Origin of the sequence: Tenacibaculum soleae (assembly GCF_001693415.1) — a bacterium.
Lineage (GTDB): Bacteria > Bacteroidota > Bacteroidia > Flavobacteriales > Flavobacteriaceae > Polaribacter > Polaribacter soleae.
In genome coordinates, this window is sequence record NZ_MAKX01000001.1 from 692,057 (window position 1) to 749,486 (window position 57,430).

A 57,430-nucleotide genomic window follows, 5' to 3' on the forward strand; every position below is an offset into this window, starting at 1 on the left:
TTTTTAACCTCTTCAATTAAATTTACCAAAACTTCAGTATCAGTATCACTATTAAATACATAACCTCTTTCGGTTAATTCTTTTTTAATGGTAGCGTAATTTTCAATGATACCGTTATGAACAATAACTAAGTTACCTGATTGTGAAAAATGTGGATGTGAGTTCAAGTCATTAGGAATGCCATGAGTTGCCCATCTAGTATGACCGATACCTATAGTTCCTTTTTTTCTTTTTTCATCGTTGTCGATAATAGTTTCTAAATCAGAAACTTTCCCTTTTGTTTTTGATAAATGCGCTTTTTCCCCATCATAAATCATAATTCCTGCACTATCGTACCCTCTGTATTCTAAGCGCTTTAATCCGTTAATTACAACGGGATAGGCTTCTCTGTGCCCAATGTAACCAGTTATTCCACACATAATAAATGTTATTTTTCTTTAGAATATGATATTTTTAACACAGCTCTTTTTGAGCCATTGGCAGTTTCGTTCCCATTTAATAAAGTAACCCCTCTAGGGTTCCAGTTATAGGTGCTAACTGCGGTTGAATTTTGAGGTGTATCAGTAGGGTTATAAACTTTTAAAATTAAAGGCTCTATAGTAGTGTCAGCCTCATTTCTTAATAAGTTTGAAATATAGTTGCTAATTCTAAAGTTATATTTTTCAGGCTTTTCTTCATCTGTTAACTCTAAGTTACCTCCAAAAGCAGCTGGTTCAATATATGAATCAGAAATTTGAGTAGGAGATAAGTTTCCATTATTATTTTTATCTTGATAAATAAATAATTTTTGTGGAGTTATGTTTTTATCTGTATTAATTGTTTGGTTAATATAAAACGTTAATGAAGCATCATTGATTAACCAATTATTGTCTCTTAATTCTTGAAGTTTAGTATTGTCTAAAATTGTTACTTTAGCCATCGTTCCTGCTGTTCCTTGTATTGTAAAATTATTAGCAGGTGTTGGTGTAGTTTGCTGAGACATCTTGTAGGTACTGTTTCTTATGCCAGAAAAAGGAAAAGAGTATGTTTTTGGTAAGGTATCTTTTAAGGCTAAAACACTTTCTCCTTCTTTTTTAATAAAAGTCGTAATTGTATAATGAAAATCTAGACTGGCATTTGTTAAACTAAATGGAACCATTGCTCCATCTGCTCCTTCTGATTTAACAATAAGACCTTTAAAATGAGCGTTGAAAGCATCTAAACTTGAAAATTCACCATCTTCAAATTTATCCCAAAAAAGCCCCTCCATTTCTGTTTTGTTTAAAGGAATGGTTAAAAAGGGAACCTTATCTGCAAGTTTAATAGTATCTTGATAAGTGTTACCGTTACTGATGTTTCTTGTTAATACTAACATTGTATCTATAGGGCTAGGTATAAATGTAAACCCTGGGTCTTCATTTAATAAATCACCTTCAATATAATCATAATCAGATTGAAAGCTATTTGAATTTGCTGGGTTATTAGGATCCAGGTTATTTAAGTAAGTTCCATTTTTAAATACTTTAATGGGAGTTGCTATGGAAGTGTTTCCTAAAACTGAATCTAATCTAAATTTAGGTTTTCCATCACTTTCTTCTCCAATATTTGTAGCAGTATATGGTAATTTAAGAACTACTTTATCTAAAACAAAGATTGAGTCTATTTCGCCATCTTCTGTAGCTGGCTCTGCATCTTGTGTTTTTAAAGATAATGGTAACGATAATTGACTAACAAAAGAGGCTTCAATAGTTTTGTAATTATTACTTTTATAAACACCTAACCAATATTCACCTAAAGTACCTATACCTATGTTATCGGCTCTAACAGCCTTGTACAAAGGATTAGCGTTTGAATTAGAAATGTCAACTTGTTCAATTTCTACGTCTAATAAAATTTCTCCTGTTTCAAATTTTGTATTGTTAAGGATACTACCTCCTACGTCGTTAAAATCTTTTTCACATGATATGGTAGTTGCTAAACATAGCAAGCTAATACCTAAAACACCAATTTTTTTAATCATTTGTATTGTTATTCGCTTATTTCTAAAACTGTTTCTCTATAAAATTCTAAATAGGCTTCTGCTAAAACTTCTTCTGATTGAAATTCTAAAACTTTACCTCCTTTTTCATCAATAAAAGCATTAATCTCATCAGGTAAAACTTCACTACCTTTTACAATAGCATCCGAATTTTCGATGGCGCTTTTTAATATGTTTATTTGATTTGGTGTAGCAATAGTTGTTACTTTAGATTCATCAACTTTATCAAAACGAACTTTATTAGCTAACTCATTATTTAATTCACCATCAAAATTACTATTGTAAAGCGAAGTTACAATCTTACTCTCGGTAAACAACGGTTCTTCTTTATAAAATTCTCTTAAATATAAGGGAAGTAATGAAGCCATCCATCCATGAACATGAATAATATCAGGCGCCCAGTTTAATTTTTTTACAGTTTCTACTACTCCTTTTGCAAAGAAAATCATACGTTCGTCATTATCACTAAACATTTGGTCATCTTCGTCAGAATATACTGCTTTACGTTTAAAATATTCATCATTGTCAATGAAATACACTTGCATTCTTTCCTTCGGAATTGAAGCTACTTTGATAATCAAAGGCATGTCCATGTCGTTGATTATTAGATTCATACCAGATAAACGAATAACTTCATGTAATTGATGTCTTCGTTCGTTAATTACCCCAAAACGAGGCATAAAAATACGGGTTTGAACTCCTTTAGAATGTGCATTTTTAGCAACATTAAATGCAGTAGACGATAATTCTGTTTCTGGTAAATATGGTGTTACCTCCGATGAAACATATAATATTCTCTTATCCTTCATTAAATCTGTCTATTTTATTGAAGATGCAAAAATACGAAAATTTATGCTAAAATGGTGTTAAATTGCTAATTTTGCATGTATTTCAACTATAATAACATGAAAGTTTATAAAACGATATCAGAATTAAAAGATTTTTTATCTCAGCTAAAGATAGCAAAAAAATCAATAGGATTTGTGCCAACGATGGGAGCTTTACATCAAGGGCATTTATCATTGGTTAAAAAAGCTAAGAAAAAAAATGATATTACTGTAGTCAGTATTTTTGTAAACCCAACACAGTTTGATAATAAAGACGATTTAGAAAAATATCCTAAAACTTATGAAAATGATGTTGCCTTATTAGAATCTGTTGATTGTGATATATTGTTTTTTCCTGCTGTTGAAGAAATATATAGTAAAAAAATTGATGCAGAAAGTTTTAATTTTGATGGGTTGGAGCACCAGATGGAAGGAAAATTTAGAGATGGTCATTTTGATGGAGTAGGAACCATTGTAAAAAAATTATTTGAAATTGTAACTCCTGATAATGCTTATTTTGGAAAAAAAGATTTTCAACAATTACAAATCATAAAAAAAATGGTTGAAAAGCATCACATTCCAGTTAAAATTAAAGGTTGTGATATTTTTAGAGAAGCAGATGGGTTGGCAATGAGTTCTCGTAATACTCGTTTAACAAAAAAACACAGAGAGACGGCACCATTTATATATAAAACATTAAAAAAAGCTAAGAAAAAATTTGGCACAAAAAATGCCACTGAAGTTACTAAATGGGTACAAAAGAAGTTTGCAAAACACCCTTTATTAGAGTTAGAGTATTTTACCATTGCTAATGAAATAACTCTAGAAACTGTTAGTAAAAAAGAGAAAAATCAAAAATACAGAGCATTTATTGCTGTTTTTGCAGGCGATATTCGATTAATAGACAATATCAGCTTAAAATAAAATTGTTCAAACACAATACATTAATCATTAAAAAACTATTTTTGCAGTATGTTAGTTCAAGTAGTAAAATCTAAAATCCACCGCGTAAAAGTTACGGGTGCCGATTTAAATTATATAGGAAGCATTACCATTGATGAAGATTTAATGGATGCTGCAGGTATTATAGAAGGTGAGCGAGTTCAAATTGTAAACAACAATAATGGTGAACGTTTAGAAACCTATGCCATTCCAGGACCAAGAAAAAGTGGCGAAATTACATTAAACGGAGCCGCTGCCAGAAAAGTAGCAAAAGGCGATGTGTTAATATTAATTGTATACGCTTTTATGGAACTTGAAGAAGCTAAAAAGTTTAAACCATCGTTAGTTTTTCCTAACGAAACAGATAATACACTTACCTAATTTTGAATTTTAAAAAGATTTTAAAAATAATATTACCTCTCGTTTTGGGAGGTTTTTTAGTTTGGTACTCCTTATCAAAAGTATCAATAGTAACTTTGTTGGGTTATTTCAAAGAGGCAAACTACTGGTGGATAGCATTGGGATTGTTTTTTGGAATTTTAAGCCACCTTTCCAGAGCATACCGTTGGAAATTTTTGTTAGAACCAATGGGCTATAAACCAGATTTTGGTAACAGTACCATGGCAGTTTTAGTAGCTTATTTAGTAAATTATGCAGTACCAAGAGCCGGAGAAGTATCCCGCGCAGCGGTAATGACAAACTACGAAAACATTCCGTTCGAAAAAGGATTTGGAACCATAGTAGCCGAAAGAATTGCAGACCTAGTAATGATGCTAAGCATTATAGCAATTACACTATTTGTACAATTTGATTTTATTTATGAGTTACTAACCAAAAATTTTAACCCAATAAAAACAGCAACTATTTTAGTTGCTTTAATTGTAGGAGGATATTTGCTAACCCAATATGTTAAAAAAGCACAAGCAGGAATCGGATTAAAAATTAAAAACTTCGTTTCAGGTTTAATAGAAGGTGTAACAAGCATCTTAAAAATGAAAAACAAATGGGCATTTATTTTTCACACCGTATTTATTTGGGCAATGTATGTAGCCATGTTTTGGGCAACAATACCTGCAATTAATGGATTAAATGTTCCTTTTGGCGGTGTGTTAATTGGGTTTATCGCAGGTGGTTTTAGCATCGCAGCAACCAACGGCGGTATCGGTTTGTACCCCGTAGCCGTTGCAGGAGCCTTGGCATTATTCGGCATTAATGAAGAGCCAGCAACCGCTTTTGGTTGGATTATGTGGACAGCCCAAACCTTAATGATTATTATTTTCGGAGGCTTAGCATTCTTATTTTTACCCATTTATAATAAAAATAAAAAGTAATTGGGCGTTCCCTTTCAGGGCGCGCTTTCACTACTCGCTTTTTTGTTTTAAAAAGAAAACAAAAAGAGCTCAAACAAACCGTTCAATCGCTAACGCAGCCAAACTATAAACCTTGGGTAAAAGCAGTAACTATTGTGTTTCAATTTTTACAAAACTTAAAAAAATGAATATTACAATTAGAAAAGCTCAAATTGAAGATTTACCTGAGCTTCAAAAATTGTTTTCTGAAACTATTATAAAAACATGCCAAAATGAATATTCATTAAACCAAAGAAAGGTGTGGAGCAAGGCTGTTAAAAAAACAGAAAAATGGGAAAAATCTTTAAAAGAGGAATTTTTTATTGTTGCTGAAAGTGAAAAAATAATAGTAGGTTTTAGTTCGCTAAAAAATAAAAACCATTTGAATTTAATGTATATTCACAAAGACTATACAAGAAAAGGAATAGCTAGTTTATTATATGAGCATATTAAAGCTAAATCTATCGAGTATAAAGTTGAGAAATTAAACGCAAATGTGAGTAAAACAGCAAAACCTTTCTTTGAAAAATTAGGGTTTAAAACTGTAAAACAACACAAAAATATTATAGAAAACGAAATTGTAATTAATTACAAAATGACTGAATAAAAATAGTACAAAAACAATGTTTATTATAAATATAACCTACAAAATAGTACTAGATAAGGTTGATTTATTTTTAGAGCAACATATCGAATATTTAAATAATTAATATAAATTAAGAAACTTCTTTACTTCAGGTAAAAAAAACTAGAACCGGAGGAGTAATATTATCAAACGTTAAAGACCCTTTTAAAATTAAAGGTTTAGCTAATTATGATTTAATTGAATTTGTTCCGAGTAAAACTTGTCACAAATTAAAATTTCTAATTGAAGAATAAAACGAAAACATAAGCTAAACTTAATAAAGGTTTTATTTAAAGATAAAATAGTGTGTTTTTGTAATTATGAAAATCATATTACTGTCATGCTGAATTTATTTCAGCATCTCATAACCTTGGTAAATTAGACTGTAAAACTCGAATAAATTTAGATTGATATGTTCACTTTTTTTAAATAAAATTAAAGCAGACGTTAAAAAACAATCAATAGTATTAAAGATTACTTTGTAACTTTGGTGCTTTACTAATAGCACAATTAAACTTAAATGGCTAAAACCAAAACTACTTTTTTCTGTCAAAACTGTGGAGCACAACACGCACAATGGGTTGGACAATGTGGCTCATGTAAACAATGGAACACTATTGTTGAAGAAGTAATTCAAAAAGAAGAAAAAAGAAGTTGGAAAACACCTGAAAGTACTCAAAAAAGAGTTTCAAAGCCATTAAAAGTACAAGATATTCAGTTAAATGCTGAAGAACGAGTTGAAACAAAAAACAATGAATTAGATACCGTTTTAGGTGGCGGAATTGTAAAAGGAGCTGTTGTTTTATTAGGTGGTGAACCAGGAATTGGTAAATCAACTTTGTTACTACAAATAGCTTTAAAAATTCCACAAAAAGTATTGTATGTTTCGGGTGAAGAAAGCCAGTCGCAAATAAAAATGCGTGCCGAGCGTTTAGAGTCAACAAACTCTAATTGTTTAATATTAACAGAAACCAATACGCAACAGATTTTTAAAAATATAGAACAGGTTAAGCCAGATGTTTTGGTGATTGATTCTATTCAAACCTTACATACTAATTCTATTGAAGCTTCACCAGGAAGTATTTCTCAAATTCGTGAAACATCAGCAGAACTTATAAAATTCGCCAAAGAAACTTCTACTCCGGTATTATTAATTGGTCATATTAATAAAGAAGGACATATTGCTGGACCTAAAATTTTAGAACACATGGTAGATGTTGTTTTACAGTTTGAAGGCGACAGAAATCATACCTATAGAATATTACGTTCTCAGAAAAACCGATTTGGCTCTACTGCCGAACTCGGAATTTATGAAATGTTATCTAGCGGATTACGAGAGGTATCTAATCCGTCTGAAATATTAATATCAAAAAAAGATGCTGATTTAAGCGGAACCGCAATTGCATCAACTTTAGAAGGTATTCGACCTTTAATGATTGAAATTCAAGCCTTGGTTTCTACCGCAGTTTATGGTACACCACAACGCTCTACCACAGGTTATAATTTAAAAAGATTGCACATGATTTTAGCTGTTCTAGAAAAAAGAGCAGGTTTTAAATTAGGAGCAAAAGATGTGTTTTTAAATGTTACGGGCGGAATTCATGTAGATGATCCTGCGATAGATTTAGCGGTTGTTGCAGCAATTTTATCATCAAATCAAGATTTAGCGATTAACCCGAATGTTTGTTTTGCAGCCGAAGTTGGTTTGGCAGGAGAAATACGACCAGTTTCTAAAATTGATCAACGTATTATAGAAGCTGAAAAATTAGGATATAAAACTTTAGTAGCCTCGAGATACAATAAAATATCTTCTAAAAACCATGGTATAAAACTCGTTTTGGTTGGGAAAATAGAAGAGGCTTTTGCTACGTTGTTTGCTTAACTTTCACTAATATCTCAAAAAACGAAAAGGTGTTTAAATACATTTTATGCAAAGTTGTATGGAGTACTGATACCAATATAATTAACCTGTTAGTAAAATGAATTTAGTAAAAGTTACAAAAATGAACTTAAGTAAAAAAAAGAGATACTATCATAATTACTGATGCCTGTTTAGTTAATCATCTTGTCAAGGCACATGAAGTAAAAGTTAGTAGTGATGGAGCTGAAATTATTTTATAATAAAGGAAAAAACTTGTATATCAATTTATAAATGTACCTAAGTGGTAAATCATGGTGTAAAGAATTAGCAATACATAATTAAATTACAAATAAAATAAAACCCTTGAWWTCAAGGGTTTTAAATAATGTTAACCTTTTTGTTGGTAATGTGTTTGGGAAATAAAATATTAAGCTGTTACTTCATAGTCTACTCCACGAATCCACAACTGAAACCTATCCCATCGAGAACAATCTGATAAACTGTACATTGTACCTTTTGAATTTGTCCAACTACAAGTATTACCCCCATTAATTGATTTAAGTTCAGATTTATTTAAAACTGTACCAAATTTTGAAATTTTTTTTAACATAACAATAATTTTTAAGATTAATAAAATCAAATTTAAAATTTTTATATAAAAAAAACTAAAATCGTAATAAAATAAATACGATTTAAAATTTAAATTAAGGAGATAATTTAGAGACGTATTCTCATATCGAAGCTGAAAATCCAAAGTGTAAAGAGGAGTTAATTAAACGAACAAGTGACAGTTCTATCGAAAAGAAAAGGTTACAGTTCTGAAGAAGTTGTTTTTCTTGATGGTGTTATCGGGTGTTTTTAGCTTATTTTTTGAAGAAAATAGAATTCAGTCAACATTTTAAGAATATGGTTCCTTTTTAATAAATTAAATTCAGCGCTAGCTAAGTTACCAGAAAACAAGTTAAAGTAAAATTAAACATTTCAAAACTATAAAGACTAATCTTCCTTTTTTTTCTTCTTTCCAAAAAGTCTATTAAAAAAACCTTTAATTCCTTTTTGTCTGTAAGGAGGGCATTTTATTGATTCGTAAACATCATCTGGAATATTAAAATCGGTCAAGTATTTTTTACTTAGCTCGGCGTCTTTCTCTATTTCTTTAATAATATTGGCAATAATAGGTAGGGCCAATGACGAGCCAGAACCTTTTCCGCTTTTAAAATGTATGGTGTTTTTAGAGGTCCCGACCCAAGTACCAAAAACAATATTGGGCGTATAGGCAAGAAACCAAGCATCGGTATAATTTTGCGCGGTACCTGTTTTTGCAGCAAGCTGACTTTTAATTTTATAAGTGTTTCTAATCTTAGATCCCGTACCTTGGTCAACAGCTTTTTGTAAAATAGCTGTTAGTGTTTCAGTAGTTTCTTTTTTAAAGACATCTGCGGCTTTTTGCTCTTTACTTTCATAAATAATAGCACCTTCTTTATCGGTAATTTTAGTAATCATGTACAAGTCGTTCATTGCACCATTATTAGCAAAGCTACTGTAAGTTTTTACTATTTCAGACAATGATAAATCTAAGGTTCCTAAAGCAATAGACGGGGCATTATTGGTAATTTTAGGAAACTGTAGTTTTTCACAGTAATTGATTAATAATTCTCTTTCGAGTTTAAAATAAAGATCGATAGTTGGTAAATTCATAGAATGAATTAAGGCATTCCATAGCGCAACTTTACTCTTGGGTGTTGAGCTGTAATCGGCATTTTGAGGCTTCCAATTATTAAATTTGGGATATGTTTTTTCTTCGTTGTTAAAATAATCGCAAGGCGAAATACCATTTTCTAAAGCAGTGGCATATAAAATTGGTTTAAAGGCAGAAGCTATTTGACGATGCGATAAAACCATATCAAAAGGAAGCATTTTAAAATTATTTCCACCAACCCAACTGATCACTGCTCCGCTTTTAGGGTTTGTAACTAATACAGATGCATTAAGCATTTTTGCATAATGCCATAAACTATCAATTTTAGTACCTGTTATCGTTTTAGTACTATCCCAATCAAACAACTTAAAGGTTTTGTTTTGTTTGTCTTTTTCAGAAGAAAAACGATTTTTTTTTAACCAGCTGTTTTTTAAAATATTTGATCGTAATTCTTTATCTAACTCCTTTTGTTTAACTATAAGTTGTTCCTTAGCTGCTTTTTCGGCAATTTTTTGAATACTGTAATTTAACGTGGTATATATTTTTAAACCGTCGGCTTCTATATTGTGTTTTATATTTCTTGTTTCATTAATGCTATCTATTATTTTAACAGCTTTTTTCTTTACTTGATAAGAAAAATAACCCGCAGTTGTTTTTAAATCAAGGTTTTTATAACTTAGAGTAAGTGGTAATTTTTGTAAACTATCAGTAGTTTTGGTATTTAAATACTGTTCGTTTTTCATAAGTTGCAGGACAGTATTTCTTCTACTTAAAGAATTTTTAGGATGCAACCTTGGGTTGTAATAAGTGTTTGCTTTTAACATACCAACCAACACAGCAGATTCTTCGGCAGTTAACTCATTCGTGTTTTTATTAAAAAATCGATTAGCGGCAGATTCTATACCGAAGATATTTTCACCAAAAGGAACCGAATTAAAATACAATTGAAGTATCTCGTTTTTAGAATATAAGTTTTCCATTCTGCTAGCAATAATAAGTTCTTTAATCTTATTTATGGGCATGCTTAAAAATCCGTGATACTTTCGTCCATATAAGTTTTTAATTAATTGTTGTGTAATGGTACTTCCGCCACCACCAGAAGCATCTTGCATTAAAATACTTTTAAATAACACCCTTGCATAGCTCTGACCATCGTAACCATTATGAGTATAAAAACGTTTGTCTTCCGTAGCAATTAAAGCTTCTTTTAAATGATTTGGTATTTGTGATATGTTGATGTTGGTACGGTTTTCTGTAAAAATTTTACCGATAATTACATCATCCGAAGAATATATTAAAGAGGCTTCTTCATTTATTATTGATGATAGTTTTTCGTTGTTAGGTAAAGCGCCAAACACTTCAAAATATACCAAAGAGAAAAGTAGTAATATTGATAGAAATATTATACTAACCAAACCCGTTATATATTTTAATAAACGGATTAAAGTTTTCTTTTCAGTAAGTTTATGGTACATTTCTTTGAGTGTTTTCATTAAAGTGTAAAACGTAGTGTAAGGGATAAAATTGTAAGCAGTTTATACAGAGCAGTAGTACTAAATTTCAGGTAAAAAGAGTAGGTAAATCAGCTTTTAAAAAGTTAATTGTATATGTTTTTAAAGTAGCTAGTAATTCCGCTTAAAATACTTTGTATTGCATAAGAGGCTAATATTAGCCCCATAATTTTACTTAAAACGGTAATTCCGTAATTACCTATTCTTTTTTGTAAATGATTTGCAGTTAAAAGAATTAAACAAGTAATACCAATTACAAGCAGTACAATTATGGTTGTAATTGTTTGTTGTTGAATTGTATAAACATGGTTATTGGTCATTAAAACAACAGCCATAATTGCTCCAGGAGATGCTATAGAAGGAATTGCTATTGGAAATATAGTAACATGTTTATAATCAGTTATTCTGTTTTTTTCTTGTTCAGGTTTCCCGTCGCCAAATATCATTGTTAATGCAAATAAAAAAAGAATCACTCCTCCAGAAATTTGAAAAGCATCAAGAGATACTGACATGCTTTCTAAAATTAATTGCCCGATAACAATAAAAAACAGTAGTATTATAAAAGCAATTATTGATGCCCTAATAGCAATTTTCTTTTTATGAATCAAATCAAATTCTTTAGTTGCTTCTAAGTAAACGGGTATTGTACCTATAGGGTCAATTACTGCTAAAATGAAGAAAATAGTTGTTAAAATTTCGGCCATAATTACTTAATACGTTTAGCGCTTGTTGTGAAAGATAAACCTTGTTGCCCCATAGTTGATGTCATTACACCTTCAAATAAAGGTTCTGGACAATTTTGAGGTGTTTTCCATTCAAAAATAAAATTAGAACCAGTGCCTCCAGAAACATCAATTTCATCTATAATTATTTCTGTAGTTTCCATAGGTGCTAAAAAAATAGGATAATCAAAATATTTTCTAATTGTTTTACCATCAGTATCATAATACTGAGCTTTTAAAAGATAAATTGTATCTAAATCACTGGTGTTTCTCATACTTACCATTGAGGTTAAATTATGAGTTTTATGTTCTGTAAAGCTATAAATTTGGGAATAAATGGATAGATAAGATTTTCCGAATTTAAGTAATTTTTTGTTGTTTATATTGATGGCTCTTTTTGACCAGTTCTCAGAGTTTATAGAGCTAATTTTGTTTTTTTTACTACAGCCTAAAACTAATACTAGCAGTACTACGATAAAAGATATATATTTCATGTAAATAGGATGTTTTTTATGTAAAAACTAGTTTCAGCGAAGTTATTAGAAAATAAGTTTAGAATCAAGTAAAATATAATATGCTGAGAAATAACAAGCTGCTTTGAGTGGTTGTAATTAAAAATTAACTATCCATTTTTCCGAGTTTTTCGACTTTTTTTAAATACTTTTTCCTGAATTTTTCTTCAGACATTCTAATAGGACCAATCGTTGTTACTTTTACTTTTTTTACTCCTATAAAATGAAGCGTTAATTTTTTCATAGCATTAGTACTTGGTCTTTTATAATACCAACGATAATACCATGAAGGTTGATCTAAAGTACAAATTATTCGGGCAGTTTTATTTGTCAAGCATTTATCTGACCATAATGAGTTGGCTCTTTTTTTAAATGCAAAATCAGGTAACAAAACTCTATCTATAAAACCTTTCATTATTGCGGGTAATGAACCCCACCATACTGGATATATCCAAACCAAATGATCGGCCCATTTTAATTTATTTTGAGCTTCTAATAAATCGGGTTCTAGTTCGGTTCTTTTTCGGTAGCCAAACTCAAGGTTTGGATTAAAATTTAGTTCTCTAATATTAATTATTTTTACTTCAGTATTAGACTTTTCGACACCTAATTTATAAGATTTAGAAAGTGCGTAATTAAAACTTTCTTTATCTGGATGCCCATTTATGATTAATATTTTTTTCATTTTAGTTATAAGTATAAAATAGTGGGGGTTTTAGAGAAGTTTTTTAAGTTTTACTTCAAACTTAGTACCTGATAAATTATATACGGTAAAGAATTTATATAAAATAAAACTTGTCGGAACTGTTAAGAAAAAAGTACATACTAAAAAAGTAATACCACTACATGTAATATTTAAAAACGAGGCACCAATATCTCCAATATAGGGCGAAATATTTTCTTGTTGCTTGTTAAAATAATTATAAACGCCGTAAGTATAATCGTAAAAACGAATTAAAGTTTCATAAATAAGCCAAGTAGGGTAAAACCATTTTCTAATTGATAGCCACCAGTTGCCCCAAATTGATTTTAATTGTAAACTGTTTGTCTCCATTATGTTTGTTTTTTACAAAGGTCATACAAACAAAAGAGGTGTCATTTGATATTAATCAAGTTCGGTTTTTGGGGTTTCTAATTCTGCTTAAAGTTTCGAGTGTAATTCCTAAATAAGAAGCAATATGTGTTAAAGGAATTCTGTTTGTTATTGTTGGATGAATAGTTATTAAGTGATTATATCTTTCGTTGGCCTTATTAAATTGAATGGTGTATAAACGTTCACACAAACCTAACATAGTTTCGGTAACAACTTTACTAATAAAACGTTCAAAATCATGATGTTTTTTTGAAAGAAGCGTCATCGTGTTCTTTGAAAATTCAATAACCGTTGCATCTTCAATAAACTCAATATAATGCGGACTTGGATTATCGCTAAAAAGACTTACAATTGATGCCATAAATTGGTTTTCGAAAGCAAACCAATCAGAAATATCTTTTCCATCTTTTAAATAGTAGGCTCTGGCGCACCCTTCTATAATTAAATACGCTTTTTCAGCATATTGCCCTTCACGAACTATAATTTCACCTCTTTTAAACGTTTTAATTTTTGAATTATGGATAAAATCTTGTTTGCAGACTGCGGATAATGGAGCGTAAATTTTTTCAACTTCGTTTAAGATTTTTTCGCTATTCATTATTGTAAAGATTTAAGTTCCTAAAAATAACAATGAGCAAAGTTATTTGAAATGAAGTAAAAAGTCAAACAAAAACGATTTAATAAAAAACCCTTACAAAATGCAAGGGCTTATTTTTATTTTGAAAGCTACTTAACAACAGCCACCACCATCATAGTGAAAGGTAGATTCTGAGAAGAAAATATCATCTCTTCCTAAATCTTTTAAAGCTGCGGCTGTTTTATCGCATATTGCTAAAGGTTGATTTTTCAACAAGGTATGTCCTAATCCGTCATCAAAATAATCTTCGTCACCGTAGTAGATGGCTGCTTTTCCTGTAAAAACGCAAGGGCCATCAGCTGGCATTGGGTCTTTAATTGCGGCAACTTCAATAGATTCTATATAAATTAATTCATTTGTTGGGTAATTCTTCGGATCTAAAATTCGATAAGGTTTACGTGCTCTAATTTCAATGGTTCCAAAACCAGCATCGGTTAAGGCTTTTACATAATTAGCAATGGTTAAACTTCCACTTAAACACAAAGCTCGTAAACGTTCATCATTACGTAATTCTTCATTCATCTCTTGCTCGCAAGTAGGGTCGCTCATTACTAATTTACCGTGAGGTTTTAAAACGCGATACATTTCTGCGATGGCTTTTTGCAAATCATCTTCCTTAAAAATATTGAACAAACAATTTTGTGCAGCTACATCAATCGAATTATCTTCTACAGGTAAATTCATGGCATCACCTTTACGTAAATCAACAAAATTAGATTTAAACCAATCGTTTTGCTGTTCAGCTTCAATAAAGTTTTTGCGTGATGCTTCTAGCATTTCATCAACTACATCTAAACCAATTACGCCGCCTTTATTTCTATTAAAATAGGCAAATTGTAGTAATTCCATTCCGCCACCAACACCAACATATAACATTTTAGGGTTGTTGGTTAAATCGCGTGCATGCACAGTAGAGCCACATCCGTAGTTCATTTCTTGCATAATTTTAGGAATCTTTAATCCTGGTAATTCCCAAATAGGATTTGTAGTACAGCAAAGACCAACATCTGGTGTTAAGGCAGCTTCTTTATATACGTTTTTTGTGGTTTCTAAGTAACTCATATTCTTTATGATAAAAGAAACAAGAGCTAAGATTTTCTATGTAGTTGTCTTAGTTCTTGATTCTATAATTTAGTAATTAATTCTTTAAATAAGGTAATCATTTTTGGTTCTGCTTTACCAGCAACTTCAATAATTTCGGCAATATTAACGGGCTGTAAGTTTTTAGGATCACACTCATCAGTTAATACTGAAACTGCAGCACATGGTAAACCAATTTGTTTAGCAACAATAACTTCGGGTACGGTACTCATACCAACAGCATCTGCTTCTAAAATTTGTAACATTCTATATTCAGCTCTGGTTTCTAATTGCGGACCAACAACACTTGCATATATTCCCTCATGTAGTTGTATGTCGTTGGTTTTTGCAATTACTTTCAATAAGTTATTGATTTTTTTAGAATAAGGCTCTAACATATCAGCAAAAATATTTCCGAATTCATTAGCTCCTTTAAATGCTAATGGCGATCCACCTTGTAAATTAAGATGATCTTCTAATAGCATTAAGTCGCCTTTTTTGTAAGTAAGGTTAACGGCGCCAGCGGCATTAGATATTAATAAGGTAGTAATTCCTAAACCCTGCATGGTTCTAATTCCGTAAGTAACTTCCCAAAGATTATAGCCTTCATATAAATGAAAACGACCAGACATTACCACTACTTTTTTGCCTGCTAAATCACCATAAATTAATTTACCTGAATGAAACTCTACAGTTGCTTGTGGAAAATGCGGAATATCAGCATACGCAATTTCTTTTTCTATGGTTATTTCATCTACTAATTTTCCTAAACCAGTACCTAAAACAATACCTATTTGCGGATTTGTAATTCCGTTTGATTTTAAAAAATCTATCGTTTCTTGTAGTTCTTTTTTTCTCATTAGATATTTTCTTTAAACTTCACAGGTTTTAAAAACCGGTGAGGTCTTGTATTATAAAAATTGTTGAAATGCAGGATGATTTTCAATGTCTTCAAAAACATCTACATCATTAAGCGTTGTTAACAAATGTACTTTTTTATCTTTTAAATTGGCCAATGTTTCTTTTCTAACCGATGAGGTTCCCCAATCTTTATTTTGAAAAATATGGGGTTGTAAAAGATTCATGCCAAGTAAGTAATATCCGCCATCTTCGGCAGGGCCAATTACCACGTCGTTTGAGTTTAGTTTTAAAAAAGCATCTTCAATAATTTTAGGAGTTAAATCGTACAAATCACTTCCAATAATCATCACTTTTTCATAGCCAGCATCAAAAGAGTTTTTAAAAGCATTTTGCATTTTAGCCCCTAAATCATCACCATTTTGTTGATGTTTTTGATAAATTGTTGCATCCCAAATATCATTTTTCCGCACTTTTACAGAGTAGTAAACCGCTTTATTACAAGATAAATCCTTTGTAACTTGATTCGTTTTGTTCAATAAAAATTTATAAATTTCTAGAGCAGTTTCGTCGCCAACAGTTTTTGCTAGTCGTGTTTTTGCTTTTCCTAGTTCTGGGTTTCTAGTAAAAATTAACAGTAAGTTTTTACTCATAAATCTTTTCTCCTTTTAAGAGCCACTTGCTCCATTCCTTATTAAAAGTATGCACTTTGTTTGTTGGTATGTTTTTAGAGTTTACAACCGTATTCTTTTTGTTTTTCCATTCAAAAATTCCGCCATATAAATTGTAAACATTTTTAAAACCAGCTTTTTTAAGCTGTTCGGCAACATTTTCAGAGCGTATTCCTAACGAGCAATACACTACAATTTTAATGTTTTTATCAGCAGAAAGTATTTTTGTAGTTTTTGTAATATTAAAATCATCATACCCCACACAAATAGCGTTTTTTAGATGACTCACATTAAACTCTTTTGGTTCACGAGCATCTAACAAAACAACATCCGAAGCAATCGTTTTTAAACTATCTACAAAAATATAAGGAACATTTTCGGTGTTATATTTTTTTAATAATTGATGTAGATCCTTTTGAGAAAAAGAATTAAAGCTAATTAGTAAAAAAAATAAAATTAGATGTTTCATTTTACTATAAATAATTAGAAGCTTTTTCCCGCTTTCTGCACTCGCTCTCTGCGAGGAGCTCAAACAAATGCTTCAATCGGGGCTAGGCTTATTTGCAAAGTAATTATAATTATTACAAATAGTTTTGTCTTTTTAATAGCTGTTTAAAAATCACTAAAAAAACAACGGTCGTTATGCTAAATTTATTTTCAGCATCATAAAACTGAGGCAAATTATGATGAGAAACTAAAATAATTCAATTCCTCATTTCAATAGTTATATTGTTGCATTGTGGAATCAATTTATTGAATTTTAAGCCACAACGCCTTGGCAACTACTTCCTGCGCCAGCAGTACAACCGTAACAATGTTGATTAATAATAATGTTTCTATCTTGTAGTAACTCTTCATTATAATCAGCTATGTGCTTAACTTTTGAGTTTACCTTTAAATTTAACATCTGATTAAAATCACAATCATACAAATTACCATCCCAACTTACCGATAAAGTATTAGTGCACATTACGTTTTTCACCGCAGCAGGATTGTAAGCTTCTACTAAAGAATACATATAATCTTCGTAATTTTCAGAAGCGATTAAATAATCTAAAAATCGACTAATTGGTAAGTTTGTAATTGCAAAAAGATTATGAAAATCGATATTGAAATCTTCTTTTAAGGCTTTTTTAAAATCACTTTCTAACGCCATTTGATCTCCGGGTAAAAATGCTCCTGACGGGTTGTATACTAAATCGAGTTTTAAATTAGACCCAGCAACACCATAACCAATATCATTAAGCATTTGTAATGCTTTTATTGATTTATCAAAAACGCCATCACCACGTTGTTTGTCTGTTTTTCCACGTGTCCAGTGTGGCATAGACGATACTACATGCACATTATGTTTTTTAAAAAATTCAGGTAAATCGTAATATTTTTTGTTGGCTCTAATTATGGTTAGGTTAGATCGAACGATAAAATCTTTAATTCCGGCTTTTGCTGATTCTTCAACAAACCATCTAAAATTCGGATTCATTTCTGGTGCTCCGCCAGTTAAATCTAAAGTATGTGCTTCGGTTTTTTTAATTACCTCCAAACATTGTTGCATGGTTTCAATCGTCATAATTTCTTTACGATCAGGCCCTGCATCAACATGACAATGTGCACAAACTTGGTTGCACATGTAACCTAAGTTTATCTGTAAAATTTCTAACTTTTTTGGACGCAAAGGAAACTGATTTGTTTCCTTTAATTTTTTAGCAAATGTTGGCAATTCTCCATCAGCAAAAATTCCATCAGATAAAATTTTTAACTGACGTTGTGTATTTGCTAAATCGTTATTTCTTGCTTTTAAAGATTTTTTCATTTAATTACGAATGCAGAATTATGAATTACGAACTTTTATTTAGCAATTCGTAATTTAAAATTCATAATTTTTTTACATTTCTAACTTATTTACTTTGTTCATCATTTGAACTCCGTGGACCAAAGTTGCACCACTTTTTATAGCGGCACCTACATGAATAGCTTCCATCATTTCTTCTTTGGTAACACCGCGTTGTAAACCATCTTTTGTGTAAGCATCTATGCAATATGGGCATTGTTCTGTATGTGCAACAGCTAAGGCAATTAAGCTTTTTTCGCGAGCAGTTAAAGCGCCTTCTTCAAATACTTTTCCGTAATAATCAAAGAATTTGTTTCCAAGTTCTTCGTTCCATTCTGTTATTTTTCCGAACTTACGTAGGTCGGCAGGGTCGTAATATGTTTTTGACATGTTGTTTTTAGCTTGAAAAGTAAAAATACAAATAGTTTTTAAAATTAGCTTTCACTAAAAGTAGTAATAGTAGCTATTTTTCGTTTAAATTCCAGTTGTATTCTAAGAACTTAATTTTTGCGTTTTTATTAATTTTAATGGTCGAATATTTATTTAAAAAATCAATAAGACTTCCTTTTTTGATGAAATCACCTTTAAACCATTCGAATATTTTTGACAACTGAATCTTATTTTTTGAAATTTTATTTCTGCTAGTGTCATTAATAAAGTTTTTTATTAATTTTTCTGTTTTACTTTTATAGTTAGCTTCTGTAAAAGCAAAATTCCCTAATTTCGGACAAGAAATAGAAGCACAATTTACACCTACGTGAATTTTAGGATCGTTATAATTTTTACGTAAAATTTTGTGCTCAATAAAATTTAGCGTGTAGGTTTTGCCGCCAACTTTAGCAAACGCAATATTCCAAGCGTCTTTACCTCTCTTTTTTATGTTTAAAATACTTTTTAAAGGGTAGTGTTTTAAAATTAATTTGATAGTGTAAGCATTGTATGCGTTTACCCAAAATGCTTTGGTTTTTGATGCAGACCAATTTTTTTGAGGGGTAGTTTTGTTTAAATACTCTAGGTAAGTGTCAAGCTTAGTCTCTTCTTTTTTGAATGTTTTGTAGTTTACAACTCCTTTATTAGTAACATGTTTGTTTAATAAATCGTTAAGAATACTTGTTTGTCCAAAAGAATTGATGAAAAAAGTTAAGCTAAATAATAAGAATATTTTACGCATAATTTATAATTTTATCTATTGCTTTAGACGTTTGTTTAAAGGTAGCATTACAAAGAATAGGTTTTAAGTATAAAATATTTTAAAAACAATCTTTGTTAATTACATAGTTTACTTGTTAGGAAGCGTGTATAAAGTGTTTAGGAAAAGGGGTAAAATAAAAAAACCTTAACAAATAAATGTTAAGGTTTAGTACTGAAGGCGGGACTTGAACCCGCACGGACATTACAGTCCATTGGATTTTAAGTCCAACGTGTCTACCAATTCCACCACTTCAGCTGGTGTATGTATAATATTTTTTTGACTATTTCTTAAAATAAGCCTCGTTAATAAAAACGAGGCTTAGTACTGAAGGCGGGACTTGAACCCGCACGGACATTACAGTCCATTGGATTTTAAGTCCAACGTGTCTACCAATTCCACCACTTCAGCTTTTGATTGTTTATAACAATCAAATTGGTATATTTTTAAGAAAGTCTCAGAGCGAAAGACGGGATTTGAACCCGCGACCCCCACCTTGGCAAGGTGATGCTCTACCCCTGAGCTACTTTCGCGTAGTCAAAAATTATTTTAATGAACGTTGCATTGCTGCGAATGCGGGTGCAAATATAACACCTTTTTTTAAATTACAAAATAGTTTTTAATTTTTTTTCTATTTCGATTACTATTATTTTTTATTGCCATTAAGTAAGAAAGAAATATCTTTGCAAAAAAATAAAATTAGAAGTGGATTCTATCTCGCCTTTACATACTAAAACATCTTTAAAGTCAATGTTTAATGATTTTAAACAATTAACAAAGGTAGGATTATCTATAAGTGTAGTTTTTACTTCTGTTACGGGATACTTATTAGGCGCTGAAACAATTAATTATACAACGGTATTATTACTGGCAGTAGGAGGTTATCTAATGGTGGGTGCATCAAATGCTTTTAACCAGGTTATTGAAAAAGATATAGATGCGTTAATGCAGCGTACTAAAAATCGCCCTTTGCCTGCCAAAAGAATGCAGGTAAGTACGGCTTTAATTATTGCAACAATTTTTACTATTGCTGGTATCGGAATTTTATACGCAATAAATCCGAAGTGTGCTTTATTTGGCGCAATATCTATTTTTTTATACACAAGTGCATATACACCTTTAAAGGCTGTAACTCCTTTAGCAGTTTTTGTCGGAGCTATACCAGGGGCAATTCCTTTTATGTTAGGATGGGTTGCTGCAACTGGGCAGTTTGGAATAGAAGCAGGTTTTTTATTTATGATCCAGTTTTTTTGGCAATTCCCACATTTTTGGGCTATTGGTTGGTTACAGTTTGAAGAATATAATAAAGCAGGTTTACACATGCTTCCTATGGATAAAAAAGATAAAGGAGCTATTGTGCAAATAATTTTTTACACCTGTATTATGATATTAATGTCATTGGCACCGGTTTTAAAAGTAACAGGAAACTTTTATATATATCCTTTAACAGCAGTTATTGTTTTGTTATTAGGTTTGCTAATGTTGTATTACGCTTTTCAATTATATAAATCAGAAGAAAATACGGATGCTCGTAAATTAATGCTGGCAAGTGTTTTTTATATTACAATCGTACCCATAATTTATGTGGTAGATAAATTTTTACATTAATGAGTGAACAAACTTTACAAGAAGAATTAAAAGCAGGTAAAAGAAAATCAGCAAAACCAATGTTATGGGTGGCGATGATTAGTATGGTAATGTTTTTTGCAGGGCTAACAAGTGCTTATGTAGTTAGTATGAAACGTGATGATTGGGTTAGTTTCGATTTACCACAGTCGTTTTATATTAGTACAGTTTTAATTATTTTAAGTAGTATTACCTTAATACTATCTCAAAAATTTTTAAGGAAAGACAATTTAAAAGCATCTTTAGCGCTTTTATTAGCAACTTTAGTCTTAGGATTAGGCTTTGTTTGGTACCAATATGTAGGTTTTAACGAACTAAAATCAGTTGGATTATATTTTACAGGACCCGAAAGTACCGTATCTACATCTTTTATAATAGGAATAACATTTATGCATGTTTTACACTTGTTAGCAGGTGTAATTGTATTATTGGTAGTAATTTATAATCATTTTAAAAAGAAATATTCAGCAACGGATATGCTTGGGTTTGAGTTAGGTGGAATCTTTTGGCATTTCGTAGATGTTTTATGGATTTATCTATTTTTCTTTTTCTATTTCATAAGATGATGAAAAATGCGTAATTTTGGCGCACTGTTTTAACAAAAATTAACAAAAAGAGATTTATGGAAGCAAATAATGCTGTAAATTCTGATAAGAAAGAAGCCTGGGGCGGAGGTGGTGCAAAACCATTTGGCGCTAGTTATGGTAAAATGATGATGTGGTTTTTCATCGTATCTGATGCATTAACCTTTTCGGGTTTTTTAGCAGCGTATGGTTTAACACGTTTTAAATTTATTGACTCTTGGCCAATTGCCGATGAAGTTTTTACTCACTTTCCGGGGTTACACGGTGTACACGCACCAATGTACTATGTGGCGTTAATGACCTTTATTTTAATTATATCGTCAGTAACAATGGTGTTGGCTGTTGATGCTGGCCATCAAAAGAAAAAAAATAAAGTAGCTTGGTATATGTTTGCTACGATTATTTTCGGAATTATTTTCGTTGGTTCACAGGCATGGGAGTGGAAAAACTTTATTAACGGTTCTTATGGAGCAGTTAAAACGGAGAATAACCACATTTTACAATTTGCAAAAGCAGATGGTGTAGATGATGAAGGTAAGCCTGTATATCATCAAATAGCATTAGCTGATTTTGTTCACGTTGATAGAAAGGATGAAAGAATTCAACATAATCGCGAAAACGGATTATGGTTTGAGAAAGAAGAAACTATATCTGAATATTCAGTAGCACAAATTCAAGAAGCTTTTAAAGCGGATCCTACTTTGTTGATTCGAACTGAAAAGTTGAATCCTGAAACAAAACAAAAAATAGTTTTATCAAGAAAGGAAAGTTTAGCACAATTAGCGTTAGCAAATCAAGTGGTTGAAGGAGCTAACTTACATGTTAACGAATATGGGAATCCAATATTTGCAGATTTCTTTTTCTTTATTACTGGATTTCACGGGTTTCACGTATTTTCAGGAATCATTATTAATATTATAGTTTTCTTTAACGTTGTATTAGGTACATACGAACGTAGAGGGCACTATGAAATGGTTGAAAAAGTAGGTTTATATTGGCACTTTGTAGATTTAGTTTGGGTATTTGTATTTACCTTTTTCTACTTAGTATAATTAAAAAACGATATTAAAAATGGGTCACGCACACGAATCAAATAAAAAAAGAATTTGGATTGTTTTAGCAATCTTAACAATTATAACAACTGTTGAAGTAGGTTTAGGTATTGTTAAACCAGATTCATTACACTTACATGGATTAGGAACTAGTTGGTTAAACTGGATTTTCATTATCCTAACAATAGCAAAAGCATATTATATTGCTTGGGCATTTATGCACTTAGAAGGTGAAAAAACATGGTTTAGACGTTCGATAGTTTGGACTGCAGTTTTCTTGATATCTTATCTTTTATTTATCATTTTAATAGAAGGAGATTATTTATACGATACATTAGCACCATTGGTAAAATGGTAATCAAATAAAAATTTAAAAGGTGGTCTTAACCACCTTTTTTTTTCTTTAATTATAACTAAAAATGGGGAAAGCGAAAAAATTTATTGTACTGTTTGCACTTTTTATTGTACCGTTGTTATTTTACATATTATTACAACTAGGTACGCACAATTTCGGAAAACTACCAATAATATCTAAAAATGTTATCGATGTTTCTTTAATTGATAAAAAATTTACATTTGATAAAAGAGTTACCGTAGTTACTTTTTTAGGAAATGATATTAACTTGGTAAAAGGTGAAGTGTATAATTTAAAAGAAAAAATTTACACCAAATTTTCTAATTATGTAAGTTTTCAGATGATTTCTCTTGTTGACGAGAGTCAGAAGGAAACGGTAGAAGACTTAAAAAAAATGCTAAGTGTTAATGCAGATTTGGCAAGATGGGATTTTATTTTCGCTTCAGCAGATGAAATAAAAGCATTGCATGAAAGTTTTAAGACATCAAAGCCTTTAGATGAAAATATACATTCGCCAAAAGCATATATTATTGATAAAGAACTTAATTTAAGAAGAGGTAAGTCAACCATTAATGGGCTTTCAGATCAAAAACTATTTGGCTATTCAATGAGTTCTGTGGCTGAACTTAAAAATGATATGATTGATGATATTAGTGTTGTTTTGGTTGAATATAAAATGGCATTGAAGAAAAATAATAGAAGCGAAGACAGAAGAACAAATACACTATCAAATGAAAAAAAGTAATTATTCATACGTTGGTATTTCATTTATAATTTTATTATTTGGTATTTATGCCGTACCAAAAATTATAAAGCAGTTTCAAACTGCTGATTTACATAGATTTAATAAAGTACCAGCTTTTGAATTTATAAATCAAGATGGAAAAAGCATTAATAATAGTGATTTTAAAGACAAAGTATACGTTGTAGAATTTTTCTTTGCTACCTGTCCGACTATTTGTCCTTTAATGAATGCCGAAATGATCACCATTCAAAACGAGTTTATGGGAAATCCTAATTTCGGAATTGCATCCTTCTCTATTACACCTGATATAGACACGCCACAACAATTAAAGGCATACGCTCTTAAAAATGGAATCAATCACAAAAATTGGCATTTACTATCGGGTAAATCTGAAGATGTTGTGTATAATTTATCAAACGAAGGATTTAAATTGTTTGCAGGAAAAGGTGAAGTATCTCATGGGGGATTTGAACATTCTGGTTTATTTGCCTTAGTTGATAAAGATGGATACATCCGTTCACGTTATGATGAACACGGAAATCCAATAATGTATTACAGAGCATTGGATGAACATGGTTTTGGAAATCAGATTACCGAACTAAAACAAGATATTAAGTTACTTTTGAAAGAATAATATGAGTACTGAAGAAAAAAAATATAAAAAACTAATAACAATTGTTTCTATTGTTATTCCGTTGGCAGTAGCAGCATTGTTTGGAATTAAAATTCCGAATGTTGAACCATTGTCATTTCTACCACCAATATATGCAAGTATTAATGGATTAACAGCAGTGTTATTAATAGCGTCGGTAGTTGCAATAAAAAAAGGGAATAAAAAATTACACGAGCAATTAAATACAACGGCTATTGTTTGTTCAGCATTATTTTTAGTAATGTATGTTGCCTACCATATGACTTCAGATTCTACAAAATTTGGAGGAGAGGGTGTGATAAAATATGTGTATTTATTTATATTAATAACACATATAATACTATCAATTGTAGTAATACCTTTTGTTTTGATAACTTTTATGAGAGCGCGTTTAGGAAATTTTTCTGATCACAAAAGAATAGCAAAAATTACCTTCCCATTATGGTTATATGTTGCTATAACAGGTGTAGTTGTATATTTAATGATATCTCCATATTATGTATAAAAAAGGATTAATAATTATTTTAGCAATGCTTAGTGTAAACGCATCGGCACAATGTGCTATGTGTAAGGCAGTTGTTGAAGGCGGAAATGAAACGATAGCTGAAGGTGTTAATAATGGAATTACTTATTTAATGGTGTTTCCTTATATATTGGTTGGTGTTTTATTTTATTTTATTTACCGCCATAAGAAAGCGTCTAAAAATTAAGTTTTAAATAAAAATATATTTTTTGTAACATATATAGTTTTTAGTCGTCATATAAAAAACTAAAAAATAGTTGTTCGATATTAGAACATTAATTGTTCAAAATCAAACACTTAATAAAAAATTAAATTTGGTAATTTGTTGTTTAACAGTAAAATACTATTTCTTAATTTATTGGAATATTAATTGACCAAGTTATAATGAACAAAAAAATATTAGTCTTGAAAACAAAATTTATAGTAGCAGCAACTTTACTTATTTCGTTAGCTAGTTTTTCTCAAAAACAATGGACACTTAAAGAATGTGTTGATCATGCTTTAGAAAATAACATAACTATTAAGCAAAATAAATTAAATATTGATATTGCCGAAACAGATTTAAAAAACGCTAAAGGAAATAAATTACCCACTTTAAACGGATCAACAGGAGGTAGTTTAAGATTTGGTTCAGGTTTTGACCCTGTTAGTAACGATAGAGTTTCAACCAGTAACTACGGAGGTTCTTTTGGTTTATCTACCGGAATAACTGTTTTTAATGGTTATAGAGTTTTAAACAGTTACAAGCAAGCAAAATTAGGTGTTGAAGGTAGCAAACTAGATTTAGAGGTAATTGAAAATGATATTGCTTTACGTGTTGTTAACTCGTATTTAAACGCACTATTTGCAAAAGAAAACTTATTAGTAGCAACTACGCAAGCAGCTATTAGTAAAAAGCAAATAGAACGCGTAAAAGCACAGTTTGATGCAGGTGCTGTTCCTAAAAGCGATTTATTAAATGCACAATCTACAGCATCAAACGACGCACAGAATGTAGTTACGCAAGAAAATGCATTAAGTTTAGCTTTACTTAATATATCTCAATTAATACAAGTACCATTTAATGGTTTTGATGTAGCCAAAATTGAAATTGATTCACCATCAGCAGCAATGCTTTATAGTACTTCAGAAGAAGTATATAAGAAAGCATTAACAAACAGACCAGAAATTGCTAGAGCAAAATTGAACATTAAAAACGCCGACTTATCTATTGCGATTACTAGGTCAGCATACAAACCATCCGTAACAGCTTCAGGAAGTGTTAGTACCAATTATGGATATAATTTAGATTTACCTCCTGGTTTTTCTAATACTGATTTTTTTACACAGTTAGATAATAACTTAGGATATGGAGTAGGATTCAATGTAAGTATTCCAATTTTTAACGGTTTTAAAACTGATGCAAGCGTAGAACGCTCAAAAATTAGCAAGTTAATTACTGAAACTAGATTAGAAAACGAAAAATTACAACTACAACAAACAATTGAACAAGCTTTTCAAGATGCAAAAGCAGCGGCGAAATCATTTGAAGCAGCTGAAATATCTTTAAAATCACAAAAAGAAGCTTTTAAAAATGCACAAGTTAGCTATGATTATGGCTCAATGACACAATTTGATTATGATCAAGTACGTAATCGATTAGTAAACTCAGAAGCAACCATGATAAGAGCAAAATATAATTATGTGTTTACCACCAAAGTATTAAAGTTTTATTACGGAGAGTCGATTTTAGACTAAAATAATAAGAATATTATAATTTAAAACCTCGTTAAGTAAAAACTTAACGAGGTTTTTTCTTTATCATGTATCTTTGCAAAAAAAATAAATTCAATTTGGCACTAATACTTAATATAGAAACCGCAACAAAAAACTGTTCGGTATGTTTAGCAGAAAATGGTGAGGTTATAGGAATTAGAGAATTAAACGATGGTAATTATTCTCATGCAGAAAAATTACATCCCTTTATTCAAGAGCTATTAATAGAATTAAATTTATCATCTAGAGCTATTGATGCAGTAGCGGTAAGCAAAGGGCCAGGTTCTTATACAGGACTTCGTATTGGGGTTTCGGCAGCAAAAGGAATTTGTTTTGCTATTGATAAACCTTTGATTGCTATTGAAACATTAGAGTCGTTAGCGCATGGTATATTTAATGATGATGGATTAATTGTACCAATGTTAGATGCACGTAGAATGGAAGTATATTCAGCAGTATATGATTCACAGCACAAAAAAATAAGAGAAATAAAAGCAGAAATAATTAATGAAAATTCTTTTTACGAGGAGTTATCAAGAGGGAAAGTTTATTTTTTAGGTGATGGAGCTAATAAGTGTAAAGAAGTAATTACGCATGAAAATGCAACTTTTATAGAAGATAAGTTTCCGTCAACTAAAGAAATGGCACTTTTAAGTTATAATAAATACAAAAAAAACGACATCGAAGATGTCGCTTATTTTGAACCTTTTTATTTAAAAGATTTTGTCGTAATTCCTGAAAAAAAGAAAGTTTAACCTTGTTTTTGAATTTCAACTTGATGAGGATACGGTATTTCAATTCCTGCTTTATCAAGTGCTAGTTTTACATTTTCGGTAGTTTCAAAATACACATCCCAATAATCAGCTGTATTCGCCCATGGCCTAACAGTAAAGTTAACTGAACTGTCAGCTAATTCAGATACGTTTACAGTAGGAGCAGGATCTTGTAATACTTTTTTGTTATCAGTTAAAACTTTTAATAAAACTTCTTTCGTCTGTTTTATGTCAGCATCATAACCTACTCCAAAAGTTAAATCTACCCTTAATTTACCCTCTGCAGTATAATTAGTGATATTACCGTTTGATAGGGTGCCATTAGGTATAATTACCAACTTATTGTCTGGTGACGTTAATTTAGTTGTAAAAATTTCAATTTCTTTAACAACTCCAATTTCACCTTGTGCTTTAATTAAGTCGCCAATTTTTATAGGTTTAAATATCATTATTAATACACCTCCAGCAAAGTTAGCTAAAGATCCTTGCAAAGCCATACCAATAGCAAGACCTGCAGCAGCTATAATTGCAGCAAACGATGTTGTTTCTACACCTAGTTTAGATAAAAGAACAATAATTAATAATATTTTAAGAGTCCAGTTGATAAGATTCAATAAAAATTTTTGCAAACTCTCATCATACTTTCCCTTCATCATAATGGTACTTGTTACTTTCATAACTTTCTTTATAATCCAAGAACCAATAATCCATATAAGAATAGCTGATAATATTTTTAATCCATATTCTGTAGCATATGTGGTAATACTGTTAATAATTTGTTTAGAATCCATTTTTAATTGTAAGTTTTTAATAGGGTTAAAATTAAAGCTATAATTGCGGGTATAGCCTGAACATAAAGTATACTTATCTTCTTTGTTGAATAAGACCCATAAAAACCTGCTAAAGTCACACAGGTTAGAAAAAATAGTGCAATATTGTTTCTGTAACTACTGTCAATTAACGACCATATTAACCCTGCAGCTAAAAAACCGTTATATAAACCTTGGTTTGCCGCTAAGACTTTTGTTTTTTCAGCAAAATCTTTACTTTTTAAACCAAACATTTTTATTCCTTTTGGTTTTGTCCATAAAACCATTTCTAAAAACATAATATATATGTGAATTAAAGCAACAATGCTTATTAATATGTATTGTATAGTTGTCATAATTGAAATAGTAAGTTGAAGGATAAATATATGGTTTTTCAGCGAATTTTATAAAAAAGCCTTCCAATGTTAAATTAATGTTATGTAAATGTTTCGTATTTGTAAAATTATATATATATTTGTAATGTAAGAGTTAAATATAAAAATTTTAGACATGAAAAAATTAATAATAGTAGTTTGTGTTTTATCAATATCATTGTTACAAGCTCAAGATATAGCACCCAAATTTGAAAAATCAGGAGATTTAGTAAAAGCAACTTACTTTTATAAAGACGGAAAAGTAAAAGAACAAGGTTTTTTTAAAAATAAAAAATTATCAGGAACTTGGACTTCTTTTGATGCTAAAGGAAATAAAAAAACAATAGCACATTATAAAGAAGGTAAAAAAGTAGGAAAGTGGTTTATGTGGAAAGAAGATGGGTTGAAAGAAATAGATTACACAAATAATGTTGTCGCTAGTGTTCAAACTTGGACAGAAGAAACAAAAATGGCAGCTAAATAAAGAGTTTTATTAAGTTATTAGTATGAAAAACCAAGTATTTTTACTTGGTTTTTTTATTTTCTACCAAAATCAGCAGGAATTTCTCCCCAAGCTTTTGTTTCCCATTTTAATATTGGATTTTTAAACGAGTTTTCTTTTAGCCATTTTTCGGCACGTTTTATCAAATCTAAAATTTCTTTATTACTATTATCAAAAGTAACATTAGTTCTACACTGTTTCTTTTTCACCCAACTCATGGCAATTTTAGAATCTGAATATATCGGGTAAGTATCCATGTTTTTATTTTTTAAAAGTGCAATTCCATGAACTAAAGCTAAAAATTCACCAATATTATTGGTGCCTTTTTTATAAGGTCCCATTTTAAATATTTCTTTTTTGTTTTTTGTTAAAACACCGCGATACTCCATCAACCCAGGGTTTCCTGCACAAGCAGCATCAACAGCAATGGATTCTAAATTAGGTGTTCCATAGGTTGCCTTTTCTTTGGCAGATAAAATAACCCTTTTAGTATCTTTACCAATATAGTCGTTGTAGTTTTTTGTAAAAGCAATTTCAGCTGCTTTTTTATCTATAAAAGCTTTGTATTGTGCCCCATCAAAGCCAGTAATTTGTTTTTTACAAACATCCCACGAAGTGAAAACTCCAGTTTTTTTACCTTTCCAAACAACGTAATATTTTTTCTTTTTAGCCATTTTTTACTATTACATCTTCAATAACTTTAGGAAAATGTTCTTGTTCTAATACATGAATTTTTGTTGCAATATCTTCGGGAGAATCTGAAGAGGATATTTCGGTTTTCGCTTGAAAAATAATAGCCCCTTCATCATAGTTTTCATTTACATAATGGATGGTAATACCAGTTTCTGACTCGTTATTTTCTTTTACCGCTTTGTGAACATTCATACCATACATCCCTTTTCCTCCATATTTTGGAAGTAAAGCAGGATGAATATTTATAATCTTGTTTGGAAAAGCAGCTACTATTTTAGCAGGAATACGCCATAAAAAACCAGCAAGTATAATTAGATCAGCCTCAGCATGTAAAAAATTTAAGACTGTATCGTCTTTTATAAAACTCTCTTTATCAAACAATGATGCATCAATGTTTAAAAGCTCACACCTGTCAAAAACTTTGGCACGTTCGTTGTTAGAAAGCACGTGAGTAACGGTAGCTATTTTGCTTGATTGAAAGTATTTAATGATGTTTTCAGCATTACTACCAGAGCCAGAAGCTAAAATTATGATACGTTTCATAGTAAAATGTGTTATTTTTGTTACTACAAAAAAAAGAATAATTATTAACAACGGTGGTGTTTGTAGCAAAAGATTCAATATTTTTTTTATATTTAAACCACACATTTTTGAGCAAAAGTTAGAATTAATAGTTAAGATTTGTATTTTTGCCTCGATTTTAAATTTTAAAACAAACAAATTATGTCAGACATAGCATCAAGAGTAAAAGCAATTATCGTAGACAAATTAGGAGTAGACGATAACGAAGTAACTAACGAAGCAAGCTTCACAAACGATTTAGGAGCAGATTCTTTAGATACAGTAGAATTAATTATGGAATTCGAAAAAGAATTTGATATCCAAATTCCAGATGATCAAGCAGAAAATATTGGTACAGTAGGACAGGCAGTAAGCTATATCGAAGAAGCAAAAAAATAATACTTATATGCAATTAAAACGAGTTGTAGTAACTGGACTTGGCGCATTAACGCCAATAGGAAACAATAAAGAAGAATATTGGGAAAGCTTGGTTAACGGAGTTAGCGGAGCTGCGCCTATAACGTATTTCGATGCTGCCAAGTTCAAGACTCGTTTTGCATGTGAATTAAAAAATTTCAACGCGACAGATTTTATTAATAGAAAAGATGCGCGTAAAATGGATAGATTTACTCAATACGCAATGGTAGCTTCTGATGAAGCAATTGCAGATTCGAAATTAAATCTTGATGAAATTAACAAATTAAGAGTAGGAGTAATTTGGGGAGCTGGTATTGGAGGTTTAGAAACTTTTCAAAATGAAGCTATGAATTTTGGAGCCGGAGATGGTACTCCTAGATTTAACCCATTTTTTATTCCTAAAATGATTGCTGATATCGCACCAGGTCATATATCTATTAAAAATGGATTTATGGGACCTAATTACACAACGGTATCTGCATGTGCATCATCAGCTAACGCGATGATAGATGCGTTAAATTACATACGACTAGGTCATTGCGATGTTATTGTAACCGGTGGTAGTGAAGCCGCAATTACGTACGCAGGAGTTGGTGGTTTTAATGCAATGCATGCACTGTCTACAAATAATGAAAACCATAAGTCAGCATCAAGGCCTTTTGATGGTGAACGTGATGGTTTTGTTTTAGGAGAAGGAGCTGGAGCAATTGTTTTAGAAGAATATGAACACGCGAAGGCGCGTGGAGCAAAAATTTATGCAGAAGTTATTGGTGGAGGTATGTCATCTGACGCGCACCACATGACAGCACCACATCCTGACGGAATCGGTGTTATTGCTGTAATGAAAAATTGCCTTGAAAATGCAGGGTTAAAACCTGAAGAGGTTGATCATATTAATACCCACGGTACTTCTACACCATTAGGTGATGTTGCTGAGTTAAAAGCGATTTCTGAAGTTTTTGGAGCACATGCTAAAAATATCAATATTAATTCAACAAAATCTATGACAGGTCATTTACTTGGGGCTGCAGGAGCTGTAGAATCTATTGCCTCTATATTGGCAATGGAGCACGGAATTATTCCTCCAACGATTAACCATGTAAATGTTGATGAAAACATTAATCCAGAATTAAATTTAACGTTAAACAAACCTCAAAAAAGAGAGGTTAAAGTTGCCATGAGTAATACGTTTGGTTTTGGAGGTCATAATGCTTGTGTAGTATTTAGAAAATTAGATTAATTTTTTATGAATTTTCTTCGTAGAATAGTTAAGCCCCAAAATAAAGAGGACGAAAATTTTTACTACGAATTAAAAGAACTGCTTAATTTTAAACCTATAAAACTTTCACATTATAAGAAAGCTTTTACCCACAGGTCTTTAAAATTAGTAGATGAAAAAGGTAATCCAATTAATTACGAACGACTAGAGTTTTTGGGTGATGCAATATTAGGATCTGTAATGGCTTCTTATTTGTATAAAAAAGTTCCAGAAGGAGACGAAGGTTATTTAACTCAAATGCGATCGAAAGTAGTAAGTAGGGAGCATTTAAATACATTAGGTAAAGACCTAGAGCTAATTAGATTTGTAAAAAGTAATATTTCTCAAGAGCATATTAGTAATAATATTTATGGTAATATTTTTGAAGCTTTAATAGGAGCTATTTATTTAGACAGAGGTTATAATTATTGCCATCAATTTATATACGAACAAGTAGTGTTACCCTATGTTGATATTGAAAGGTTAGAAGGTAAAATATCTAGTTATAAGGGGTTTGTGATAGAATGGTGCCAAAAAAACAAACGGAAATATAAGTTCGAGTCTTACGAAGATTCTGGAAATCAATCTAAAAAACATTTTAGCGTACGTGTTAGTATCGATGGAAATGTTATTGGTAAAGGAAGAGCTACTTCAAAGAAAAAAGCAGAAGAAATTGCAGCAAAAAGAGTGTATTTTGCAATGCAAAGTCAAATGGAAAACTCTTAACATTGTCGCGAAAAGCTTTTCGTAAATTTCACATTATATTTTAGATACATTCAGTAATTTAGCTAAAAGCAAATAATTGTTTTTATGGCTACTTATACGTTGAATATTAATGAATTTTCTACGAATGATTACGTATTAATAGGTATTCATACAACGCTTAATGAATATAAAATAGCGTATTTATTAAATAAGTACTTACATACAAAATTTTGTAAAGCAAACTATAGCTTAGATTTTACCAATAAAAATAATCAATCTTTTTATTCGGTATTTGAATATAGTAATACAACTTTAGATTATGAATGGTTTTTAATAAACAATGTATACAAGTCAACAAGTAAAACAAATTCAACGAGTCTTTTTAATGAGAGTGCTTCAGTAACGCGACTTGTTCCAGAAAAAAAGAAAGTTGATTATTTTTTAAAAATAACAGGAGATTTTGATTTTGAACAAGTTGTAAAAACGATTGAAAAAATTAATAAAATTCCTGAAATAATTACCTCTTATCAAGTAGAGGTAGAATCTTTAAAGTCAAAAGATTTTTTAATATTTTAAATTATGCCACACAACAAAAAAACAAAAATTGTAGCCACTTTAGGACCTGCAACAAATACAAAGGAAGTTTTAGCTGAAATGGCAGCTAATGGAGTAAACGTTTTTAGAATTAATTTTTCACATGCGGATTATAATGATGTAAAAGAACGTGTGCAGCAAATACGAGAAATTAATCAAGAAAAAGGATATAACGTAGCAATTTTAGCAGACTTACAAGGGCCTAAACTTAGGGTTGGTGTAATGAGCGAAGGTGTTGAGTTAAAAGCAGGTGATACTTTTACCTTTACGACAGAAGAATGTAAAGGAACAAAAGAAAAAGCCTTTATGACCTATCAACGTTTTCCGAAAGATGTAAAAGCTGGTGAGCAAATTTTAGTAGACGACGGTAAATTATTATTTGAAGTCGTTTCAACAGATAAAAACGAAGAAGTAATAACAAAAGTAATCGTAGGTGGTCCTTTAAAATCTAAAAAGGGGGTTAATTTACCAAACACCAATATATCACTACCTGCATTAACAGAAAAAGACAAAAAAGATGCCATTTTTGCGTTAGAACAAGAGGTGGATTGGATTGCATTATCATTTGTTAGAAATCCTGAGGATTTAAGAATGCTACGTGATTTAATCAAACAAAAATCAAGATATAGAGTTCCGGTAATAGCTAAAATAGAAAAGCCAGAAGCGGTTGAAAATATTGATGCTTTAATTCCATATTGTGACGGATTAATGGTAGCACGTGGAGATTTAGGTGTTGAAGTACCTATGCAAGACGTTCCGTTAATTCAAAAAATGTTGGTAAGAAGAGCTAAACAAGCAAGAATTCCTGTAATTATTGCTACGCAGATGATGGAAACTATGATTGAAAATGCCGTGCCAACAAGAGCAGAAGTAAATGATGTTGCAAATTCAATTATGGACGGTGCAGATGCTGTGATGCTTTCTGGAGAAACATCTGTAGGAAAACACCCCATACGTGTTATTAAAAAGATGACAGAAATTATTGGAAGTGTTGAGTTTTCTGATTTGATAAAAGTACCTCAAGAAGCGCCTCATATTCGTACCAATCGTTTCATTACAAAATCGGTTTGTCATCATGCAGCTTTAATGGCAGATGATATTAATGCGGCAGCTATTACTACTTTAACAAATAGTGGTTATACTGCTTTTCAAGTTTCTGCTTGGAGACCAAAATCACACGTATTAGCCTTTTCATCAGAAAAAAGAATATTAGGTAAATTGAATCTTTTATGGGGAGTTAGGGCGTATTATTATGATCGCGATTTGAGTACTGATGATACATTAGAAGATATTAATGAAATTTGTAAAGAAAAAGGATTTGTAAAAACAGGAGATTTTATGATTAATTTATCATCAATGCCTGTAAAAGCAAAAGGAATGGTAAATACCTTGCGTGTTTCACATATAGATTAGTATTGTTTTTAGAGTAAAAAAAGCGTTTTAACTAGTAACTAGTTAAAACGCTTTTTTTTATAATTTAATTTTTCTTGAACAAATAATAGCATCGTTTACGACAAAAGGCATTGGCATCATAATTTCACTTCGTGGTTTTAAAGCAAACTTTTTGTTGGATAACAAATCGTATGATATTTCATTTAAGGTAATATTTGGTTTTATGTTTTTATCGATCGTAAATGATAAAGTAAGTTTTTTGTCAGAATTTGCCATTTGGTAAATTAATAGTGTTCCGATATCAGCAGTAAATTCTTTTCCATTATCATAAAAAGCACCGTTTACGTTTAAGTTTTTTAACTTCAGTTTTTCATTGTTGTTAAATTCATACCTCTCTATTTTTCGTGTTGGTATAATGGTTAAATTTAAGAGCCTTTCATTATTAATAATGGTATCTTTATTTATGATGATGTTTGAAGTGCTAAAATTTCTATTTTCAGCTTTTTTATGATAACTAAACGTAGTATTGTATTTACTTTTCCCTTCAGTATACGGAATGCTTCCATTAACATAATCGTCTTCAAAAACTTGTTTGGTAAAACCATCGAAGGTTTTATTATAGGTTGCCCAATATGAGGTGTTAGTATCTGAATTTTGGATAAAAACAATACTATTAGGTTTTTTCTTATCGATTGAAAATCCGCTATTAAAGGTAGCAAATCCGAAGAAGAAAATGGTAGCTAAACCAGTAATAGTTTGCCATTTGTTTTTCTTTTGTTGTTGATGAAAAATAGGTAATATGAATCCGAAAACCAAAACTAATAAGAAAGCAGAAACAAATAATATTTTTAACCCTAACGCTACAGGAAACAATCGTATCATAGGAACAATGATGTAAATTGTTGGAATAGAAATTATAGCAAATAACGTAGCTTTTGAGGTTGCTTTAACATTCATAAATATCAAAATAGCTAAAATGAATAAAGAAGCATAAATAGGGATGATAAAAAAGCCAGCACCAGGTAAATATTGAGTAATTAAAAAGTTTAAAACAAGTCCGACAAAAATTGGCGCAATAAAAAGATCGGTGGTTTTTTCAGCATTAAATTTATTGTAAATTTTAAATAAAATCCAACAATTTAATAAGATGAATGCGATGATATATTGATATCCATTATAGGTAAACCCATGTAGTATATCGGTGTATTCAGGATGTACTAACAAAATTATTTGCCATAAAATATAGGATACACCGGTACAAATAACCAACGCTGCTAGGAATGGTACAAACCCTTTTAATACTGAGTGAACAGCTATTTTTCCTTTTCTTAATCCGAAAAAAACAAGTGTGATGAAAATAAATAAAGCTATTATGAACATTGGTAAAACCCACGAAAAAGGGTAGTTTAAAAGCTTCATAAACGGAAAATTGACATAAATATAATCAACCTCACTATGAGTATTTGTTAAATCAGAATTTGAAAAATAATTAATAGAAGTAGTAAAGTATTCTGCTTGATGTTGCAATGTTTCTCTATTTAATCTTTCAAAAGAATCTTGGGCGGTATGATAATCAAAATGATCATCAATAAAAGCAAAGTTGAATCCGTTAATATTGCCTTTTTCTCTAAAAACAGTTAAATCGGTATCGTTGGGTAATTTTTTATAGATGCTGTACATTAATGAATTTGCAGCGGGATAATTAGGATTAGAATTTAAAAATTCGGTCAATATTTTTTTATTTTTCGCGTTGGTTTCCATCAACATATAACTAGCGCCACCGCTACCTCTAGCTTCAAAATTTAATACCAATCCAATGTTTTTTGCAAAAGGATGATTTTCAACAAAAGCCTGTGCACCAAGCAATCCTAACTCTTCAGCATCTGAAAAAAGAATAATAATATCATTTTTAGGTTGTTGCTTTTTAGCTAAAAATGCACGTAGCCCTTCTAAAATGGTAACAACACCCGATCCTGCATCACTGGCACCTAATGAAGAGTGTGGATTTGAATCGTAATGCGTTAAAAGTAATAGTGATTTTCCGTTTCCACTACCTTTAATTTTTGCAATAATATTTTGAGTCGAGGTACTGGCCCTCCATTTTTTATTGATGACTGTTTGTTGCTGTATTTCAGGATTTAAACCTAATTCTTTTAATTCGTTAACAAGATAATCTTGTACAACTTTATGTTCTGCTGAACCTGTATGGTGTGCTCTTTTTGAGATATTTCTTAAATGAAATAAGGCATTACTGATAGAAAAATCGGTTATTTTAGCCTCTTTGTTTGCTTTTGGCAGTGTAGGAGTTATATCGCTAGAAGCCCAATAAACTGTTAAAATTATGATGATAACAGCTAAGAAATTATTTAATGATTTCATATTGAATTTTATAATATTATAAAAGTAGGTAAATTAATCTTGTTTAACTAACAGAAAAAGTTCGTTTTCTAGCTCTAAATATCCTTGATCATACACATAGTAATATGTATTTCTTGTTTTTGTTATGTATATTGAAGTAATAAATTTAAAATCGAAACCTTTGTCGAATAATTTACGCCTGCTAACCTTCGTTTTTCCGGTAATATTTAAATCGGTAAGAATTTTATAGTTTTTTCGTAAGCGGTTATTGGTATTTCTAATAAGGTTTTTACTGTCTTTATTTACTTTGTTATTATAAGAATTTCGACAATAATCTGAACAGAATTTTTTATCAATTCGTCCTATAACTTTATCTCCACATTCTAAACATTTCTTACCTATCATAAGTCGATTTTTTAAGTTCGTACCAATTTACTTTTACATCTTTGTAATTAAATTCATTTACAAACTGCAAACCTATTTTTTGTAAAATTTTATTAGAACCTATATTTTCTATATCAGCGGCTCCGTAAATAGTATCGTATTTCATTTCTTTAAATCCAAATTCTAAACAAGTAAAAGCGGCTTCTGAAGCATAACCTTTGTCCCAAAACTCAGGAATCAATCGATAACCGATATCTATAAAATTTTGATGATTGTTTAATTTTTCTTTTTCGCCAGTGTTTAATTTTAATCCAGCCCAACCAATAAATTTATCGGTATCTTTTTCAATACACGCAAAACGACCAATACCAAGTTTTTTATATTGTTGTTGAATAAATTGAATGTTTTCTAATGCTTGTTGTTTTGTCTTTATCGGATTTTTACCTAAATATTGATGTACTTTTTCATTAGAATCTAACTCGAAAATTCCGTTAACATCCGTTGTTTGTATTTCTCTTAAAATTAATCGGTTAGTCTCTAAATAAAACTTCATGATGTAAGTGTTTGAAAACAAAGGTATTAAATTTAATTAAACATTTACATTCATTTACAAACGAAAACAAATGATTACGAACCGATTTTAATTTGTATTGTATTTCATCTTTGCAGTGTCAAAACGAATTGGCAAATAATAATCATTTAAAACTTATCTTATGAGTACGTTAAGAAACAAAGTACAGCTAATAGGAAACTTAGGAAACGATCCAGAAATTATTACGTTAGAAAGTGGTAAAAAATTAGCAAAATTATCAATAGCTACTAACGAAAGTTATAAAAACGCACAAGGCGAAAAAATTACCGATACACAATGGCATAATGTAGTTGCTTGGAATAAAACAGCTGAAATAATAGAAAAATACCTTAAAAAAGGAAATGAAATTGCTATTGAAGGGAAATTAACCTCACGTTCGTATGAAACGGCTGAGGGGGAAAAAAAATATATAACTGAAGTAATTTGTAATGAATTATTAATGTTAGGAAGTAAATAAGATAAAAATAATTGATTTTTTACAATTTTTAAAAAACTCAGAATTATACAAAATTCTGAGTTTTATTATAATTAAAAACAAAACAAGCAATCAAGAGTTTTTAAATTTAAAAGTATTTTTGCAACATAAAATTGTAACTAATGAAAGAAGGAAGATTGAAAGTTGAAATTAAAAATTATTTATTTATTCTTTGTGGAAGTTTAATTTTAGCAATAGGAATTGTTGGATTTTTAGCACCTAACAAAATAGCAACGGGTGGTACTTCGGGGTTATCAATTATATTAAATTATATATCTAACATTCCGATAGGAATGTTGCTGTTGTTTATAAACATTCCATTACTTCTAATAAGTGTAAAATATATAGGAAAACGATTTGCGTTTAGAACCACAATTTCAATTGTTTCACTAGCCTTACTTATCGATTTATTTAGAGAAGTAATACACTTTCCTGTTTTAAGTGATAATACTTTACTTTCAACAATTTACGGCGGGTTATGTGTAGGGTTAGGTATCGGAATTATTTTTAAAGGAGATGCCTCTGCAGGTGGCGGGGCTATTATTGCCCGTATTATAAAAGATAAGTACGATATTAAACCTGGTACCGTAATCTTAACGTTAGATGTTTTCGTTGTGCTTTTATCGGCAATTGTTTTTAAAAATTTAGAACTTGCTTTATGGGCAATGCTAAGTATTTTTGTAGCAAGTAAATTTATTGATTTGGTGCTTACTGGGCGAAAGCAGAATAAAATAGTTCATATAGCTTCAGAAGATTTGCACACGCTTAAAGATATAATTGCTACAAAAATGGGTGTTTCTGGAACTTTAATTGAAGGGAATGATTTATCCAAAACAAACCAACGAAATATTATATTTTTATCAATAAATAAAAACAGAATAGTAGCGCTTAAGAATCTTGTTGAAAAACATGATTCGAAAGCGTATATGATTGTTTTAGAGGCAACAGAATTGTTAGGCTCTTCAAGAGAGTTATAACTTAATTATAATTCATAGAAAGCTGAATACGTTTTCTGGTTATATCAACTTCTAATACTTTAACCTGAACTTGCTGATGTAAATTTACATGCTCAGCAACATCCTTAACAAAAGTATTTGACAGGTTAGAAACATGCACTAAACCACTTTCTTTAACACCAATATCAACAAAGCAGCCAAAATTGGTAATGTTATTTACGATTCCTGGAAGTATCATGCCTGTTCTTATATCATCAATTGTTTTAATATGCTCATTAAAACTAAAGGCTTTGGCTTTTTCACGAGGGTCTAATCCTGGTTTTTCTAATTCCTTTACAATATCTTGTAATGTAGGTAATCCGAAAGAATCAGTAACATATTGTTGCAATTTTAATTGTTTTAAAACAGCAGTATTTCCTATTAAATCAATTATTTTACTACCAGAATCTTTCGCCATTTGTTTGACTAAAGTATAACGCTCTGGGTGAACAGCAGAATCATCTAGTGGATTATTACCGTTTTTAATACGTAAAAAACCAGCAGATTGTTCAAAAGCCTTTCCTCCTAATCGAGGTACTTTTTTTATAGCAGTTCTATTAATAAAGGCACCGTTTTCATTTCGGTAATTCACAATTTTCTCAGCTAATTTGGGTCCAATACCAGAAACATAACTTAACAAAGAAGCACTTGCGGTATTAATATTAACACCTACCTTATTAACGCAATGTTCAACAACGGTATCTAATGATTTATTTAGTTTTGATTGTTCTACATCATGCTGATATTGTCCTACACCAATTGATTTAGCATCAATTTTAACCAATTCTGCAAGTGGATCAGCTAATCTTCGCCCGATAGAAATTGCCCCACGAACAGTAACATCATGATCAGGAAATTCATCTCTTGCAATTTTTGAAGCTGAATAAATAGAGGCACCAGCTTCACTTATCACAAATATTTTAACATTATTTTTAAACGGAATACGTTTTATTAATTGTTCGGTTTCTCTTGATGCAGTTCCGTTACCAATTGCAATTGCTTCTATTTGATGCTTATTAACTAATGAATTAATTTTATTTTTAGCTTCTGATGATTGATGTTGAGGTGCATGCGGATAAATATTTTCGTTGTGTAATAAATCACCTTGTTCATTTAAACAAACCACTTTACAACCCGATCTAAAGCCAGGGTCAATAGCTAAAATTCGTTTTTCACCTAATGGCGCTCCTAATAAAAGTTGCTGTAAATTTTTAGCAAATACAGTTATGGCACCTTCATCGGCTTTGTCTTTAGCAATTGATACAGCTTCGTTTGTTAATGAAGGAAGTAATAATCGTTTATAAGAGTCAGTAATTGCTAGTTCAATTTGATGTGCACATTCATTTTGAGAATTAATAATTCTGTTTTCTATTTTTTGAAGCGTACGCTCATTATCAATTTCAATTTTTACACGAATAAAACCTTCTTTTTCGGCACGAAGAATGGCTAATAATCGGTGTGAAGGAATACGGCTTAAGTTCTCTTCCCAATCAAAATAATCTTTAAATTTTTGAGCACTTTCGTCTTCTTTTTTTGTTTTTATAACTTTGGTTGCAATACGAGCATAACGCGCTAATTGATGACGAATGTTATTACGAACATCAGTACGTTCATTTACCCATTCAGCAATAATATGTCGTGCTCCTTCTAAAACCTTCTCATCTGTATCAACGGCATCATTTATGTATTTAGCAGCTGTAAACTCTAAATCATTTATTCGCTGACTCATAATCATTTTAGCTAAAGGCTCCAGTCCATTTTTACGAGCAGTCTCAGCTTTTGTTTTTCGTTTCTTTTTATATGGAAGATAAATATCTTCTAGAACGGTAAGGTCGTAGGTTTTGTTAATTTTAGTCTTTAAATCATCTGTTAAACAAGCTTGTTCTTCTAATGCTTTAAGAATGGTTGATTTTCTCTTTTCAATAGTATCAAACTGTTCTTTTAACTGCACTATTTTACCAATTTCAACTTCATCTAAGTTTCCTGTTATTTCTTTTCGATAACGCGCAATAAACGGAACGGTACAATCTTCATTTAATAATTCAACAGTGTTTTGAATTGATTTTTGAGATATTTGAGTTCGAGAAGTTATATAATTGAGGAGTTGCATACAGTAAATTTTAAAATAAAAAACCTCGCGTTAAAAGCGAGGTTCAAATATAACAAATGTTGTTTTTTTATTTAAGATTTAATGCTCTTTCTATTTTTTCCCAATCGACTATTTTAAAATTTTGAGCTAAACTATCCTTGGCTGTGTTATTAGTTCCGTCTTGTGCTAAAAAGAAACCTTTAGGGTATTTATCTCCGAATGAAACGCTAGTAACATCAATGCCATCGGTATCATTAGTACCATCAACAATACCATCTTTTAATGAAAAACTTCCTAAATATTGATTACTTACTCTATCAAAAACTGCATAACTATTATTTCCTTGTGATGATAATAAAATATATCCCTTCCCTTTTCCAGAGTCATATAAGGTTACTCCTTCAAAATCGGCTTTCATATTTAAGTCTCTTGTTCCTATAATTTTAACTTTGGTGTTTGATAAATTTGGTTCTGCCTCATACCTCCATAACGCTTTGTCTTCTTGACCGATATAAACTTTTCCATGAAAATCATCAGCAACAATTCCTTCTCCTTGTCCGCCTAAAATGATATTTCTAACAATTTTAGCATCTATTTTTCCGTTCTTTTCAAAGAGTTCCCATTGTTCTACTCCTCCTCGTTTACCAACAATAAAAACATAAAAGGTGTTTGTTTTAGTGCTTTTATACATACCTAAACCATATACTTCTTTCAGTGTTGATTTAATAGTACGTGCGGCAATATCTTGTAATTCTCCATTCTCTTTTACTATTAAAATAGAAAGTGTATTATAAGTTCTATTACTTCCAGTAACTACAGAAACAGTTTTTCCGTTTAAAATAAAACCATTACGAATATCAACATTATTAATGCGTCCTATTTTGTAGGTTGCTAAACGTTTACCATCTAAATTATAGGTTTCTAAACCTTCTTTTTTATTGGTTCCTATAATTATTGATTGCATTACGTTATTTGGGTTTACCCAAATACAAGGGTCATCAGCAGCATCATCAAAAGAAGTAACAGGTGTAGTTTCTGCATCGGCAGTTATTGCCACCACTGGCTTTAAGTGTGGCGTGTTATGTAGTATTTTTTTTACTTTACAGCTGCCTAAAATAATACATGCTATACTAAGGGTTAAAATTTTTCTCATGATTTAGAAATTATATTTTATACCAGCATTCCAGTTAAAATTATAGAATTCTGATTGCATAGTTTGATTTTTGGTTCCTTGATAAAAACGTAATTCTTGATTTGTTAAGTTTTTAGCTTCAGCAAAAACACGTAAATTTTTGGTAATAGCGTAGCTAGTATTTAAATCAACAAAAAATTGAGAATCATAAAAGCGATCTTTAAAAGCTTCATCTCCATATTCGTCTATATAGTCTCCTGCATAATTTAAAGATGCTCGTAAAGTGAACTTATTTGTTTCATAAGCTAAAGAGCCATTAATCATATTTTTTACAGCACCAGCTAATGCTAAACCATCTTCTCTTTCTTGAATTCCGGTAGTTTCTGAATTTGTAAAAGTATAGTTTCCGTAAATTGTTATATTTCTTAAAAAGCTAGGTAAAAAGTTTAATTTACGTTGTATTGATGCTTCAAACCCATATATTTGGGCAACACCACCATTTAAAGGACGGGTTACTTCGTAGGTATCGGTAGCGCCACTAATTGTTAAATCTTCATCTTTAGTAATTTTATAAATGAAATTGTCTAAATCTTTATAAAAAGCTCCAATAGAAAAGATACCAACATTTGCAAAGTAATGTTCAAACATTAAATCAAAATTCATAGACTCGGTAGGTTTTAAATCTGGGTTACCAAACTCTGCTTCTTGATCGTCACTATTTAAATTACGATAAGGCACTAAATCAAAATAATTAGGTCGTGCTATGCTATTTGTCCATGCTACTCTTGCAATAGTATTGTCTGTAAAGTTGTATTTTACTTGTAGGTTAGGCAGCCAATTACTGTAATCTTTAGTTTGTGTTATAGTTGTTACATCATTTAAGTTAGATGCTGTTTCAACATCAATAGCATATCCTGTGTATTCTGTGCTTGTTTTTTCTACACGTAAACCTGCTGATATTCTTAATTTATTACCTAAGCGTTGTTTCCACAAAGCATAAGCAGCAAAAATATTTTCATTCGCATTATAGTTTTCTGGTACAAATTCTTCTAAAACTATTTCTCCATCTTTTAAATTTAAATTTCCTAAAAACTCTCTGCTGGCAAATATGCCTGATTTATACTGATTTCCTGGTAAAAACCCTTTTAAAGTATAATCTGCATTTGGTGTGGTTGCTAGTGTTTGGTATGAGCTGAAGTTATCAGTATCAGACTCATAAAAAATATTGTCTCTTAATTTTTCTTTGTATTTATTTTTTGCACCAAATTTCAAAGAGTTTTTATAGTCGCTTGAGTTGTTAAAAGGTATTTTTATATCAATGTTTGAACTATATTTTTTTTCTTCGGTGTATTTGTTTTCTTCAGAAATCTCATCTATTTCAAATTCATCAGGGTTGTTATCAAACCCAGAAGCAGAAGTAAAATAAGGAAAACGGGTATTTAATCCTTCTTGAGAAATATCAATATCTGAATCTTTTTGTTTAGCCTCATAGGTTATATAGCGTTCATTTGGTCTTTCTTCTTTTGCTTTTGATAAGCCAGTTTTCCATTTTAATTTTATATTATCAAATATAATATGGGCTCCACCTAAAGAAAATTTATAAACACTTTGTTTTTCTAAACGAGTATTGTCATTTTCGCTATTATTAATACCCCCTTTAGTTTGCCTTGAAATCTTATATTCATCACCTTTATTTTTGTAGCGCAAACGATATCGATTTTCATAATCATTTCGTTTGGTATAGATTGATTTAAGATATAAGGTGTTATTTGGGTTTATTGAATAATCTAAATTTGCAGCTACACTCATTCGATTACGTTTAACATCGTAACGTCGAATATCATGTTCTTTTATTTCAGTAGGAGAATCCCATTCAAACTCAACATTATCTGACCCATATTCGTTAGAATTATAAGTGGTATTAATTACGTACCCCAATTTTTTGTTAGCAACTCTATTAGCAACTAAAGCAGAAAAATTATAGTTAGGAGTGTTTCGAATAGGGTTTTGTCCGTAAGCACCAGTTAGGTATGCTCTAAAGTTTTGAGGAGCAGAACGTGTAACAAGATTTACCGAACCTCCAATTGCATCTCCTTCCATATCAGCAGTAATAGCTTTGTTTACTTCTATTAACTGAATCATTTCGGTTGGAATTAAATCCATTTGTACACGACGATTATCACCTTCAGCAGAAGGAATTTTATCACCATTTAATGTAACTGAGTTTAATTGTGGGGCTAAACCTCTAATAATTATGTCACGAGCTTCTCCTTGATCATTTTGCATTGTAATACCAGGAACTCTTTTTAAAGCATCACCTATATTTGCGTCTGGAAATTTTCCAATTTGATCAGCTGCAATAATGTTAGTGATATTGTCTTTACTTTTTTGTTGATTTAAAGCTTTCGCTTGGCCACGAGTAATACTTCCTTTAATAATAACTTCTTCTAAGTTGTTTGTTTTTGGTTTTAAAAAAAAGTTTTCTAAATGTATCGTATTAGTTATTGTAATTGTTTTATTTAAGGTTTGATATCCGATAAACGAAACCTTAAGGTTATAAGTACCTTTTGTTAAGTTTAAAATTTCGTAATAACCATTAAAATCCGCATAGTTTCCATGGTTTCCAGAGTTAACAATAATAGTTGCACCTGTTAAAGGCATGTTGTTTTCATCTAAGACTCTACCTTTTATTCCTGTTTTTTTTTGAGAGAAAATAAGGGAAGTAGTCAATATTGTAAATAATAGTAGAATTTTATTCATTGGGTAAATTTTTGTTGTCGACAAAATTATTTTCATTTACCGTGAGTAAAGTTTTATTAAGGTTAGTAAAAAGTTACAAATGTGTTTTTTAAACCTTATAGTAATGTTAAGAAGGTTATGAGTAAGTAATGAGAATTTAAATTTATGAAAAAGTATTAGTTTTTAACATAAAAAACCACGTATTAAATACGTGGTTTTTTATGTTAAATGTTGTTTTTATTTAAGAAATAAACTCTCCGTTAGTTACCTTTTCAGAAGGCTGAACGAAGGCTAGTTTGCCATCAGGAGTATCAGTCATTAAAATCATACCTTGACTTTCGATACCTTTTAATTTACGTGGTGCTAAATTACAAACAACACTTACTTGTTGTCCAATAATAGCTTCTGGTTTAAAGCTTTCAGCAATTCCAGAAACAATAGTTCTTTTATCTAAACCAACATCAACGGTAAGTTTTAAAAGCTTTTTAGTTTTGGCTACTTTTTCAGCTTCGATAATTGTACCGATACGGATATCAATTTTTGTAAAATCATCAAATTCGATGGTTTCTTTTTGAGGCTCTAAAACTCTGTTTTCAGCTTCGTTTGCTTTTTTGGTAGCTTCTAATTTATCTAACTGCGCCTGAATTTCAGCGTCTTCAATTTTAGCGAATAATAATTCAGCTTTATTTATTTGATGATTATCAGCAATTAAAATATTTTTTTCAGAAACATCCTCCCAAGTTAGACTAGCATCAATGTTTAAAATTGATTTCAATTTAGTAGAAGTAAACGGTAAAAAAGGTTCTGATAAAATAGCTAATCCTGCAGCAATTTGTAGAGCAACATTCATAATTGTTTTAGTACGTTCTTCGTCAACCTTAATCATTTTCCAAGGCTCTTCATCAGCTAAGTATTTATTACCTAAACGCGCTAAATTCATTAATTCTTGTGATGCTTCTCTAAAGCGGTAACGTTCAATAGACTTTGCAATAATATTCGGAAATTCTTTTAAAGCAGCTAAAGTATCTTCATCAATTTCTGATAATTCATTAGCAGCAGGAACTTGGCCATCGTAATATTTATTAGTTAAAACAACTACACGGTTTATAAAGTTACCAAAAATAGCCACTAACTCATTGTTGTTTTTTGCTTGAAAATCTTTCCAAGTAAAATCGTTGTCTTTACTTTCTGGTGCATTTGCTGTTAAGGTATAACGTAATACATCTTGCTGATTAGGAAAATCTTCTAAATACTCGTGTAACCAAACTGCCCAGTTTTTAGAGGTTGATAATTTATTACCCTCTAAATTTAAAAACTCGTTTGCAGGTACATTTTCTGGTAAAATAAAATCGCCATGTGCTTTTAACATTGATGGAAAAATTAGACAGTGAAATACAATATTATCTTTACCAATAAAGTGTACTAATTTAGTATCGTCTTTTTTCCAATAATCTTCCCAGTTTTTACCTTCGCGAGCAGCCCATTCTTTAGTTGCAGAAATATATCCGATAGGTGCATCAAACCAAACATATAATACTTTTCCGTCAGCTCCTTCAATAGGAACAGGAATTCCCCAATCTAAATCACGCGTTACTGCTCTTGGGCGTAAACCGTCATCAATCCACGATTTACATTGTCCTAAAACATTTGGTTTCCAATCATCTTTGTGTCCTTCTACAATCCATTCACGTAAAAAAGCTTCATGTTTATCTAATGGTAAAAACCAGTGTTTTGTTTCTTTTAAAGTAGGAACATTTCCTGTAATTGCCGATTTTGGATTGATTAAATCGGTAGCATTATGACTGGTACCACATTTTTCACATTGATCTCCGTAGCTTTCCTCATTTCCACATTTAGGGCAAGTACCAATTACAAAACGATCGGCTAAATATTGGTTTGCTTCGGCATCGTATAACTGTTCGGTAACCTCTTCAATAAACTCACCATCGTTGTATAATTTTGTAAAAAAATCAGAAGCTGTTTTATGATGAATTTCAGAAGATGTACGAGAATAATTGTCAAATGAAATTCCGAAATCAACAAATGATTTTTTTATAATTCCGTGGTATTTATCAATAATATCTTGCGGAGTAACACCTTCTTTTTTTGCTCGCATTGGTATGGCAACACCGTGTTCATCTGAACCACAAATGTAAGCCACGTCTTTTCCTTTTTGACGTAAAAAACGTGCGTAAATATCTCCAGGAACATACACACCCGCTAAATGCCCAATATGAATTGGTCCGTTTGTATAAGGTAATGCTGCTGTAATTGTATATCTTTTTGGTGTACTCATTTTTTTATCCTAAAAATTAAAGCGCAAAAGTACGAAAAAGCAATTTTTTAAACTGTTATAAAATGGGTACATTTGATAGATTCTATGATTTAAAAAGTAAAAAGTAATATTTAGTTATGAGAAAAGTAATATTTTCATTGTTTTTCACACTGATATTTTCATCAGTTTTTTCACAAACAGCCCTTATGAAATTAAAAACGCCAGCTTATTTACAAAAAGGAGATACGATTGCAATAGTTGCTCCGGCAGGAATTTTAAAAAACAGGAAATATATCATTGATAAAGCAAAGAAGTTAGCTGAAACTTGGGGGTTGAAAGTAGTTTATGGAAAATACATGTTTTCTCAAAACAATCATTTTGCAGGAACTGATGATGAACGTTGTGAGGATTTTCAACAAGCTTTAGATAATCCGAATATAAAAGCAATTTGGGCGGCTCGTGGTGGTTATGGTTCGGTTAGAATTTTAGATAAACTAGATTTTACGAAGTTTAAAGAAAGTCCGAAATGGGTAATCGGTTATTCAGATATTACCGCGTTTCATAACCATATTCATAATTTAGGAGTAGAAACGATTCATGGAATGATGGGAACAAGCATGCAAGACAATCCACAAGATATTCCTGAAACGATTGAAACGTTGAGAAAAGCATTGTTTGGGGAAACGTTGCGTTATGAAATTTCATCTTTTAAAATGAATAGAAAAGGAATGGTTTCTGGAAAATTAGTAGGAGGAAATATCGCTATTTTAGCATCGATGTTAGGTTCTGATAGTCAAATTTCTACTGAAGGTAAAATTTTATTTATTGAAGAAATTGGAGAGTATAAATATTCGATAGATCGTATGCTACAAAGTTTAAAGCGCGCCGGATATTTTACCAAAGTAAAAGCAGTAATTGTTGGTGATATGACTAAGGTTAAAAAAAACACAACGCCTTGGGGAAGCTCGATAGAGCAACTAATTTTAGATGTTTTACCAAGTGATATTCCAGTTTTATTTAATTTTCCTGCGGGTCATGAGCCTGATAACAGAGCTTTAATTATGGGAAGAAATATTGAATTAAATATTAAAGAAACAACAACAGTAAGTTTTAAATAGTGGCACAACATAATGATCTTGGTAGGAAAGGGGAGGAATTAGCTATTGAATATTTAGAGAAAAAAGGATATTTAATAGTAGAGAAGAACTATCGATACAAAAAAGCTGAGGTTGATATTATTGCGCGAAAAGAAGCTGTTTTAGTAGTGATAGAGGTTAAAACACGATCGAGTACTTATTTTGGCAATCCGCAAGATTTTGTGAATCCGAAGAAAATAAAATTACTTGTTATGGCAATTGATAATTATGTAATAGAAAAGGATTTAGATGTAGAAATTCGATTTGATATAATTGCAATACTAAAAGATAAAGGTAATTATACGATACAGCACATTAAAGATGCATTTTTATATTTTTAAAACAAGAAACCCTACAAATTTGTAGGGTTTCTTGTTTTTATATATTTCTTACTTCTAGTAACTATTTTTTAAAATAATTTTTAACATCCTCTAATTGATTAGGTGTTTCAATTATTTTTTTATTTTTATCTAAGACAAAGAAAGAAGGTGTTTCAGATATATTATATGATTTGACTGCTTTGTTGTTCCATTTCCAAGTTGGATGTGTTCCCATAGCATTGTGCCAAAGAGGTATTTTTTTAATAAATTCATTCCAGTTTGGTATACCATAAGCATCTTCAACAGAAAAAGAAATAACAGAAATATTTTTATGCGCTTGCATAAATTCATATAGTTTAGGAACATCGTGAACACAGTGTGGGCAAGCTGTACTCCAAAAAACTAATAAATATTTTTCACCATCATTTAAAGTAGATAGTTTTAATTCTTCTCCATTTTCTTGCCATGAAAAATCAGGTGCAGTTCTACCAATAGCAGCACTTAATAATTGTAATTTTTCTTCTTTAAATTCAGCATCAAATTGATCAGAAGGTAATTTGTCATAATATTCAGCTAATACCCAATCTACAGCTTCACCATTACGCTTATCTGCCAAAGAAGTAATTAAAAACTCTAAAGTAGTTTTTTTAAGTTTTCCTTTAGGAATTTGTTTCATTACTGTAACGATAGCTTTTCTAAGAAGCTTTTGCTGAACCTGTTTGTCTTCTGAAGAGTTTAAGTAAAAAACGTAATCGTTAATACGGTCCATTAAAAAAGATGAATTGTACAATACATCACTATCAAAATCGATATATTTAAAAAAGTTATCTATCGTTGACTCCATGTAATCTTCCATGTTGTCGATAGGACTAGAAGGGTTGTAACGTTGGGTAGCTTTGATAAAGTGGTTTACCAACATTCCTTCCGATTTGTTTTCATACATGTCTTGCACATCTTCAAGCTCTTTTATCGCTTTTTTGTATGTTTTTTTCGCCTCTTTATCTTCTTCTGTAATATAAGTACCTTGACTTTTATCAATTTTATTTTGTATTTTTATATAAGCCTCTAAATATTCATTATATAATTTATTTTCTCTTGACGATGTAAATACAACAGATTCATCTGGGTATTTAGGATTAAAAATAAACTCTACATTTTCGTTGTTAAAATAAAAATCTACAAACCCAGCGCCTTTGTTTCTGTAGGTGGCTCTGTAAGCTCCTGGTTTAGTATCTTTAGGCAAGTCAAGTTGAAATTTACCTAATACTTGTTGTTCTCCACCAACAAGAATGGTGTCAAATTTTATGGTAGAATTTAGAACAAATTTTTGCTTTGCCCCTTCTATTTTATACAGAATAACCCAATCGGTTTTTTCAGGAGGAGTCATCGTTCCTTTAACGGTATATTGAGCGTTAACTATTGAAGTGGCGAATATTAATAGTGCCAGTAATTTTTTCATCATTATATTTTAAAGGGTTATTAATAAGTTTTAAAACTAGTCATTTGTTAACTTCTATCCAAGAAGTGTACCGTTTTTATTTTTTCTTGCTTATTTTAGAGAAGTTTTACAAATAAAATAAAGAAATGAGTTTGAAAAATAAAGTGTTTTGGATTACTGGAGCTTCCTCTGGTATCGGTAAATCATTGGTAATTGAACTGTCAAAGTATGAGGTAAATTTAATTTTATCATCAAGAAATAAAAATACTTTAGACGAAGTTGGAAATGTGTGTAAAAATCCTTCAAAAGTAAAAATTGTTCCACTTGATTTAGAAAACTATGAAAACATGAAATCTAAAGTTGAAGCTGCATTGTTATGTTTTGGAAAGATTGATGTTTTGGTAAATAATGGAGGTGTTAGTCAACGCTCATTAATAAAAGACACTGATATTTCGGTAGATAAACGTTTAATGGATGTTAATTATTTAGGCACGGTAGCATTGACCAAGGCGTTGTTGCCTCATTTTATTAAAAATAAATCTGGTCATTTTGTGGTAACTACTAGTATTGTGGGTAAAATTGGTACTCCACTACGGTCATCTTATGCAGCAACGAAACATGCGCTACATGGTTTTTTTGATAGTTTGCGCGCCGAACATTACAACGATAATATTTCGGTAACTTTGGTTTGTCCTGGTTTTGTAACCACAAATGTTTCTAAAAACGCTTTAACGGGTGATGGTTCTCCACAAAATAAAATGGATAGTGCTACGGCAAATGGAATTAACCCAGGCCGTTTTGCTAAACTTATGCTAAAGGCAATAAAAAATAAACGAGAGGAAGTGTATATTGCTGGTGTAAAAGAAAAGTTAGGCGTATATGCAAAACGTTTTTTTCCTAAGTTTTTATCAAAAATGATTCGAAAATTAAGTGTTACTTAAAAAAATCAATCAATTCAAAGTAATTGATAATTGCTTCTTTTATTAAAACAGATTGTTCACCAGGTTTTAAGTTTGGTAATTCTGTTAAGGTTTTATAATGAGGCCAACCATCATTATCAAAAAAATCAAATTCGTAATATCCGTAAGGTTCTAAAAGTTTACAAATAGCAATATGCATAAGATTTACTTTTTCGTCCTTTTTAAATTTACGTTGCCCTTGTCCTAACTCTTGCACGCCAATTAAATAAATAACGGCATCAACTTTTAACTCATCACCATCGGCAAATTGATCTGATAAATTTTTTACCAAAAAATCCCATTTTTCCTTTAAGTTAACTTCTTTCTCCATCTGTGTTTTTTGAGTTAGCAAAGATACAAATGAGTTGTGTATATTTGATGCAGAATCTGCACACATAATTATTTAGTGCGTATATTTTAATTAAAATGCCATTATTTTACATTTATGAATACATTTGATATTATTATAGCAGCTTTACTTCTTTTTGGTTTTATAAGAGGATTGATGAAAGGTTTGTTTGTTGAGGTTGCTTCTTTGGTAGCTTTGGTAGCTGGAGTTTATGGCGCAATACATTTTTCGTATTTTATTGCCGATTGGTTAAAGGATAGTGTTACTTGGGATGAAAAGTATATTTCATTAGCGGCATTTGCGGGAACATTTGTTGTAATAATAATTACAATTTCTTTACTAGGTAAAGCATTGACAAAAATAGCTGATTTTGCCTCATTAGGTGCTTTAAATAAAATATTAGGAGGTGTTTTTGGCGCTTTAAAAATCGGATTAATTTTAAGTGTTATTTTTATTTTCTTCGGAAAAATGAATGATACGATTCCGTTTGTAAACAAAGAAAACTTAGAGGAATCTATTTTATATGCTCCGGTTAAAAAGATAGCGCCAACAATTTTTCCATCAATAATTAAAGATGATGGTGAAGTAACAATTCCAGAGATTGAAGAGAATTTAAAAAAAGAGGTATAAAAAAATCCGAAGTTATTAACTTCGGATTTTTTGTTTAAAATCTGTATTTTAATTTTAGTAACGCAAACCTTGGTAAAAGCCTGTATTCTGTAGTTGATGTTCCGATATCACTAATTGAAAAACTTTTAAATGTTTTAGTATTTAATAAGTTTTTACCCGTTAGGAAAAGTGTTAATTTATTATCTATAAGGTTGTAGGTAACGCTAACATCTACAAAATTATAAGTAGCATCTTTTTCTAAATTTCCGAAATAATAACGTTCAGATTGTATATCAGCATTGAATTTCTTGCTAAAAACAAAAGATAAATCTAAGAAACTTTTATTATTTGTAAATGAATTCTTAAAACTTGATTGTTGTATTTTAGAAGTGTTCCATTTTGTACCAAAGTGATAATTAAAAAAACCTCTAAATCCAGATCGTAGGTTTACACCATAATTATAATTGTTAGAAGTTACTTTTCTTAAACCAGTATTATTTACACTATTTTTAAACTCACTTTTAGTATAGCCTACATCTAATTTAAGGTTAGAAGATATCGATTTAAAATAATAATCTATTTTAGAGTTTATGCTTACATATTCTCTATCTTTAATTATAATTTTTTCAGCTTGATTATAGTTTTGTTGTATTAAACTATTGCTCGAAAAGAAATCGTAATTTTTAGTATACATTAAACTAAAATAAGCAAAAAATCGATCGCTATAATTACCTAAAGAGTAGTTTAAATTTGCAGTTGATGCGTTTAATTGATTAAAATTACCGGTACCTTTAGTAAAAGACCGGAAACTTGTTAATGCAAAATTGTTATAAACATCTACTATTTTAGCGTTTGTAGTATTGTATGAAACAGATGAGGTTATTTTATTGCTATCATTTATTTTCCAATCAATACCAATACTTGGATTTATATAAAAGTAGTTTTCACTTTTATTAAGAGTATTGTCATTTAAATTGTTAGTAAGGTTATGAAAGTTTAACTTACCAATAAGACGCAAATCTTTTATTTTTAAATGATATTTAGTTTTTAAATACGTATCATTAACCTTGTATTCAGTTGTATTTTTATAAGCAACAGGAATATTTACAATTGTATTATTTTCTAATAAAGTAAGTTGTGTGTTTAATTTATCGGCTCTATATTCATTTCCTAATTGTAATTCTAATAAGTCACCATTTTCTTTTTTGGTCAGTAAATGCGTATTAAAACCAGCAAATGTCATTTCGCTATCGCTTAATTGTTTTATATTATTCGCATTGGCAGAGTTTGGAAATAAATCTTGAAATAAAAATTGATTTGTTTGATAGTTTTGAGGCGATTTTTCATTGATAAAACGCCCTGTTGTTACATAGACTTTCTTATTATTGAGGCGATTTGTAAAAATTATCTTTTGATCGAAAATATTATTTTGATGTTTTAAATTTTCGGTAGTACTATTACCATTAAAAGTTAAATTAGAGGAGTCGTTAAAGTTGCCATATTTATATTTGGTAGTCGCTGCCAGCATTTTATTTTTGTCGATGTTATAAATTATATCAACTTTACCAAAAGCAATCTTTTTATCATTATTTAATTCAGAGTTTTCAGTATTTGTAAAATTGGTATTGCCAGTATTTATATTATCAATACTTGTTTTGGCGTCACTATTTTCATCCCAATTTAAAAAACTTAAGGCTTTTATTTTTAGTTTTTTTGATGGATTAAAAATGGCATTTAAAGAAGTTAATTCGGTATTGTTAAAATTGGTTCTTTCTTTATCAAAAAATGAATTATAGATAGCTAAGTTTAATAAATTTCTGGTAGATTTATTATCGCCAATGCTTCCAGGTTCGTTATAACTAGTAGGGTTTATTAATTGATTTATATTACCCGTAACATCTATACCAGTATTGTTAAGGCTGGTTAAAAAAAAGTATTTATTCTTTTTTCCGAAATTCATTAAGTTAGCTTTTGTTTCGTAACGGTTTTCAGAAAACAAGCCATATCCTAAACTGATGTTACCAAACCAAATACGTTTCGATTTTTCGTTGAGCTTTAAATTTAAAGCTACTTTATCACTATTTTCGATACCTTTTAAAAGATGGTTGTTTGAGTATTTTTTTAACACTTCTACCTCTTCAATTGGGTGTGCAGGCATGTTTTTAGATAATACTTTATAGCCCTTTTCAAAAAAATCATCGCCATCAATCATTAATTTTTCTATTTCTTGGTTACCTACTTTTATTCTCCCTTCGCTATCAATATTTAAACCAGGTATTTTTTTTAGTAAATCTTCCACCGTTTGTTCGGTACCGTTGGTAAATGCTTTTGTTCTAAAACGAATGGTATCTTTTTCTATAAAAACCGATTTTTCTGCTTTAATAACAACTTCATCTAAACTTATAGCATCTTCTTGTAAAACTACATTAACAGTAATTTCAGCTTGGTTTTTATGAACTACTATTGGTGTTGTTTTAGGTTTAAAACCTAATGAAGAAAATACTAAATTAAAGTTTCCTGTTTTATTTGTTTTAAGTTGGTAATACCCTTTTTTGTTTGCATAGGTGTAAGAAATATAATTTTTAAGTAAACTGTCTTTTAAAATTACATTTCCTGTTATTATGTTATTTTTATTATCTTTTAAAGTACCTGAAATTATAGCTTGCGAAAAACTATAAGTACATATTAAGAAAAAAAACAAACTAAAAAATAAGGTATTTACTTTTGTTTTTCTTCCCATTCGTATATTATCTCTTTTTGAGAATTTCTATCTGTAGACGATGTTATTACAGTGGTGTTTCTATCACTGTTTTGTGCATTCATTTTTGAAGTTAATTCTTTCATTCTATTAGGAAGAATAACCTCAATATACTTTTTTAAAGGTATTGCCTTTTCTTCATCAGGAAAGTTGTTAATAGTTATAGTATCTTTAAAAGTTACTTTAGTAACTCTAAAATATATTTCTTTTTTAGCATCTTTTACTTCAATTATTAAACCTGGTAATCCTTGTAGTTTCCAAGGTCCAAAAGGTATTGGTATTTGTTGTGTAAACCAACAGTTGTATGTTCTGCCTCTAAAGTAGCCAGTTGCTTTTTGGCATTTATATTCACCTATATCTTTAAACTCATCTGTTATTTTCCAATTAATTTTAGGTAATTGTTCTTTAAGCATCTTCATTTTATTACGTCCAGATAATAATAAATTCTTATTAATATCAGTAAATACTTGTGGTCTTTTATCAGATTCAGGAAGAGTAATATTCAGGCTTCCATTTATCCATTTTTCAGTCTTTGTTTTTAATCCATTTTTTGATTTTAATACTATATAATGCGATTTATTATTACTTATTTTTAAAACTCCAGTAGTTTTATATAATTGACTAATATTTGTAATAGCATCATATTGTACTTCTAATGAGTTTTGACCCATAACAGTTGCTGTTATTAAAAATAAAAATAGGTGTAGAATTGTTTTTTTCATTCTTTTTATATCAAAAAATATTGTTTAAGTGTTTCAGAAGAACAGTGCCACATTGTGGAACTGTTTATTTTATTAATTATTTAATCCAATCTTCTGCCATTTTCAATGCTACTTCATCTGCAAGATGTTGAGCTTTACCACAATCACCTCTATTGTTTGATGCGGTAGCGCTATGTCTTACTCCATCAGATGTTGTATAAGTAACTGTTATAGTACAAATATCTGCTTCAATAACCGTTTTTGTAATTGCGCTTAAACCATTAAAAACATAACTTTTAACAAATTCAGTTTTTGTGTTGTCAATAATTGGGTTTTCTGTGGAAGCATTTGCATACGTTCCTATTAGCATAAAAGCTAAAATAAAAATTACTTTTTTCATAATATTTAAAAAATTAATAATCCATTATGGTCTAGAGTGATTCGTTTGCAACCAAGTAATAACCTAATTTTTTAGCATTTTAACTTTTAGATTAATCACTAACTAGTATTGTTGATTAAAAATAAAAATTTTTAATGCCATTAATTGTTTATGATTATTACTGTTACAAACTTATAAATCAAACTTATAAATCAAACTTATAATTCACAATACCCAATACCCCTAATTGTTTGTTAGGGTTATCCCTAATTCAAATAGGGTTAACCCTATTTTTGTTAACGTTTCTTTAACGTTTATATTTGATCATACCCTATTAACATTAAGTTGAGGTATAAAAAAAATCCGAAGTTATTAGCTTCGGATTTTTGGTTTTATAAAGTAGAAAATATTATAACATGGTAACTTTACCAGTTTGTAAAGAATATACTCCACCAACTATTTTAATTTCACCATTGTCTTCCATTTCTTGTAAAATTTTACTTTTTTCACGGATACGCTCAATGGTCATTTTTACATTATTTTCAACAGTTTTTGCTACAAACGCACTGTTTGATGAGTTTGCTTCACCATCAATTTGTTCTGAAGATAATTTGGCAGCAGGTACAATATTATCTAACATAGCAGTGATATTACCAAGCTCTACACCATCGCAAGCAGCTTTTACGGCTCCGCAACTTTCGTGACCTAAAACAAAAACTAATTTACTTCCTGCAACTGCACAAGAATATTCCATCGACCCTAAAATATCAACGTTTTCAAAGTTACCCGCTACACGAGCTACGAAAACATCACCAATAGTTTGGTCGAAAGCTAATTCTACTGGTACACGAGAATCGATACAAGATAAAATTACTGCTTTAGGATTTTGTCCGTCAGTAGTTTGTTTTACTAATTCAGTAACATTTGATGCTGTTAAATTATTAGCTA

At 30.4% G+C, this 57,430-nt stretch carries 61 protein-coding genes and 3 tRNA genes (2 of these 64 cut by a window edge); 27 read left to right on the forward strand and 37 right to left on the reverse strand.

All coding sequences use genetic code 11. The features are described from left to right. The 3 genes in view from glmS to BA195_RS03110 are tightly spaced (at most 8 nt apart) and all read right to left on the reverse strand, a layout consistent with a single transcriptional unit that may run on beyond the window. Positions 1-419, reverse strand: the 5' end (the start) of a protein-coding gene (gene glmS / locus BA195_RS03100; protein WP_068702335.1) for a glutamine--fructose-6-phosphate transaminase (isomerizing). The gene continues 1,438 nt to the left of window position 1, outside the view; only the first 419 of its 1,857 coding nucleotides appear in the window; it begins with the start codon at positions 417-419; the stop codon falls past the left edge of the window. Between the two features lie 8 nt (positions 420-427). Further along, positions 428-1,999, reverse strand: coding sequence for a DUF4270 family protein (locus BA195_RS03105; RefSeq protein WP_068702337.1), 1,572 nt, complete (start codon positions 1,997-1,999; stop codon positions 428-430). 8 nt (positions 2,000-2,007) lie between these two features. After that, positions 2,008-2,826: a glycogen/starch synthase gene (locus tag BA195_RS03110; protein WP_068702339.1), complete on the reverse strand. Its 819-nt coding sequence runs from the start codon at positions 2,824-2,826 to the stop codon at positions 2,008-2,010. A gap of 96 nt (positions 2,827-2,922) precedes the next feature. On the opposite strand from BA195_RS03110, the gene panC reads away from it, so the two are divergent. From panC to radA, 5 genes are all read left to right on the forward strand, one after another. After that, positions 2,923-3,768, forward strand: a complete 846-nt coding sequence (gene panC / locus BA195_RS03115) for a pantoate--beta-alanine ligase (protein ID WP_068702342.1) — start codon at positions 2,923-2,925, stop codon at positions 3,766-3,768. A 48-nt stretch (positions 3,769-3,816) separates the two neighbouring features. After that, positions 3,817-4,167, forward strand: a complete 351-nt coding sequence (gene panD / locus BA195_RS03120) for an aspartate 1-decarboxylase (protein ID WP_068702345.1) — start codon at positions 3,817-3,819, stop codon at positions 4,165-4,167. 44 nt (positions 4,168-4,211) lie between these two features. Then, positions 4,212-5,117, forward strand: a complete 906-nt coding sequence (locus BA195_RS03125) for a lysylphosphatidylglycerol synthase transmembrane domain-containing protein (protein ID WP_245662311.1) — start codon at positions 4,212-4,214, stop codon at positions 5,115-5,117. A 163-nt stretch (positions 5,118-5,280) separates the two neighbouring features. Next, positions 5,281-5,742 carry a GNAT family N-acetyltransferase gene (locus tag BA195_RS03130; RefSeq protein WP_084443032.1) on the forward strand — a complete coding sequence of 154 codons (462 nt, stop codon included), beginning with the start codon at positions 5,281-5,283 and terminating at the stop codon, positions 5,740-5,742. A gap of 538 nt (positions 5,743-6,280) precedes the next feature. Continuing rightward, positions 6,281-7,642 (forward strand): DNA repair protein RadA, encoded by a 1,362-nt coding sequence (radA, locus tag BA195_RS03135; RefSeq protein WP_068702350.1) that lies wholly within the window; start codon positions 6,281-6,283, stop codon positions 7,640-7,642. Positions 7,643-8,048: 406 nt separating this feature from the next. On the opposite strand, the gene BA195_RS03140 is transcribed toward radA, so the two are convergent. From BA195_RS03140 to BA195_RS03220, 17 genes are all read right to left on the reverse strand, one after another. After that, positions 8,049-8,231, reverse strand: a complete 183-nt coding sequence (locus tag BA195_RS03140; RefSeq protein WP_068702352.1) for a hypothetical protein — start codon at positions 8,229-8,231, stop codon at positions 8,049-8,051. Between the two features lie 386 nt (positions 8,232-8,617). Next, a complete protein-coding gene (locus BA195_RS03145) occupies positions 8,618-10,813 on the reverse strand; it encodes a transglycosylase domain-containing protein (RefSeq protein WP_084443034.1) in 2,196 nt (731 codons plus the stop codon). Between the two features lie 104 nt (positions 10,814-10,917). Beyond that, a complete protein-coding gene (locus BA195_RS03150) occupies positions 10,918-11,535 on the reverse strand; it encodes a MarC family protein (RefSeq protein ID WP_068702354.1) in 618 nt (205 codons plus the stop codon). 2 nt (positions 11,536-11,537) lie between these two features. Further along, a complete protein-coding gene (locus BA195_RS03155; RefSeq protein ID WP_068702356.1) occupies positions 11,538-12,047 on the reverse strand; it encodes a DUF3124 domain-containing protein in 510 nt (169 codons plus the stop codon). A gap of 124 nt (positions 12,048-12,171) precedes the next feature. Further along, entirely contained in the window at positions 12,172-12,750 is a 579-nt protein-coding gene (locus tag BA195_RS03160) for an NAD(P)H-dependent oxidoreductase (protein ID WP_068702358.1), read from the reverse strand. A 30-nt stretch (positions 12,751-12,780) separates the two neighbouring features. Then, positions 12,781-13,119, reverse strand: a complete 339-nt coding sequence (locus tag BA195_RS03165) for a hypothetical protein (protein WP_068702361.1) — start codon at positions 13,117-13,119, stop codon at positions 12,781-12,783. A gap of 55 nt (positions 13,120-13,174) precedes the next feature. Beyond that, entirely contained in the window at positions 13,175-13,756 is a 582-nt protein-coding gene (locus BA195_RS03170) for a Crp/Fnr family transcriptional regulator (RefSeq protein WP_068702363.1), read from the reverse strand. A 132-nt stretch (positions 13,757-13,888) separates the two neighbouring features. Continuing rightward, a complete protein-coding gene (arsM, locus tag BA195_RS03175; protein ID WP_068702365.1) occupies positions 13,889-14,857 on the reverse strand; it encodes an arsenosugar biosynthesis arsenite methyltransferase ArsM in 969 nt (322 codons plus the stop codon). Positions 14,858-14,919: 62 nt separating this feature from the next. Next, positions 14,920-15,735, reverse strand: a complete 816-nt coding sequence (locus BA195_RS03180; RefSeq protein WP_068702367.1) for a purine-nucleoside phosphorylase — start codon at positions 15,733-15,735, stop codon at positions 14,920-14,922. Positions 15,736-15,786: 51 nt separating this feature from the next. After that, the gene (locus BA195_RS03185) at positions 15,787-16,386 is read right to left on the reverse strand and encodes a TIGR04282 family arsenosugar biosynthesis glycosyltransferase (protein WP_068702369.1); all 600 of its coding nucleotides are present in this window, start codon (positions 16,384-16,386) and stop codon (positions 15,787-15,789) included. Next, positions 16,379-16,873 (reverse strand): rhodanese-like domain-containing protein, encoded by a 495-nt coding sequence (locus BA195_RS03190; RefSeq protein ID WP_068703896.1) that lies wholly within the window; start codon positions 16,871-16,873, stop codon positions 16,379-16,381. Before BA195_RS03190 ends, BA195_RS03185 begins: the two co-directional genes overlap by 8 nt. A 291-nt stretch (positions 16,874-17,164) precedes the next feature. Then, a complete protein-coding gene (arsS, locus tag BA195_RS03195; RefSeq protein ID WP_068702371.1) occupies positions 17,165-18,217 on the reverse strand; it encodes an arsenosugar biosynthesis radical SAM (seleno)protein ArsS in 1,053 nt (350 codons plus the stop codon). A gap of 72 nt (positions 18,218-18,289) precedes the next feature. Beyond that, positions 18,290-18,625 (reverse strand): arsenosugar biosynthesis-associated peroxidase-like protein, encoded by a 336-nt coding sequence (locus BA195_RS03200; protein ID WP_068702373.1) that lies wholly within the window; start codon positions 18,623-18,625, stop codon positions 18,290-18,292. A gap of 73 nt (positions 18,626-18,698) precedes the next feature. After that, entirely contained in the window at positions 18,699-19,406 is a 708-nt protein-coding gene (locus BA195_RS03205; protein WP_068702375.1) for a DUF547 domain-containing protein, read from the reverse strand. A gap of 190 nt (positions 19,407-19,596) precedes the next feature. Beyond that, positions 19,597-19,682 (reverse strand) — tRNA-Leu (locus BA195_RS03210). Positions 19,683-19,749: 67 nt separating this feature from the next. Then, a tRNA-Leu gene (locus tag BA195_RS03215) sits at positions 19,750-19,835 on the reverse strand. A gap of 50 nt (positions 19,836-19,885) precedes the next feature. Beyond that, positions 19,886-19,957, reverse strand: a tRNA-Gly gene (locus BA195_RS03220). Positions 19,958-20,174: 217 nt separating this feature from the next. Between BA195_RS03220 and cyoE the strand changes: the two genes are divergently transcribed. From cyoE to tsaB, 10 genes are all read left to right on the forward strand, one after another. Continuing rightward, positions 20,175-21,032 carry a heme o synthase gene (gene cyoE / locus BA195_RS03225; RefSeq protein ID WP_068703898.1) on the forward strand — a complete coding sequence of 286 codons (858 nt, stop codon included), beginning with the start codon at positions 20,175-20,177 and terminating at the stop codon, positions 21,030-21,032. Further along, positions 21,032-21,616, forward strand: a complete 585-nt coding sequence (locus BA195_RS03230) for a cytochrome c oxidase subunit 3 (RefSeq protein ID WP_068702377.1) — start codon at positions 21,032-21,034, stop codon at positions 21,614-21,616. Before cyoE ends, BA195_RS03230 begins: the two co-directional genes overlap by 1 nt. Positions 21,617-21,672: 56 nt before the next feature. Continuing rightward, positions 21,673-22,686 (forward strand): cytochrome c oxidase subunit 3, encoded by a 1,014-nt coding sequence (locus tag BA195_RS03235; protein ID WP_068702380.1) that lies wholly within the window; start codon positions 21,673-21,675, stop codon positions 22,684-22,686. 19 nt (positions 22,687-22,705) lie between these two features. Then, positions 22,706-23,044 carry a cytochrome C oxidase subunit IV family protein gene (locus tag BA195_RS03240; RefSeq protein ID WP_068702382.1) on the forward strand — a complete coding sequence of 113 codons (339 nt, stop codon included), beginning with the start codon at positions 22,706-22,708 and terminating at the stop codon, positions 23,042-23,044. Between the two features lie 61 nt (positions 23,045-23,105). Continuing rightward, positions 23,106-23,786 carry a hypothetical protein gene (locus tag BA195_RS03245; protein ID WP_068702384.1) on the forward strand — a complete coding sequence of 227 codons (681 nt, stop codon included), beginning with the start codon at positions 23,106-23,108 and terminating at the stop codon, positions 23,784-23,786. Further along, positions 23,773-24,420, forward strand: coding sequence for an SCO family protein (locus tag BA195_RS03250; RefSeq protein WP_068702386.1), 648 nt, complete (start codon positions 23,773-23,775; stop codon positions 24,418-24,420). The genes BA195_RS03245 and BA195_RS03250 overlap by 14 nt, the downstream gene beginning before the upstream one ends. Before the next feature lies 1 nt (position 24,421). After that, positions 24,422-24,943 carry a DUF420 domain-containing protein gene (locus BA195_RS03255; protein ID WP_068702388.1) on the forward strand — a complete coding sequence of 174 codons (522 nt, stop codon included), beginning with the start codon at positions 24,422-24,424 and terminating at the stop codon, positions 24,941-24,943. Next, on the forward strand, positions 24,936-25,148 hold the full coding sequence (locus BA195_RS03260; RefSeq protein WP_068702390.1) for a hypothetical protein: 213 nt from the start codon (positions 24,936-24,938) through the stop codon (positions 25,146-25,148). Before BA195_RS03255 ends, BA195_RS03260 begins: the two co-directional genes overlap by 8 nt. Before the next feature lie 218 nt (positions 25,149-25,366). Next, positions 25,367-26,698, forward strand: coding sequence for a TolC family protein (locus BA195_RS03265; RefSeq protein ID WP_084443100.1), 1,332 nt, complete (start codon positions 25,367-25,369; stop codon positions 26,696-26,698). A gap of 95 nt (positions 26,699-26,793) precedes the next feature. Next, positions 26,794-27,471: a tRNA (adenosine(37)-N6)-threonylcarbamoyltransferase complex dimerization subunit type 1 TsaB gene (gene tsaB / locus BA195_RS03270; protein ID WP_068702396.1), complete on the forward strand. Its 678-nt coding sequence runs from the start codon at positions 26,794-26,796 to the stop codon at positions 27,469-27,471. Here tsaB and BA195_RS03275 read toward each other — a convergent pair. Together BA195_RS03275 and BA195_RS03280 are read right to left on the reverse strand one after the other, a co-directional pair. Beyond that, a complete protein-coding gene (locus tag BA195_RS03275) occupies positions 27,468-28,280 on the reverse strand; it encodes a mechanosensitive ion channel family protein (RefSeq protein ID WP_068702398.1) in 813 nt (270 codons plus the stop codon). The genes tsaB and BA195_RS03275 overlap by 4 nt on opposite strands. A 2-nt stretch (positions 28,281-28,282) precedes the next feature. Then, the gene (locus tag BA195_RS03280; RefSeq protein ID WP_068702400.1) at positions 28,283-28,654 is read right to left on the reverse strand and encodes a DUF1304 domain-containing protein; all 372 of its coding nucleotides are present in this window, start codon (positions 28,652-28,654) and stop codon (positions 28,283-28,285) included. 154 nt (positions 28,655-28,808) lie between these two features. On the opposite strand from BA195_RS03280, the gene BA195_RS03285 reads away from it, so the two are divergent. After that, the gene (locus BA195_RS03285; protein ID WP_068702402.1) at positions 28,809-29,156 is read left to right on the forward strand and encodes a toxin-antitoxin system YwqK family antitoxin; all 348 of its coding nucleotides are present in this window, start codon (positions 28,809-28,811) and stop codon (positions 29,154-29,156) included. Positions 29,157-29,209: 53 nt separating this feature from the next. On the opposite strand, the gene BA195_RS03290 is transcribed toward BA195_RS03285, so the two are convergent. Next, positions 29,210-29,848, reverse strand: coding sequence for a ribonuclease H1 domain-containing protein (locus tag BA195_RS03290; protein WP_068702404.1), 639 nt, complete (start codon positions 29,846-29,848; stop codon positions 29,210-29,212). Beyond that, on the reverse strand, positions 29,841-30,410 hold the full coding sequence (purN, locus tag BA195_RS03295; protein ID WP_068703900.1) for a phosphoribosylglycinamide formyltransferase: 570 nt from the start codon (positions 30,408-30,410) through the stop codon (positions 29,841-29,843). The genes BA195_RS03290 and purN overlap by 8 nt, the downstream gene beginning before the upstream one ends. A gap of 180 nt (positions 30,411-30,590) precedes the next feature. Here purN and BA195_RS03300 point away from each other — a divergent pair, with 180 nt between their 5' ends. The 5 genes from BA195_RS03300 to pyk all read left to right on the forward strand — a co-directional run bounded on the left by BA195_RS03300 (position 30,591) and on the right by pyk (position 34,815). Next, positions 30,591-30,827 carry an acyl carrier protein gene (locus BA195_RS03300; RefSeq protein WP_068702406.1) on the forward strand — a complete coding sequence of 79 codons (237 nt, stop codon included), beginning with the start codon at positions 30,591-30,593 and terminating at the stop codon, positions 30,825-30,827. Positions 30,828-30,834: 7 nt separating this feature from the next. Further along, on the forward strand, positions 30,835-32,085 hold the full coding sequence (gene fabF / locus BA195_RS03305) for a beta-ketoacyl-ACP synthase II (RefSeq protein ID WP_068702408.1): 1,251 nt from the start codon (positions 30,835-30,837) through the stop codon (positions 32,083-32,085). A 6-nt stretch (positions 32,086-32,091) separates the two neighbouring features. After that, positions 32,092-32,829, forward strand: a complete 738-nt coding sequence (gene rnc / locus BA195_RS03310; protein ID WP_068702410.1) for a ribonuclease III — start codon at positions 32,092-32,094, stop codon at positions 32,827-32,829. Between the two features lie 84 nt (positions 32,830-32,913). Then, entirely contained in the window at positions 32,914-33,384 is a 471-nt protein-coding gene (locus BA195_RS03315) for an IPExxxVDY family protein (RefSeq protein WP_068702412.1), read from the forward strand. 3 nt (positions 33,385-33,387) lie between these two features. Then, positions 33,388-34,815 carry a pyruvate kinase gene (gene pyk, locus BA195_RS03320; RefSeq protein ID WP_068702419.1) on the forward strand — a complete coding sequence of 476 codons (1,428 nt, stop codon included), beginning with the start codon at positions 33,388-33,390 and terminating at the stop codon, positions 34,813-34,815. A 57-nt stretch (positions 34,816-34,872) separates the two neighbouring features. Here pyk and BA195_RS03325 read toward each other — a convergent pair whose 3' ends face one another. The 3 genes from BA195_RS03325 to BA195_RS03335 are packed head-to-tail and all read right to left on the reverse strand — an operon-like array spanning position 34,873 to position 38,089. Then, complete coding sequence (locus BA195_RS03325; protein WP_068702421.1) at positions 34,873-37,173, reverse strand: M20/M25/M40 family metallo-hydrolase; 2,301 nt, start codon at positions 37,171-37,173, stop codon at positions 34,873-34,875. A gap of 33 nt (positions 37,174-37,206) precedes the next feature. Beyond that, the gene (locus tag BA195_RS03330) at positions 37,207-37,557 is read right to left on the reverse strand and encodes a hypothetical protein (RefSeq protein WP_068702423.1); all 351 of its coding nucleotides are present in this window, start codon (positions 37,555-37,557) and stop codon (positions 37,207-37,209) included. Continuing rightward, a complete protein-coding gene (locus tag BA195_RS03335) occupies positions 37,547-38,089 on the reverse strand; it encodes a GNAT family N-acetyltransferase (RefSeq protein ID WP_068702425.1) in 543 nt (180 codons plus the stop codon). The genes BA195_RS03330 and BA195_RS03335 overlap by 11 nt, the downstream gene beginning before the upstream one ends. A gap of 160 nt (positions 38,090-38,249) precedes the next feature. Here BA195_RS03335 and BA195_RS03340 point away from each other — a divergent pair, with 160 nt between their 5' ends. Together BA195_RS03340 and BA195_RS03345 are read left to right on the forward strand one after the other, a co-directional pair. Next, positions 38,250-38,585 (forward strand): single-stranded DNA-binding protein, encoded by a 336-nt coding sequence (locus BA195_RS03340; RefSeq protein ID WP_068702427.1) that lies wholly within the window; start codon positions 38,250-38,252, stop codon positions 38,583-38,585. Between the two features lie 140 nt (positions 38,586-38,725). Then, complete coding sequence (locus BA195_RS03345; protein ID WP_068702429.1) at positions 38,726-39,580, forward strand: YitT family protein; 855 nt, start codon at positions 38,726-38,728, stop codon at positions 39,578-39,580. A 1-nt stretch (position 39,581) separates the two neighbouring features. Here the strand turns inward: BA195_RS03345 and BA195_RS03350 are convergent, their stop codons facing one another. From BA195_RS03350 to metG, 4 genes are all read right to left on the reverse strand, one after another. Then, positions 39,582-41,708 (reverse strand): Tex family protein, encoded by a 2,127-nt coding sequence (locus tag BA195_RS03350; protein WP_068702431.1) that lies wholly within the window; start codon positions 41,706-41,708, stop codon positions 39,582-39,584. Positions 41,709-41,775: 67 nt separating this feature from the next. Further along, positions 41,776-42,840, reverse strand: coding sequence for a phytase (locus BA195_RS03355; RefSeq protein WP_068702433.1), 1,065 nt, complete (start codon positions 42,838-42,840; stop codon positions 41,776-41,778). Between the two features lie 3 nt (positions 42,841-42,843). Further along, complete coding sequence (locus BA195_RS03360) at positions 42,844-45,579, reverse strand: TonB-dependent receptor (protein ID WP_176714947.1); 2,736 nt, start codon at positions 45,577-45,579, stop codon at positions 42,844-42,846. A gap of 220 nt (positions 45,580-45,799) precedes the next feature. Beyond that, entirely contained in the window at positions 45,800-47,854 is a 2,055-nt protein-coding gene (gene metG, locus BA195_RS03365; protein ID WP_068702435.1) for a methionine--tRNA ligase, read from the reverse strand. 185 nt (positions 47,855-48,039) lie between these two features. Here metG and BA195_RS03370 point away from each other — a divergent pair, with 185 nt between their 5' ends. Together BA195_RS03370 and BA195_RS03375 are read left to right on the forward strand one after the other, a co-directional pair. Next, entirely contained in the window at positions 48,040-48,951 is a 912-nt protein-coding gene (locus tag BA195_RS03370; RefSeq protein WP_068702437.1) for a S66 peptidase family protein, read from the forward strand. Then, entirely contained in the window at positions 48,951-49,310 is a 360-nt protein-coding gene (locus BA195_RS03375; protein ID WP_068702438.1) for a YraN family protein, read from the forward strand. Before BA195_RS03370 ends, BA195_RS03375 begins: the two co-directional genes overlap by 1 nt. A gap of 61 nt (positions 49,311-49,371) precedes the next feature. Here BA195_RS03375 and BA195_RS03380 read toward each other — a convergent pair whose 3' ends face one another. Beyond that, the gene (locus tag BA195_RS03380) at positions 49,372-50,748 is read right to left on the reverse strand and encodes a TlpA family protein disulfide reductase (protein ID WP_068702440.1); all 1,377 of its coding nucleotides are present in this window, start codon (positions 50,746-50,748) and stop codon (positions 49,372-49,374) included. Between the two features lie 125 nt (positions 50,749-50,873). Here BA195_RS03380 and BA195_RS03385 point away from each other — a divergent pair, with 125 nt between their 5' ends. Next, positions 50,874-51,668, forward strand: a complete 795-nt coding sequence (locus BA195_RS03385) for an SDR family oxidoreductase (protein WP_068702442.1) — start codon at positions 50,874-50,876, stop codon at positions 51,666-51,668. Here BA195_RS03385 and BA195_RS03390 read toward each other — a convergent pair. Continuing rightward, positions 51,661-52,017: a hypothetical protein gene (locus BA195_RS03390; RefSeq protein ID WP_068702444.1), complete on the reverse strand. Its 357-nt coding sequence runs from the start codon at positions 52,015-52,017 to the stop codon at positions 51,661-51,663. The two genes, BA195_RS03385 and BA195_RS03390, sit on opposite strands and share 8 nt — an antisense overlap. 114 nt (positions 52,018-52,131) lie before the next feature. Between BA195_RS03390 and BA195_RS03395 the strand changes: the two genes are divergently transcribed. Then, a complete protein-coding gene (locus BA195_RS03395) occupies positions 52,132-52,665 on the forward strand; it encodes a CvpA family protein (RefSeq protein ID WP_068702446.1) in 534 nt (177 codons plus the stop codon). Positions 52,666-52,699: 34 nt separating this feature from the next. Here the strand turns inward: BA195_RS03395 and BA195_RS03400 are convergent, their stop codons facing one another. From BA195_RS03400 to BA195_RS03415, 4 genes are all read right to left on the reverse strand, one after another. Next, positions 52,700-55,384, reverse strand: a complete 2,685-nt coding sequence (locus tag BA195_RS03400) for a carboxypeptidase-like regulatory domain-containing protein (protein WP_084443042.1) — start codon at positions 55,382-55,384, stop codon at positions 52,700-52,702. Further along, positions 55,363-56,124, reverse strand: coding sequence for a GLPGLI family protein (locus BA195_RS03405; protein WP_068702449.1), 762 nt, complete (start codon positions 56,122-56,124; stop codon positions 55,363-55,365). The genes BA195_RS03400 and BA195_RS03405 overlap by 22 nt, the downstream gene beginning before the upstream one ends. Positions 56,125-56,200: 76 nt before the next feature. Beyond that, on the reverse strand, positions 56,201-56,503 hold the full coding sequence (locus BA195_RS03410; protein ID WP_068702450.1) for a hypothetical protein: 303 nt from the start codon (positions 56,501-56,503) through the stop codon (positions 56,201-56,203). A gap of 388 nt (positions 56,504-56,891) precedes the next feature. Continuing rightward, a protein-coding gene (locus BA195_RS03415) for a carbonic anhydrase family protein (protein ID WP_068703906.1) crosses the window boundary here: on the reverse strand, positions 56,892-57,430 show its 3' portion. Its footprint extends 91 nt past the window's final position; only the last 539 of its 630 coding nucleotides appear in the window; its start codon lies beyond the right edge, outside the window; the stop codon is at positions 56,892-56,894.

What these genes read in the sequence shown, in the direction of transcription:
- BA195_RS03290 (WP_068702404.1), bottom strand. Translation starts at nt 29,848, where the DNA reads ATGGCTAAAAAGAAAAAATATTACGTTGTTTGGAAAGGTAAAAAAACT.
- BA195_RS03240 (WP_068702382.1), top strand. Translation starts at nt 22,706, where the DNA reads ATGGGTCACGCACACGAATCAAATAAAAAAAGAATTTGGATTGTTTTA.
- BA195_RS03370 (WP_068702437.1), top strand. Translation starts at nt 48,040, where the DNA reads ATGAAATTAAAAACGCCAGCTTATTTACAAAAAGGAGATACGATTGCA.
- arsS (WP_068702371.1), bottom strand. Translation starts at nt 18,217, where the DNA reads ATGAAAAAATCTTTAAAAGCAAGAAATAACGATTTAGCAAATACACAA.
- BA195_RS03130 (WP_084443032.1), top strand. Translation starts at nt 5,281, where the DNA reads ATGAATATTACAATTAGAAAAGCTCAAATTGAAGATTTACCTGAGCTT.
- BA195_RS03155 (WP_068702356.1), bottom strand. Translation starts at nt 12,047, where the DNA reads ATGAAATATATATCTTTTATCGTAGTACTGCTAGTATTAGTTTTAGGC.
- BA195_RS03150 (WP_068702354.1), bottom strand. Translation starts at nt 11,535, where the DNA reads ATGGCCGAAATTTTAACAACTATTTTCTTCATTTTAGCAGTAATTGAC.
- BA195_RS03245 (WP_068702384.1), top strand. Translation starts at nt 23,106, where the DNA reads ATGGGGAAAGCGAAAAAATTTATTGTACTGTTTGCACTTTTTATTGTA.
- BA195_RS03300 (WP_068702406.1), top strand. Translation starts at nt 30,591, where the DNA reads ATGTCAGACATAGCATCAAGAGTAAAAGCAATTATCGTAGACAAATTA.
- BA195_RS03380 (WP_068702440.1), bottom strand. Translation starts at nt 50,748, where the DNA reads ATGAAAAAATTACTGGCACTATTAATATTCGCCACTTCAATAGTTAAC.
- purN (WP_068703900.1), bottom strand. Translation starts at nt 30,410, where the DNA reads ATGAAACGTATCATAATTTTAGCTTCTGGCTCTGGTAGTAATGCTGAA.
- BA195_RS03275 (WP_068702398.1), bottom strand. Translation starts at nt 28,280, where the DNA reads ATGGATTCTAAACAAATTATTAACAGTATTACCACATATGCTACAGAA.
- BA195_RS03140 (WP_068702352.1), bottom strand. Translation starts at nt 8,231, where the DNA reads ATGTTAAAAAAAATTTCAAAATTTGGTACAGTTTTAAATAAATCTGAA.
- BA195_RS03260 (WP_068702390.1), top strand. Translation starts at nt 24,936, where the DNA reads ATGTATAAAAAAGGATTAATAATTATTTTAGCAATGCTTAGTGTAAAC.
- BA195_RS03330 (WP_068702423.1), bottom strand. Translation starts at nt 37,557, where the DNA reads ATGATAGGTAAGAAATGTTTAGAATGTGGAGATAAAGTTATAGGACGA.
- cyoE (WP_068703898.1), top strand. Translation starts at nt 20,175, where the DNA reads ATGTTTAATGATTTTAAACAATTAACAAAGGTAGGATTATCTATAAGT.
- fabF (WP_068702408.1), top strand. Translation starts at nt 30,835, where the DNA reads ATGCAATTAAAACGAGTTGTAGTAACTGGACTTGGCGCATTAACGCCA.
- BA195_RS03340 (WP_068702427.1), top strand. Translation starts at nt 38,250, where the DNA reads ATGAGTACGTTAAGAAACAAAGTACAGCTAATAGGAAACTTAGGAAAC.
- BA195_RS03395 (WP_068702446.1), top strand. Translation starts at nt 52,132, where the DNA reads ATGAATACATTTGATATTATTATAGCAGCTTTACTTCTTTTTGGTTTT.
- BA195_RS03280 (WP_068702400.1), bottom strand. Translation starts at nt 28,654, where the DNA reads ATGACAACTATACAATACATATTAATAAGCATTGTTGCTTTAATTCAC.
- BA195_RS03170 (WP_068702363.1), bottom strand. Translation starts at nt 13,756, where the DNA reads ATGAATAGCGAAAAAATCTTAAACGAAGTTGAAAAAATTTACGCTCCA.
- BA195_RS03405 (WP_068702449.1), bottom strand. Translation starts at nt 56,124, where the DNA reads ATGAAAAAAACAATTCTACACCTATTTTTATTTTTAATAACAGCAACT.
- BA195_RS03160 (WP_068702358.1), bottom strand. Translation starts at nt 12,750, where the DNA reads ATGAAAAAAATATTAATCATAAATGGGCATCCAGATAAAGAAAGTTTT.
- BA195_RS03230 (WP_068702377.1), top strand. Translation starts at nt 21,032, where the DNA reads ATGAGTGAACAAACTTTACAAGAAGAATTAAAAGCAGGTAAAAGAAAA.
- pyk (WP_068702419.1), top strand. Translation starts at nt 33,388, where the DNA reads ATGCCACACAACAAAAAAACAAAAATTGTAGCCACTTTAGGACCTGCA.
- BA195_RS03165 (WP_068702361.1), bottom strand. Translation starts at nt 13,119, where the DNA reads ATGGAGACAAACAGTTTACAATTAAAATCAATTTGGGGCAACTGGTGG.
- BA195_RS03105 (WP_068702337.1), bottom strand. Translation starts at nt 1,999, where the DNA reads ATGATTAAAAAAATTGGTGTTTTAGGTATTAGCTTGCTATGTTTAGCA.
- BA195_RS03410 (WP_068702450.1), bottom strand. Translation starts at nt 56,503, where the DNA reads ATGAAAAAAGTAATTTTTATTTTAGCTTTTATGCTAATAGGAACGTAT.
- rnc (WP_068702410.1), top strand. Translation starts at nt 32,092, where the DNA reads ATGAATTTTCTTCGTAGAATAGTTAAGCCCCAAAATAAAGAGGACGAA.
- BA195_RS03315 (WP_068702412.1), top strand. Translation starts at nt 32,914, where the DNA reads ATGGCTACTTATACGTTGAATATTAATGAATTTTCTACGAATGATTAC.
- BA195_RS03205 (WP_068702375.1), bottom strand. Translation starts at nt 19,406, where the DNA reads ATGCGTAAAATATTCTTATTATTTAGCTTAACTTTTTTCATCAATTCT.
- BA195_RS03385 (WP_068702442.1), top strand. Translation starts at nt 50,874, where the DNA reads ATGAGTTTGAAAAATAAAGTGTTTTGGATTACTGGAGCTTCCTCTGGT.
- arsM (WP_068702365.1), bottom strand. Translation starts at nt 14,857, where the DNA reads ATGAGTTACTTAGAAACCACAAAAAACGTATATAAAGAAGCTGCCTTA.
- BA195_RS03235 (WP_068702380.1), top strand. Translation starts at nt 21,673, where the DNA reads ATGGAAGCAAATAATGCTGTAAATTCTGATAAGAAAGAAGCCTGGGGC.
- BA195_RS03110 (WP_068702339.1), bottom strand. Translation starts at nt 2,826, where the DNA reads ATGAAGGATAAGAGAATATTATATGTTTCATCGGAGGTAACACCATAT.
- BA195_RS03190 (WP_068703896.1), bottom strand. Translation starts at nt 16,873, where the DNA reads ATGAAACATCTAATTTTATTTTTTTTACTAATTAGCTTTAATTCTTTT.
- BA195_RS03335 (WP_068702425.1), bottom strand. Translation starts at nt 38,089, where the DNA reads ATGAAGTTTTATTTAGAGACTAACCGATTAATTTTAAGAGAAATACAA.
- BA195_RS03250 (WP_068702386.1), top strand. Translation starts at nt 23,773, where the DNA reads ATGAAAAAAAGTAATTATTCATACGTTGGTATTTCATTTATAATTTTA.
- BA195_RS03325 (WP_068702421.1), bottom strand. Translation starts at nt 37,173, where the DNA reads ATGAAATCATTAAATAATTTCTTAGCTGTTATCATCATAATTTTAACA.
- BA195_RS03255 (WP_068702388.1), top strand. Translation starts at nt 24,422, where the DNA reads ATGAGTACTGAAGAAAAAAAATATAAAAAACTAATAACAATTGTTTCT.
- BA195_RS03180 (WP_068702367.1), bottom strand. Translation starts at nt 15,735, where the DNA reads ATGAGAAAAAAAGAACTACAAGAAACGATAGATTTTTTAAAATCAAAC.
- BA195_RS03345 (WP_068702429.1), top strand. Translation starts at nt 38,726, where the DNA reads ATGAAAGAAGGAAGATTGAAAGTTGAAATTAAAAATTATTTATTTATT.
- BA195_RS03285 (WP_068702402.1), top strand. Translation starts at nt 28,809, where the DNA reads ATGAAAAAATTAATAATAGTAGTTTGTGTTTTATCAATATCATTGTTA.
- BA195_RS03200 (WP_068702373.1), bottom strand. Translation starts at nt 18,625, where the DNA reads ATGTCAAAAACATATTACGACCCTGCCGACCTACGTAAGTTCGGAAAA.
- BA195_RS03145 (WP_084443034.1), bottom strand. Translation starts at nt 10,813, where the DNA reads ATGAAAACACTCAAAGAAATGTACCATAAACTTACTGAAAAGAAAACT.
- BA195_RS03360 (WP_176714947.1), bottom strand. Translation starts at nt 45,579, where the DNA reads ATGAATAAAATTCTACTATTATTTACAATATTGACTACTTCCCTTATT.
- panC (WP_068702342.1), top strand. Translation starts at nt 2,923, where the DNA reads ATGAAAGTTTATAAAACGATATCAGAATTAAAAGATTTTTTATCTCAG.
- panD (WP_068702345.1), top strand. Translation starts at nt 3,817, where the DNA reads ATGTTAGTTCAAGTAGTAAAATCTAAAATCCACCGCGTAAAAGTTACG.
- BA195_RS03185 (WP_068702369.1), bottom strand. Translation starts at nt 16,386, where the DNA reads ATGAGTAAAAACTTACTGTTAATTTTTACTAGAAACCCAGAACTAGGA.
- metG (WP_068702435.1), bottom strand. Translation starts at nt 47,854, where the DNA reads ATGAGTACACCAAAAAGATATACAATTACAGCAGCATTACCTTATACA.
- BA195_RS03355 (WP_068702433.1), bottom strand. Translation starts at nt 42,840, where the DNA reads ATGAGAAAAATTTTAACCCTTAGTATAGCATGTATTATTTTAGGCAGC.
- BA195_RS03350 (WP_068702431.1), bottom strand. Translation starts at nt 41,708, where the DNA reads ATGCAACTCCTCAATTATATAACTTCTCGAACTCAAATATCTCAAAAA.
- BA195_RS03400 (WP_084443042.1), bottom strand. Translation starts at nt 55,384, where the DNA reads ATGGGAAGAAAAACAAAAGTAAATACCTTATTTTTTAGTTTGTTTTTT.
- radA (WP_068702350.1), top strand. Translation starts at nt 6,281, where the DNA reads ATGGCTAAAACCAAAACTACTTTTTTCTGTCAAAACTGTGGAGCACAA.
- BA195_RS03390 (WP_068702444.1), bottom strand. Translation starts at nt 52,017, where the DNA reads ATGGAGAAAGAAGTTAACTTAAAGGAAAAATGGGATTTTTTGGTAAAA.